Below are 56478 nucleotides of genomic sequence, written 5' to 3'. Positions count from 1 at the left end.
AACGTGCTGGCCGCCTCCGCCCGCGTGGGGCATGGACTCAGCGAAGCGCAGCTGCACAATTACGTGGACACCTGGGTCGGAATGCTGACGGCGCCGGTGTCCTACGAGACCCGCGCGCTGATCGCTGAGCGCGACGATAACTGAACGCTCAGCCGCCGCCGACGATCTCTCTGGCTCTCAGGTCGGCGATCGCCGCCTCGTCCAGTCCGATTTCGCGCAGCACCGCCTCGGTGTGTTGCCCGATGGTGCATCCCGCGTCGGCCCGTGTCCGCGAGCGCGAGAACCGGCACAGCGGTGCGAGCCGCCGGTGCTCCTCGAAAATCGGGCTGTGGGCGTCCACGGCATAGCCTGCCTCGTAGTACGGATCGCTCTGCAGCACCAACTCGGAATTGGCCTCCACCACCTCGACGCAGCCGACGTCCTGGGCGGACAGTTCGTGCTCCCACTCCAACTTGGTCTTGTTGGCGAACACGGTTGTCAGTACGGAGATCAGCTCGTCGTCGTGCGCCGCGCGAGATTCGGCATCGGTAAAACGCTCGTCGGCGTGCAAGTCGACGTAGGGCGACATCGCCTTCGTCAGCGCCGGCCATTCGCGCGGCAACGGTGCGGCGAGAAAGACGTAACCGTCTGCCGCGCGGTACATCCGGTACAAGGCATTCATGCCGAAGAATTGTTCGTCGGCGGCTGCCTCGGCGGGACGGGACGCATAGCTTGCGCTGTAGGCGATCATCGCCTGCTGCGCGGTGGCGAGCATCGTGGTGACCACGTTGGACATCGGTCGTCCCATCCGCTTGGCATACAGCGCGACCAGCAGCGCAGAACCGACACCGTGCGCGGCGATGCCGTCAGATTGCACTGCGGGCACGGCCCCGCCCGCGTGCAGTTTGACCGCTCGGCGGTGCAGGTCATCCAAGTCGGTGGCCGGCTCGCCCGTGTCGTGGCTGTCGACCAGCGCCAGCCCGGATGCCGCACCGACCGACGGCGCGTAGGCGGCGCGGTGCGCGAAGGGTCCGTCGACCCCGTAACCTGAGGTCGTCACGAACGCCAAGTCCGGGTTGACCGCCCGCAGCGACGCCTCGTCGATCTTCGCCCGCTCGGCGGCCTTGCCACGGAAGCACTGCAGCACGATGTCGGACCGCTTGGCCAGTTCGTACACCAGCTCAAGGCCTTCGGGCTTGGTGAAGTCAATCGCGACGCTTTCCTTGCCCTGCAACACTTTTGCGCCGCCCGCCTCGGGGAACGCGACCAGATTGCGGATGTTGTCGCCTTCCAGCGGCTCGACCTTGATGACGCGAGCGCCCAGGTCGGCCAGCAGGGTCGCGCCGTACGGTCCCGCGAACATGCTGCCGAACTCCAGCACCGTCACGCCCGTCAGCGGCGGTGCGTCGTGGTCCGCGTGCCGTGCGGGTAGTGCGGCCCTGCGCACTTGGCCGAGCTGCTCGAAGGTGACCGAGTCGTTGTGCTCGCCGACTCGCGGAGCCGGCCGAAGCGGGGTCAACGGCTTGCCGTCAGCGTGAATGAGGGTCGACGGCTGCCGTACCGGCCCGAGATCGGGATCGATCACGGTCGCGGCGCGGCCTTCGTGAGCGGTTTGCGGGTGATCCAGTGATTCCTCGGGAGTTCGGAACAGTTCGCCGCTCAGGTCAAGGTTTTCTGTCATGGCCCGCTGCCATTCGGCGAGCGTGCGGGCCCCCACCCGCTCGATCATCATGTCCCACCACTCGGTGCGAAGTTCGGGGGTCGGCAGCATCGGAAAACCCTGCCACTTCGGGTCCGCGAGGTCCCCCAGCAGGTCCAGTTCAGTCAGCCAAGCGCCGATCAACTTGGGCGACACCTGAGCGAACTGTAGCCAGCGACCGTCCTTCGTCGGACAGACCAGGAGTGCGTAGATTAGGTAGGCCTGGGGCCGGCCCTGGTCGTCGTAGGCGGCGTCCATCGGTTCGAAGGCGCCCGGATACCGTTCCAGCACCATCTCGTAAAACCAGTTGTACGGATCCATCGAACCCATGCCGGTCACCAGATTGGTCTCGACGGTTTGGCCGCGCCCACTGCTCTCCCGCTCAAGGAGCGCGGCAAGCACGCCCTGAACAGCGGCGTGGGCGGCGCCCCAAGAGGCATAGGCGAAGGTGGTGTAGGCCGGTCCCGGCCTCGTGGTCAGTCCGCGCTTTTCGTGCATGACACCCGTCTTCGCCATCACCAGGGCCTCCCAGCCCTTGTAGTCGCGAAACGGCCCGGTCGATCCCCAGCCCGTGATCGTCGCCACGACAAGTCGCGGGTAGGCCTCCGACAATGCGTCGGGGGTAAGTCCGATGCGCTCGGCCGTGGTCGGCCGCATGGTGTTAACCATGACGTCGGCGCGGCGCAGCAAAGCACGCAGACGCTCCAGATCAGCCTCGTCATGCAGGTCCAATGTCACGCTGAGCTTGCCACGCAGCAGGGCGGGCCAGCCCGCGAGCTCGCGCAGCGGACTACCGTCGAGCGGCTCGACCATGATCACCTCGGCACCGCAGTCGGCGAGGAACTGCGTCGCCTGCGCTCCGGGCAGCGTTGTCGATAGGTCGACCACCACGAGACCAGCCAGTGGACCGCCCGACGCCGTACCGACTTCCGGCATGTTCGCTCCTAGGGTGTGCTGGCAGGTCTCGTTCGACGTGTTGTGACGCACGCCACGCCAGCATCGCAGCGACCAAGATTAATGTCAATGCATTAGTCTTGCCGCGTGACTGAGGGGTGTGCGAAGTGATCCATGAACGGCAGACACAGGGTGGTTTCCCGCCCATGCGGACCTGGCAGGAGCCGACCGTAAGCAGCCCGGGTGGCGGTGCTGAGTACGGCGACATGATCGCCGCGCTGCGCAATTTCCTCGACCATGTGGCAGCGGCCGCTCCGGACGTGGCGACCACAGTGGACCTCACACAGGACTTGAACGGGTGGGCCAACCGGGTGGCCCAGTTTGCAGTACCTGAGCGCAGGCAGATCTTCGCCCGCCGGCTTGATCTGCCCGGCCGCGGACAAACCATGTCCCCCAACTTCATTCCGCTCGGCGGCGACCACCAGAGCGTGCACGGGGTGGTCACATTCGGCCGCTATTTCCTCGGCGGTGGTGGCGCGGTGCACGGCGGGGCCATCTCGCTGCTATTCGATGAGGTGCTCGGCCGGCTGGCCAGTAGCGGCGACCGGGCGCCTGCGCGAACCGCCTACTTGCACACCGACTACCGATCGATCACACCGATCGGCGAGGAGCTCGCGGTGCGCGCCTGGTTCGTCAGCGAGCAAGGACGTAAGCGGATTCTGCGGGCGACGATCACTCACGGTGACACTCTGTGCGCCGAAGCAGAGGGACTGTTCATCGTCCTGCGACCCGACCAGCCCTGAGCCGTCCGCTCAGCGCACCGCGAATCCGGCATCTAGCGGCCACGCCACCCCGGTGATGAATTTCGCCTCGTCGGAGACCAGCCACGCCACTGCGCCGGCGATGTCCTCGGGCATCAGGATCTGAATCGGCAGCGCATTCTGCATGGCGGCCACTGCCGTGTCGTTGGCCTCGAGCAGCTTGCCCATGGTTTCGTTCATCACCATGCCGGTCGCCACGCCGGTGGGGTGGATGGTATTGACCCGAATCCAATACTGCGCCAACTCATTCGCCCACACCTGCATGAGCCCGACCAGTCCCCGCTTGGCGGCGGTGTAAGCCTGTCCGCCTGCCCGGTCGGTACCGGTGCCCTTCAATCCCGCACTGGAACTCGTCAGCACGATGGATCCGCCGCGGCCGCCGTCGATGAGGGCGGGGATAGCGGCCTCGACGGTGTTCCAGACTCCGATGAGGTTCACGTCGACGATGTCGCGGAAGATCTGGCTGCGGTCTCCCTCGCCGCCGAGTCTGATGATGCCGGCGTTGGCCAGGACGATGTCGAGACGGCCGAACTCGCGGACGCCTTCGTTGACGGCCTGTTTTAAGGCATCGGCGTCGCGGACGTCGGCTTGGTGGGCAATGATCCGCCGACCTTGGTTCTCAACGAGCTTGATGGTTTCATCGAGATCGTCGGGCGTGGCGTTGGGGTAGTCCATCGAGTCGATGTCGCGGCAGATGTCCACGGCCACGATGTCGGCGCCTTCGGCGGCGAGCCGAACGGCATGGGCGCGGCCCTGCCCTCGCGCCGCGCCGGTGATGAACGCCACCCGTCCGTCGTGTCTTCCCATAGCTAGATTCCTCTCATCGTGTCGATTGTCGACGCTGAATATCTCTGTCACGCTGGGTGATCAATTCGCGCAGGGCTAGCCGGTCCGGCTTGAGCATCGCCGTCAAGGGCAGCTCATCAACAATGAGCAGCTCGTCGGGGGCCTTGTAGTCGGCCAGTTCACTTGCCACGTGGGCGCGCAGTTCAGCCAGTGTCGGCGGACCGGTGGCGTCCGCGGGTACCACGCACGCGACGCCGATTTCTCCGATCACGGGTGCGGAACGGCCAATCACGGCGGCATGTTTCACGCCGGGGTGCCCGGTGAGCGTCCGCTCCACCTCACCGGGATGCACGTTGTAGCCACCCCGGATGTACATGTCACCGCGGCGCCCGACAAGTGTGATATTGCCGTCGTCGCCGAGCACGCCGACGTCGCCGGTGCGCAGCCACCCGTCGCGCAGCACCTCTGCGGTGAGTTCCGAGTTGCGCCAGTAGCCACGCATCACACACGGGCCGCTCACCTCAAGTACGCCGTCCGATCCGATCCGCACGTCCATTCCCGCGGCAGGCCGTCCCACGGTGCGGAATTGAACCTCGGGGGCGTCGTCCGGTTCGGTGCCGCTGATGGTCGGGCACTCGGTCATCGCGTACCGCACGACCAGCGGGACCCCGATGCCCTCGGCGACCCTGCGTACCAGTTCGGGTGGCGCCGGCGCTGTGGCCACCACTCCGATCCGCAAGTGCGGCAATGCCTTCGAGGTCACTCCATCGACGTCGAGCAGCTTGGCCCACTGGGTCGGCACCGCGCCCGCCACGGTGACTCGCTCGTCGCGAAGGACGTCGAACATGCCCTGGGCCGACCACGGTGTCGGGGGCACCACCAGCGTGCTGCCCCAGACCAACTGATCCCAGAGCTTGAACATGTAGCCGGCGTGGGCGAACGGCGTGGACGTGAGCCGCCGGTCATAGGGCGCGCTCATCACGCCTGACGCTGCCGCGCCCGCGGCCAGCCGGTCGGCGTCGAAGGCTGCACCTTTTGGCGTCCCCGTCGTGCCACTGGTGAAGATCAACGCAACAACGTCCCGGCGATTCAACTCCACCGAAGGCGGCGCCGAGCGCGATGTGTCACGGCACAGCGCATCCCGCGACAGCAGCCGATGCCCGGTGCCGGGTAACGCATCAAGCAGTCCGTCAGCGACGACCAACGCCGGATCTGCCTGCTGCAGAATCGATTCGATCTCTCTGCGGCCCAGTCGCGGGTTCAGCCCGGTGGTGATCGCACCGATCATGGCCGCCGCGGCGTAGCACGTCGCGTAGTCGATGCCCGACGGCAGCCACAGCACGACCACATCGCCCTTGCCGACGCCGAGGTCGGCAAACTGGGTCGCGACGCTACGAGCCCGACCGATCCACTCCGCGAACGTGATTCGCGCCCCCGGCTCGACGTAGGCCTCGATATCGCCGTGAACGGCGGCCGCCAGCTCCAACATCGCGCGGGTATCCACGACGTCGGAGCTCAGCGGTGCGCGGTCCACCTACGGCTCCTCGGCGCCGAGAATCATTGTGCCGCTGGAGCAGAACCAGCCGCCGGTGCCGCTGACACAGGCGATCTTGGCATCGGGCACTTGGCGCGGGCCGCATTCGCCGCGCAACTGTCGCGCAGCCTCGACCAGCAGGAACAACCCCCGCTGACCGGGGTGGCACGCCGACAGCCCGCCACCGTCGGTGTTGGTGGGAAGCGCGCCGCCCAGGCGCAGCGCACCTTTCTCGACGAAGGCACCCCCCTCCCCCTTGGGGCAGAAGCCGAGGTCTTCGATGGTGAGCAGCAACATGTAGGTGAACGCGTCGTAGATTTCGGCGACGTCGACGTCGGACGGCGAGACCCCGGCGCGGGCGAAGGCCAGCGGTCCGCTGACCGCGGCCGGGCCAACGGTGAGGTCGTCCCACTGGGAGGTGAGCATGTGCGAGGTCGTTTCCGCTGAACCCAGCACCCAAACTGGCTTACTACGTAGATCCTTCGCACGTTCCGCACTGACGAGCACTGCCGCGGCCCCGCCGTCGCTGCGAATGCAGCAGTGCAGCTTGGTGAACGGGTCGGCGATCATCGGTCCGCCGAGCACGTCGTCGATAGTGATCGGTTCGCGATAGTAGGCATCGGGATTGTCGGCCGCGTTGAACCGCGCGGACACAGCGACCTCGGCCAGCTGCTCGATCGTGGTGCCATAAGTGAACATGTGCCGCCGCGCAGCCATGGCGTACTTGGAGATCAGGGTGTGGCCGTAGGGCGCTTCCCACTGTAGGGGTCCGCGTGCGCCCCAGTTGATGTTGGCCCCCCGCAATCCCTTTCGAAGATCCGAGCGGGCGGTCGAGCCGTACGTCAGCAGGACCACGTCGGCGTGCCCAGCGGCGATCGCATCAGCCGCGTGGGCGGCCATCACCTCCCACGACGCTCCCCCGACCGCGGTGGAGTCGATCCAGCGGGGCCGCAGACCGAGATACTCGCCGACATCGACCGGGGGCAGTGTGCCCTGGCCGGTGGAGGCCAACCCGTCGACGTCATCGGGTGTCAGACCGGCATCCGCCAGGGCGCGGCGGCTGGCCTGGGCGATCAGCTCGTAGGGTCCCTTGTCGTCGACCCGGCCGACGTCGGACAGGGCGACGCCCGCGATGGCTGCGGCCCCAGCGGCGCCGCTCACTGGGCGCGGTCCTGGGCCAGCAGTTCGGCCAGCACGTCGGTGGGCTCACCGAACAAGTGCCGAAACACGTGCGCGCGCTTCAGATACAGGTGCATGTCGTTCTCGAATGTGTAGCCCATCCCGCCGAACACCTGGATGCCCGCGGCGGCATTCTCGACGGCCGCCGACCCGGCCACCGTGAGGGCCGACAGCACCTGCATCAAGGCGTCGGCGCGGCCACTGCCGACAGCGATCGCAGCGAAGAACGTTTGCGCCTGAGCGGCCTCGGCAGCGATCTCCATATTGACGCAGGCGTGCTTGATCGCCTGGTGCACCCCGATCGGCTTGCCGAACTGCACACGAGTCTTGGCGTGTTCGGTCGCCGACGCTGCGGCGGCCGCGGCCAATCCGGTGAGATAGCCCGCCGCGAGTACCGTGGCGCGTCCCCAGATCCATTCGTCCTCGGCGGGCAACCAGTGCAGGGGTTCGGCGGATTCGACCGTGGCCGAGGATATTCGGGTACCCGGGTCTGCGGCGGTCACGGATTTAAGCGGTCCGAAGGAATCGATGCCGACCAGTGCGGCACCGCTGCGGGCCACCAGCAGGGCGTGCGAGACACCCGCCGGGTCGAACAAATCGAAAGTGCCTTTGACCGGGCGCACGTCGCCGTCGCCGCGCAATACCGCGAGGGCCACCGATGCCGCCCCGGAGCCGATCCGCTGCGCCAGCGCGTCGTCGCCGCAACGGGCGGCCACCCGGGCGCCCAACGTGCATGCCAGGAACGGCCCCGGCGCGAGCCGCTTGCCGAGCTCAACGAACAGCAGAGCCTCGTCGTCCAACCGCCGGCCCGACCCACCGGACGCCTCGTCGAGCCCGAGTGTGAGCAGGCCCAGCTCGGCGCATTCTCGCCACAGTGACTCGGGAATCGGCGCTTCGGCGTGACGATTAGCGCGGATCCGGTCCACTGGCATCCGATCGGCGAGGAATTCTCCTGCTGCCGTAATGATTTCGAGTTGCTCAGCTCCGGGCAGCAGGTCCACCGTCATCTCCTCTCATCGCGGCAGCCCCAACACTCGTTCGCCGACGATGTTGCGCTGAATCTCCGACGTTCCGCCGCCGATGGCTTGGGAGAAGCTGTAGTAGTAGTAACCGACCCAGCCGTCGACGTCCCAGCGCGATGAATACCGGACCGAGGCGGGACCGACAACATCCATCGCCAATCTGCCGATCTCCTTGGCCAATTCGGCATACATCAGCTTGACGATCGAACCCCGCGGGCCGGGCGTCTCGGTCTTCATGGCCTCGCAGATATTGGTGTAGGTGAGCGCCCGCAGCGACGCCACCGAGGCGCGGGCCCGCGCCAGCCGTCGCGCGATGTCGTCGTCGGCGATGGCGGGCCTGCGGCCGTCCGGCCCGACATGGTCGCGGGCATAGTCGATGAGGTCCTCGATGATCTTCGCCAGCCGCACCTGGTTGGCGGTGAACGCGGTGCCGCGCTCGAAGGACAGGGTGGCCATCGCAACCGACCAGCCTTCGCCGACATCGCCGACCACGTTGCTCAGCGGGATTCGCACATCGTCGTAAAACACTTCGCAGAATTCCGAGCCGCCCTCGATGGTCTCGATAGGGCGGACGTCGATGCCCGGCGTGCTCATGTCACAGATCACCCAGGTGATGCCCTTGTGCTTGCTGCCGGTGTTGTCGGTGCGCACCAGCAGCTCCTGGTAATCGGCGACGGTGGCGAAGCTGGTCCACAGCTTCTGCCCCGAGACCACCAGGTCCTCGCCGTCCACCACCGCCTTGGTACGCAATGCCGCCAGGTCCGATCCGGCGTCGGGCTCGGAGAAGCCCTGACACCAAATCACTTCACCACCAAGGATTTTCGGCAAGTGAAAAGACTTCTGTTCGTCGGTGGCCCTGGTGATCAGGGTTGGCCCGGCGTGCGAGTTACCAACGAAGCATGCATCGATGCCGGGGAACCCCCGCGCGGCGTACTCCTCGTACCAGATCAACTGCTGAAGCAGCGTCAGCCCCTTGCCGCCGTATTCGGTGGGCCAGGCGATGCCGGCCCAGCCGCCCTCGGCCTGAGTGCGTTGCCAGGCAAGGTCGTATTCACGGATCCCCGCGTCGTCGCGCGGGCGGGGTTCAGCCGGTTTGTTCTCGTCGAGCCATGTGCGGACCTGGTCACGGAACTCGAGCTGGTCAGGCGTGAAGTCGAGATCCATGATCCGGAATTCTAGGTGACACGACAGTCAGAAACAATGCGTCGTTCATTGGCGGCGATACCTCGCTGCCAGCTGCTCGGTGCCACGGGCCAGCAGTGCCACGTCCGCTCCTACGAGCACGAAGCTCGCCCCGGCCGCCATGTAGCGGCGCGCCAGTGGCTCGCTGAACGCATTAACTCCGGCGCGCTTGCCGTGTTCCACGATGGTCGCCAGCGCGGTTTCTATGGTGCTCACGACGTCTGGATGCTCCGGCTGCCCAAGTTTGCCCATCGAGGCTGCCAGGTCGGCCGGTCCGATGAAGACGGCGTCCACTCCGTCGACGTCGGCGATCTCCCCGAGCTGTGCCAGACCGGCCACGCTCTCCACCTGGACGGTCAACGACACGGCCGTGTCAGCGGTGACGAGATAGTCAGAAATGCGGTTCCAACGGGACGCTCGGGCCAACGCGCTGCCGACCCCGCGGATGCCGTTGGGCGGATAACGCGTGGCGGAAACCGCCGCGACCGCCTCACCGGGGCCATCGATCATCGGGACGATGATGTTCTGAGCCCCGATGTCGAGCAATTGCTTAATGAACACCGGGTCAGCCGAGGGCGGACGCACCAGCACGTCGACGTCCGGGTAGCCGGCCAACACCTGCAGCTGTTCGAGCGTGGTGCGCACATCGTTGGGCGCGTGCTCCTGATCCAACAGCAGCCAGTCGATCCCGGATCCTGCACAGATTTCGGTGACGTAACCGCTGCCCGAGGCCACCCACATGCCGATGCGCGGGTCACCGTCGCCGATGCGCTGTGTCCACCGGTTTGTCACGATGCCTCCGAATCGAACGTCACCGACACCGTGCCCAGCGGTCCATAGTCGGCGACAAAGGTGTCCCCCGGTTCGGCGAACACCGGCTTGGTGAACGATCCGGACAGGATGACCTCGCCGCGTTCCAGCCAAACACCGTGTGGAGCAAGCCGATTGGCCAGCCAGGCCACGCCATTGCCGGGATGGTTGAGCACCGCAGCGGCTACCCCGGATTCCTCGATGGTGCCGTTGCGCAGCAGCAGGGCCGCCACCCAGCGCAAGTCGACGTCCAACGGGCGGAACACCCGCCCGCCCAGGACCAGACCGGCGTCCGCGGCGTTGTCGGCGATGGTGTCAACGATGGTGCGCAGATGACCGGTTTCGGGGTCCGACATCTGCACCCTGGCGTCGAGGACTTCGAGTGCGGGAGTCACGAACTCGGTGGCCCGCAGCACGTCGAACAATGTGACGCCGGGGCCGGATAGCTGCTCGCCCATTACGAACGCCAACTCGACCTCGACGCGCGGACGGATATAACGGCCCAGCGGTATGCGGCCGCCATCCTCGATGAACATGTCGTCGAACAGCGCGCCGTAATCCGGTTCGTCGATCGACACCGCCCGCTGCATCACCTTCGAGGTCAGACCGATCTTGCGACCCTTGACTTCTCGCCCGTCGGCGACCTTGAGCGCGACGAGTGCCCGCTGCACCGCGTAGGCGTCCTCGATGGTCATGTCGGGATAGTCCAACGACAACTGCCGGATCGGCGTGCGGGTCTGCTCGGCCTCGTAGAGCCGCCGGGCAATGTCGGCGAGCTCGTCCTCGGCGGGTCTGCTCATCTCGTAAGGAACTCGATCGCCGCGGCGTTGAACGCCTCGGGATCCTCGAAATGCGGCCAGTGCCGCACCGAGGGCATCTCGAACACCTCCGAATTCGGGATCAGGTCGGCGATGGTGCGCGCCGTGTCCTGATACACGCCGTGGTCCTTGCCCGATGCCACGATCATCACCGGCGCCTCGATGCCGCGCCACTTGTCGTCGGGAATCAGGTTGCGGTGACGCACCTTCTCGTCCTGCAGGATCAGCAGCCGGTCGATGGTGTTGCGGGTGTCCTCGCGCCGATACACGGCCTGGCGTAGGCCGATGAGATCGGGCAGCCGATTGGCTTCGTCGGCGATCAGGTGAGCGAACACGGCGTGCAGCGATTCCCACGTCGGCTCGTTGACCGCCTTGGTTCGTTCCGTGCGGATGCGCGCCATGTTCGACGCCGAGGCTTCCCGTCCGGCCGGCGACATCAGGATCACTTTCTCCACCCGGTCGGCGTGGCCGACGCAGACCGCGGACGCCACGAACGCGCCCAGCGACATGGCGATGAAGTTGGCCGACGCCATGCCGAAGTGGTCCATCACCCCCAATACGTGTTCGACGTAAACCGCGATCTCATAGTCGTAGTCCGGCTTTCCGGAGAACCCGTTGCCGACCATGTCGATCGCCACGCAGTGGAAGTGCTGCGACAGTGCGGCGAGATTGGGCGCGAAGGTCTCCCAGTGCCCGCCGGTGCCGTGCAGCAGGATGGCGTGCGGCTTGTCCGGACCGCCGGCCTCGGCATAGCGGGTACGGACGAGGACTCCATTGACCGGGATGTCAATGAACCCCTGCCGGAACTCGAGCTCCTTGAGGTACATCCAGATGCTGCGGTAGTTCTCGGTGTCGACCCGGCTCACATCGACCGCGTCGGCCGGTGCTGGTGCTTGGCTCATCATCACCTTCTCAAATCTTCGTATCTGACATATATGTCATCTGGCGCTGGCGTCGCGATGCATGCCCCTCATCGTCGCACAAGCTCTATGTTCCCATGTAGGGAATGGCTCCCACCGCTCGGCCTGCAAGTAATACGCCTAGAGTCATTCCGCTCCATTCCATTGATTCTGACACTTGTATGCGGTAATACTGGGCAGGTGAACACTCCGGCCGGACGCCGCGTCCTCGCCGACCTGGTCAACGAGTTCGCGGCCGTGCGGTTGTCGCTGGACGTCAACGGCAACGGCCCCCGCCTGCTCGTCGAGGACCTGGAGGGCGGCGAGCAGGTCTTCTTGTGCCCCTTGGAGTTGGCCAGTTTCACCATGGCCACCGCCGAAGACCGCGAGGAGTGGATCAGGGTGGGCAATTACCGCGGCGAACGCCGCTCAACGGAGCGGCCGTGAGCGCCGCCGCCGACCTGGTGGGTCTGGGCATGACCGCGATGTCGCTGCGTCCCGGCGCGACGCCGCTCGAACTGGCCGTCAAGGCGAGCGCCGCCGCATTGGCCGACGCCGGACTCGAGCGGGCTGACATCGACGGGATCCTGGTCGGCTCGTCGCAGGGGGTTCGGCCGGAACGACTGGGCGTCGGCTTCGCCGCCGCGGCCGGCTTCTCGGATCTGCGCCTGTTGGAGCACGTCGAGATCAAGGGCGCCACGACCATCGCCATGATCCAGCGCGCGCGCCACGCGATCCTCACCGCTGAGGCGGCAACCATACTGTGCGTGTTCGCCGACGCGCCCCTGGTGGCCGGCCGCGGCGCGGGCTCGACCTACGCACACAGTGGCGGCAACGTCGGGGTGCGCGGACTGGAGCGGGCCTCGGGGCTGCTTGGCTCAGTCCCGACGTATGCGCTGCTTACCCAGCGCTGGCTGCACGTCACCGGCACCCGCACCGACGCGCTGCGCTCCGTGGCCACCACGGCAAGGGCATGGGCGTGCGGCAATCCCGACGCGGTCAACCGCGAGCCGCTCGACGACGCCGGCTATGACTCTTCCCCGATGGTTGCCGAACCACTTCGACTGCTCGATTGTGCTCGGCCGGTGAACGGGGCGGTCGCCGTCGTGCTCACCGGGCGGCCCTCGGTCGGGGGCGCCCGATTGCGGGTTCGCGGCACCGGGCGCGACCATCCGGTGCGGCGCCGTCGCTCCGGAGCCGAGTCGTGGTTCGGCGGCGGTGGCCGCGCGGTCCAGGACGCACTCGAACAGGCCGGCATGGCCCGATCAGACCTGCACGTCGCCGAGCTGTACGACCCGTTCTCGATTGTGACCCTGGTGCTGCTCGATGAATACCGGCTCACCGGTGACATTCCCGCGGGTGCGTTCGTGCGCGACGGCCACACCGGGCCGGGCGGCACACTGCCGACCAATACCGGCGGTGGCCAGCTGTCCGGTTTCTACCTGCAGGGCATGACGCCCTTGGCGGAGGCGATGATTCAGCTGCGCGGCACCGGCGGGCAACGTCAGGTTCCCGGGGCCACGGTGGCGCTGGTCGGCGGTATCGGCGGCCGAATGGACCACCATGCCGCGTTGGTGCTGGAGCGTGCCGCATGACCGCCACCGCGGTCGAGGACTGGCTGCTGGACAGCGCACTGGCGCCCGCCGCCGATGACGACATGCTGGCGCCGCTGTACCGAGCGGCCGCACGCAATGAGCTCGCATTGCCGTTCTGCGCGGCTTGCGCCCTGCCACTCGAGCTCGATCAAGAAGTCTGCGACCAATGCGGGAACGCCGAACAAGACTGGCGCACAGTTGATTTACGCGGGACCGTACACGCTGCGACGCTCATGCACCGGCGTGAAGCGGGCCTGGTGCACGGCCTGGTGCCCTACCCCGTCGTCGACGTCGAGCTGACGAGTGGGCACCGGATTGTGATGACGACCGTGCAACCTGCGGACACCGCACCGCCCATCGGCACAACAGTCCATATTGGTTTCCGCCACCTCGGCGACGTCGCCATCCCGGCCATCGACATTCTGGAGGACCAGTGACGACACTTGAATCCGCCCCCGCCGTCGACGACTTCGACGTCGGCAGTGTCATCCGCCACGACCGTGTGCACGGGACCGTGTATACGTCCACCGAGATCTTCCGACGCGAAATGGACACTATCTTCAAGACCGGATGGGTCTACGTCGCCCACGAGAGCGAGGTCAGCGAGCCGGGTGACTACCTGACCCGAATGATCGGCCACGACCCGGTCGTCGTCGCACGCGGTAAGGATGGCGTGGTTCGCGTGATGCTCAACCGCTGCACTCACCGTGCCAACAAGCTGTGCAACGCCGAGAAGGGCAACGCCAACTCGTTCCGGTGCCCGTATCACGGCTGGACATTCGGCAACACCGGTGCTCTGCAGGGTGTTCCGATGCGTGAGGGTTACGGCGAGGAGTTCAACAAGGTGCGTTCCGAGCTGGGCCTTGCCCAGGCGCCTCGGGTCGACAGCTACGGCGGATTCGTCTTCGCATCATTGGCGCCAGACGGTATCTCGTTAACCGAGCACCTTGGCAAGGCAACACGCGCCATCGACCGTCTGCTCAACCTGTCCCCCACCCGCGAGATCGACCTGCGGGCCAACTGGATGAAGCACTTGCACCACGCCAACTGGAAGATGGTGGTGGAGAACAACGTCGACGGTTACCACGCGCTGTTCACCCATGCCTCGGTGTACGACGCGATCAAGCCCGCCAAGGTGTCGCACGTCCCGACTAAGGTCGACGTGCTGGTCCGCGACCTCGGTAACGGCCATTCCGAGATCGACTACAGCGACGAATACCGGAAACTCGACGAGGAATTCGTCTGGTACGGCAGGATCCCGCGAGCCAAGCTCGCCGACTACGTCGGCGCGCTGGAGGGTGCGTACGGCCCCGAGCAGGCGCACGACGCACTGGTGGTGGGTCCACCACACACGTTGATATGGCCCAACCTCTTCCTCGCCGAGATGAACGTGATGTTCGTCGAACCGCAGGCGCCCGACCGCACCATCGCCTACACCACCGCGGTCCTGATACCCGGCCAGGATGCGTTGAACGAGCGCACGCTGCGCCGTTCCGAGGGGGCGATGGGTCCTGCGGGGTTCTTGATCGCCGACGACGGAGAGATCGGGATGCGCAACCAGGCCGGGCTCGCCGCAGAGCTGCCGGAGTGGCTGATGCTGGCCCGCGGCATAGAAAGCGATGTCGACGACATGACTGGAATCATCAACCGCGACAAGAGCGCCGAGACTCCCCAGCGCGGTTTCTACTCACATTGGGCCTCGGTCGTCGGTGGGAGAAGCGAAGCATGACCGTCAACTCCGAAGCCCAGGCACGTCCCGCTCTACGCGCGCTGCCCGCCCCCGAGATCCTGTCGTTTCTCTATCTGGAAGCGCGGCTGGCCGACGAGGGCCGCTACTCGGAGTGGGAAGCGCTGTGGGCCGATGACGACGACACGGTCGAGTACCGCGTCCCGATGCACCCCGACGATGACCCGCGCACCACGCTGGCCTACATCAACGACAACCGACGACGGATCAAAAGCCGGGTGGCTCAGCTCAACACGGGTAACCGGCACTCCCAGACACCGCCGTCGGTAATGCGGCGCGTGGTCTCCAACAGCGAGGTGGTGGAAACGGCCGCCGACTCCGTCACTGTGGAATCCAACTTCGCTCTATTCGAATACCGTCTACGTCAACGCTTCTGGGCCGGCCGGGTTATCCACACGATTCGCTTGTCACAGGACGGCCCCCGGCTGATTCGCAAGATCGTGCACCTGATCGACGCAAGCGGCCCGGTCGAGACACTCGCTTTCCTAATTTGAACGGACTTCATCTGATGCTCATCGGTGACATCGCGACCAACAACTCCCGCCGCTACCCCGACAAGCGTGCGCTGGTCGATGCCGACCGGGCGCTTACCTGGTCGCAGGTCGACGACAGAGCCCGGCGGCTCGCCGCCTTCCTGATCGGACGGGGGCTGGTACCGGGCGACCGGGTGATGGTGATCGCCCGCAACTGCATCGAATGGCCTGAGATCTCGTTCGGCCTGGCCAAAGCCGGGCTGATCACGGTGCCGGTGAACATCAGGCTGGCTCCCGACGAAGTCGCCCACGTCCGCGACGACTCCGGCGCACGAGCGGTGATCATCCACGCCGACCACTTGGACAAGTTCCTGGGCGAATTAACCGAGCTGGCACTGATATTAGGCGTGGGCGCGCACTCAATGCTCGGCACGAGCGAGTTGGTCACCGACTACGAGACGGCGCTGGCGCAAGCGCAGCCCGGCGCCGAGCGCCGCGACATCACGCCGGACGACGTGGCGTTCATCTTGTACACCAGCGGTACCACCGGTCGCGCCAAAGGTGTGATGCACACTCATCGCGCCCTGCTCTACCAGGCGGCCGACACGAACCTGGTCACCGAGGCCAACCGCTCCGACGTCATGCTCGCGACGACACCGTTCTTTACTGCAGGCGGCATGGTCCGCACGGTGTCTTGGCTCTATCTCGGTCAGACCATGGTGATCCATCAGAGATTCGACCCGCAGGCGGTGATCGACGAGATCGAACGCAGTGCGATCACGTTCACGACCTTCATCCCGACGATGCTGCACCGGACGCTGGCGATCCTCGAAGACGGCCCACCGCGGGACATGTCGAGCCTACGGCGCATCTCCTATGGTTCGGCCCCAGTGCCGCCGGGCCTGGCACGTAAGGCGATGGACCTGCTCGGCTGCGAGCTGCAACAGCGCTACGGCCTCACCGAATGCGGAGGACAGGCAACGATCCTCACCCCGCAAGATCACCGCGACATCGTCGCCGGCAAAACCTCGATCGCGACCTCATGCGGACAGGAAACCCCGATGTGCGTGATCCGCGTCATCGACGTCGACGGCAACGACGCCCCGCCCGGCGATGTCGGCGAAATCGTCATCACCAGCCCCGCCAACGCGATTGGCTACTGGAACCGGCCCGAGCAGACCGCCGAGACGTTCCGTTCTGATGGGCTGCGCTCCGGCGACTTGGGCTACCTTGACGAGGAGGGCTACCTCCACATCACCGGTCGCAAGACCGATCTGATCATCTCCGGCGGGTTCAATGTCTACCCGGCGGAGATTGAGCGGGTGATCGCGCAGCACTCCGATGTCGACATGGTTGCGGTGGTCGGGGTGCCTGACCCCGAGTGGGGTGAGACGCCGGTGGCCGCCGTGATTGCCAAATCCCACGTCGGCGATCAGGACGCACTGACTGCGGAACTGGCTGCGTTGTGCCGCGCGGAATTGGCCGGTTACAAGCAGCCGCGCCGGTTCGTGTTCTGGCGTGAGTTCCCGTTGGGGCCCGCGGGCAAGATCCTCAAACGCGAGATCGCTAACCAGGTGAACCACGTCAGCCAGTCGGGTGGGAAGATGCCGGTATCGACCGGATCGACCGAGGAGCGACGATGATCGAGCAGACCGACCTTGCCACTATTGAATTCCAGGTCGCCGACCACGTCGCCACCGTGGCGCTCAACCGGCCCGAGAAAATGAACAGCTTCACCGAACAGATGGCCGCCGAACTCGCCGCGGTGTGGGCCCGAGTGCGCGACGACGAGGACATCCGGGCCGCGGTGCTGTGCGCCAACGGCGAGCGCGCCTTCTGCACCGGCATCGACGTGACCGAGGGCACCTGGTGGAAGCACCGACCGATCTTCAATCAAGAGGATCCGGGAGAATTGCTGGGGCCGAAGGCACACAAGGTGTGGAAGCCGGTGATCGCGGCACTGCACGGCATCGTGGCCGGCGGCGCCATGTACTTCGTCAACCAGTGCGACTTTTCGATCTGCAGTGAGACGGCCACCTTCTTTGACCCACATGCCAACGCGGGCATCGTCTCGGCGCTGGAGCCGATGGGCATGCTGGCCCTTGGCGTGCCCTACGGCGAGGTGATGCGCTGGGCGCTGCTCGGCAGCGAGGAGCGGATGTCGGCGCAGACCGCGCTGCGAATCGGGCTGGTGACCGAGGTGGTCCCGGACGACCAATTACGCGTCCGCGCCTTCGAACTGGCCTCCGAAATCGCCGCGCGCAGACCCAATGGCGTGCAGGGCACCGTTCGCGCGATGTGGGAGGCCCGTGATCTGACCCCCAGTGTCGCCGCCCGGCACGGCAAGTTCTTCACCGACCTTGGCAACGCCGGGGCTACCCCGGACTCGTTGAACAACAAGAAGAAACCCCGAACAAGATGAGGAGGAGGCGATGACCGACACCGCGACCGAGACGTTGGTCCAGTTCGACCTCCTGATTGGGGGCGAACCATCCTCCGCTGCGTCGGGATTGACCTACGACAGCGTTGACCCCTTCACTGGCAGGCCCTGGGCGCGCGTGCCCGATGCCGCGGCGGCCGATGTGGATCGCGCCGTCGCCGCCGCCCGTGCCGCGCTGAATGGACCGTGGGGTGCGCTCACTGCGACCGCCCGCGGCAAGCTGCTGCACCGACTCGGTGAGATCATCGCGCGCGAAGCCGACCAGCTCGCCGAACTCGAGGTGCGTGACGGCGGCAAGCTGGTTCGCGAAATGGTCGGCCAGATGCGGTCGCTGCCGGATTACTACTTCTACTATGGCGGGCTGGCAGACAAGCTGCAGGGCGACGTCATACCGGTGGACAAGCCCAACTACTTCGTCTACACCCGCCATGAGCCCGTCGGCGTGGTCGGCGCGATCACGCCCTGGAACTCACCGCTACTGCTGTTGACCTGGAAGTTGGCCGCCGGGCTGGCCGCGGGTTGCACGTTCGTCGTCAAGCCAAGCGATCACACCCCGACGTCGACATTGGCGTTCGCAAAGCTGTTCGCCGAGGCCGGTTTTCCGCCGGGCGTGATCAACGTCGTCACCGGCTGGGGTCCGGAGACGGGCGCCGCGCTGGCGTCGCACCCGGGCGTCGACAAGGTCGCGTTCACCGGGTCGACGGCCACCGGCATTCACGTCGGCAAGGCCGCGATCGAGAACATGACCCGGTTCTCACTCGAACTCGGCGGCAAGTCGGCGCAAGTGGTGTTCGCCGATGCTGACCTCGACGCCGCGGCCAACGGGGTGATCGCCGGCGTCTTCGCCGCCACCGGCCAGACGTGTCTGGCGGGCTCGCGCCTGCTGGTAGACCGCAGCGTCGCGGACGCGTTGGTGGAGAAGATCGTCGCGCGGGCGGCGACCATCAAACTGGGCGACCCGAAGGACCCGACGACCGAGATGGGTCCGGTGTCCAACTTGCCGCAGTACGAAAAGGTGCTGTCGCACTTCGCTTCTGCACGTGAGCAGGGGGCGACGGTCGCCTACGGCGGCGAGCCCGCCAGCGACCTCGGCGGGTTCTTCGTCAAGCCAACGGTGCTGACCGGCGTCGACCAGTCGATGCGGGCCGTCGCTGAGGAGATCTTCGGACCCGTGCTGGCGGTGATGACCTTCGAAGACGAAGACGAAGCCGTCGCCGCGGCCAACGGCACCGAGTTCGGACTGGCCGCGGCGGTGTGGACCAAGGACGTCCACCGCGCGCACCGGGTGGCCGCCAAGCTGCGGGCCGGCACGGTGTGGATCAACGCTTATCGAGTCGTCGCGCCTCATGTTCCGTTCGGTGGCATCGGCTACAGCGGCATCGGACGGGAGAACGGCATCGACGCCGTGAAGGACTTCACCGAGACCAAAGCGGTCTGGGTGGAGCTGTCCGGAGAGACTCGCGACCCGTTCACGCTCGGCTGAATCGACAAAAGGGAAAGACATGACGCTGAATCTCGCGGCCGCCGACAAGGTGCTGGCCGGACTGCGGCCGTTTCCGGTGGCGGTCACCACGATTGACGGCGGTTTCGCTAATGGGCTGATGTCGCTGTCGGCCGGCTCGGCCAGCATCGTGCCGGAGCTGCCACGCGCGACCGTCAGCCTGACCAAATACAATAAGACGCACGACATGCTGTTGAACTCCGGCATTTTCGTGATGCACATGCTGTCAGCCGGCCCGCACGAGATCGAGAAGTCGATGGAGATCCTGATGACCCTCGGCGGCAGCTCGGGCCGGGACGGTGACAAGATCTCCAAGCTGCGGAGCAAGCCGGGCGTCACTGGTGCGCCGATCCTGCTTGACGCACACAGCTACGTGGAATGCCGCATCACGGGGTCGCTGGACAACGACGAGAACACCATCTTTGTGGGTGACGTCGTCGCCGCGGAGGTGTTCAGCTCCGAACAGCGGCTGCGGATCGGTGAGGCATGGGGCAAGTTGCCGCAGGAGTGGATCGAGCAGTACGAGGCCAACCACGAGCCGCAGCTGCAGAGTGCACGCGACCTGCGGGCTGCTGCTGCGGCACGGGTCTGATGTCCGAAGGGCCTTCTGGCGCATGGCAGCTGCCGGAAGAATTGGTGATGCTGCGCGATACGGTGCGGCGGTTCATGGATGCGCATGTGCATCCCGTCGAGGAGAAGCTGGACCACGACACAGTCGGGCTACCCCGCGAACAGCTCGTCGCGCTGCAGGCAAAAGCCAGGGAGGCCGGACTGTGGTCACTGCAGACGCCCGAGGAGTACGGCGGCGCCGGGCTCAGTGTCCTCGGCCAAGTGGTGGTCGCCGAGGAGGCAGCGAAATGCCGGATGGGGGCCTTCTTTCCGGCCCTCGGAGCCTTCGGCGGCAACCCCCCCAACATTATGTTCAAGGCGACACCCGAACAGTTCGAAAAGTACGCCCGACCTGTCATCGATGGGATCATGTCCAAGGCGTACACCGCGATCACCGAGGCTTCCGGTGGGTCGGATCCGGCGCGGGCGATCAAGCTCAAGGCGACGCGTGACGGCAGCAGCTACCTGCTCAACGGCTCGAAGATGTGGATTTCACATGCTCCCGACGCCGATTGGGGGGTGGTGTATGCCCGCACCGGTGAGGGGCGCCATGGTATCTCGGCTTTCATTCTCGAAAAGGGCACCCCAGGAGTCACGTTCAGCCGGATCCCCGTGATGGCGTCCTTCGCCCCTTACGAACTGCACTTCGATAACGTTCGGCTCCCGACCGAACAGCTGATCGGCGAAGAGGGACAGGGCTTTTCGTTAGCCGGGGAGTTCCTGGTGCACGGCCGCATCGTGTACGCCGCCGGGCCGATCGGCATTGCGCAGAGCGCGCTGGACATGGCCTGCCGATGGGCCAGGGACCGAGACGTGTTCGGCGGCAGGCTGGCTGACAAGCAGGGCATCCAGTGGATGCTGGTGGACAGTGAGGTAGACCTGCGGGCCGCACGGCTGCTGATGTACCAGGCCGCATCGAACGCCGACCTCGGACGCGACGTCCGGGTGGATGCGTCGGTGGCCAAGATGTTCGGAACCGAAGCAGCATACCGAGTTCTGGATCGGTGCATCCAGATTCACGGCGCACTGGGAATCTCTACCGAACTGCCGCTGGAGCGATGGTTTCGCGACCTGCGCGTCAAGCGTCTGGGCGAAGGTGCGACGGAAGTCCAGCGCGAGATCATCGCGCGATCGCTGGTGCGATAGCCGCGGCGACAATGGAGCTGAAAGGGACCGAAGTGCAATACAACCTGATGTTTCCGATGCGGGCCGTCAAGCACTGGAACCGCTGGTGCGAAGGCGCCGGTATCGGGGACGTCGCACGACTGGTGGAAGAGGCCGGCTTCGATGGCTTTTCCATGTCCGAACACCCCTATCCGGATCGGGAGTGGCTGGCCCGCGGCGGCCACCACGCTTTCGATCCGTTCGTGTCGCTGAGCTTCGCGGCGGCCGCCACCACCCGCATCCGATTGATGACCTACATTCTGGTGTCGGGTTATCGCAACCCGTATCTGACGGCCAAAGCGGCCGCGAGCTTCGATCTGCTCTCGGGTGGTCGGTTCACATTAGGCACGGGAGCCGGCTATCTCAAGGCCGAATTCGAAGCGCTAGGAGCCGATTTCGACCGGCGCGGCGCACTGCTCGACGAGGCGATCGCGGCGTGGAAGGCGACGTGGGCGGGCGTCGATCATGACGGGCCGGAGTTCGGGGTCAGCGGACATGTCGCGCTGCCACCGCCGCTGACGACGGGTGGTCCGCCGATCTGGATCGGTGGCAACGGCGCGGCCGCGCAACGTCGTGTCGTGGAGGTCGCCGACGGCTGGATGCCGATGGCCGCGTCGGGCGAGATGGCCGCGATCACCCGCGCCCGCCCACTCGAGGACATCGACACGCTTGGTGACTGGATCGCGAGGGTGAACAAGCAGCGGGCGGAAGCGGGCCGCGGCGCTGCTGACGTCGCCTTCGTTCCGTTCGAAGCGCACCTGCTCGCCAGCGGCAACTGCGAGAGATTCTGCGCCGCGGTGCAGCCGCGGCTGGACGCCTACGCCGAGGCGGGTGTCACGTGGATCACCATCGAGCCGGCCAGCAGGAGCTACACAGACTTCCGGACCGACATCGACATGCTGAGCTCCCAGTTGATCAACTCCCGATGAACGGCGCCGTCAAGTCCCTGCCCGACCTCGTGCTCGTCCACGGCGGCGAGCACGCCGGTGACTGCTGGGATCTCGTCATCGCCGAATTGCGCCGCCAGGAACCCGGATTACGCACTCTCGCAGTGGATCTGCCCGGACACGGCAATAAGCCAGGCGACCTCGCGACCGTCACGATCGCCGATTGGGTGGACTCTGTCGTCGCCGACATCGAGGAAGCGGGTCTCGGTGACATCGTGATCGTGGGCCACTCGATGGCGGGTGTGACCGTCCCCGGCGTCGTCGCTAAGCTCGGTCCCTCCCGAGTCCGGGAGATGATTCTGGCAACGGCATTCGTTCCGCCGCAGGGCTCGGCCATCGCGGACACACTCGGCGGACCGCTGGCGGTCTTCGCTCGGCGCGCCGCGCGTATCGGCAGACCCATGAAGATTCCAACGCCGGCGGCACGCTGGGCGTTCTGCAACGGCATGACCCCCGCGCAGCGCCGGCTGACGATGTCCAAACTGCAAGCGGAGTCAGCGCGGATACCCGGAGAGCCGGTCGACCGCAGCGGACTACCCACCGATGTGCCGCGCACCTGGATATTGACCACCCGCGACCGCGCCCTGTCGGTGGCCTCACAGCACGCCAGCATCGCGGCACTCGGCGGGGTGGATACCGTTATCCCCGTCGATGCCTGCCACGAGGTGATGTTCAGCCATCCGGTGCGATTGGCCGAGATACTCATCGAGCGATGCCGGTTAAGGGGCTAGAGATCAGGTGACAGACTCATCATCGACGAATCAATCCGACCCAGCACCGACGTGCTTCTTCGTCACCGACGGAAAATGCTATGTGCCTACTTCTTTGGCGAGAGGGCCATGGGGTCCGTCGCTCAGCGGCAATTACATCGGTGGGTTGTTGGGGCGAGCGGTCGAGCAAGAAGTAGACGATGTCGACCTTCAACCCGCCCGGCTGACCGTCGACCTGCTCAGGCCGGTGGCGTTGCAACCACTGCAGATGCATTCCTCGGTTGTGCGTGACGGCCGCCGACTTCGACTGGTCGACGCGGTCATGACTCAGAACGACGTGATCGTGGCGCGGGCCAGCGCATTGTTCCTCCGCCGGAGTGAGCATGCCGTGGACACCGTGTGGACGTCACCCGTCACGATGCCCGCAGTGCCCGCGGAGCCCGACGTGCTGAATGACGATGCCCCGATGGTGTTTCACTCGTTCGGCCGGGACCCAGTCGCGGGGAGTCCGGGTGTCGGCATCAAAGAGTGGCGACACCACGGCCAGAAATTCGCGTGGATGCGGGAGACGAAGTTTCTCGTCGATGACGAGCCATTATCGCCTTTCACTCGCGCCGTCATGGCCGGAGACGTCACCAGCTCGCTAACCAATTGGGGTACTGAGGGATTGCAGTTCATCAACGCCGACTACACGATCACGCTCAGTCGCCTGCCGGAAGGTGTCTACATCGGATTGGCGTCGGTGACGCACTACAGCCATGCGGGGGTCGCCACTGGGGTGGCGACCCTGTTTGACGAAACCGGGCCGATCGGCAGCGGGATGGCAACGGCGTTGTCGAACCCGGGATTCACGCCACCACCGTCAATGGTGGTGAGCTGACCGGAGCTCAGGTGATGGCACCCTCGAGCTTCAGTTCGATCAAGTCGTGGACTTGATGTGCATCGATACCTCCCTGCGGCGCACAAGCATTGCCCTGGAAATGCTGGGCACGCACCATCTAGGCTGCCGGCTCTGGAACCGTGATCATTGGGGCTTAGCCGGTCATCCGTTGCGGATCGCCTCAGCGAGTTTCGCGGGCGCATCGATCATGACAAAGGCGGAGCAATCCGGGATCTCGATCAACGCGGCATGTGGAAACGCGTCGCGTAGCCGGCGAGCATGGTCGAGGGGGAACAGTTTATCCTCGGTGCCCCATGTCAATGTGACGGGTCTGTCGAACGCCTTGATCGCAGGTGCGGCACGCAGAGTCAGCGCCGGATCCAGTGAGGCGGTCACCATGACCGCGTCGCGACGGGCCGCTCGGCTGGTGGCGAACGCGCCGAAGATCTCCCGTTGCCGCTCGTGGGAGGGCGGGTGCTTGGACACCGCCTTCAGGAAGAAGCTCTGCCCTGGTTCAGTGGCCAACAGGCGGACAATTCCTCCACCCACCCGGGAGCTGAGACGGCACAGCTTGACGATCTGAGCGAAGGAGCCAGGCGGAAAGTGTTCGTAGCTATCGCAATTGGTGAGTACCAGACGGGCGATGCGGGATGTGTCCAGACCTGGATCGCCCAGCGATGCCAGCACCAGTCCACCACCGGTGTCGTTGGCCACCACGGTGACGTCGGTCAGATCGAGGGCTTCCATGAAGTGGACGATGCGCCGCGCTGCCGCCTCAGCGCCCAGGTCGGCGCCGCCGGTGGGGGTGCTATGCGCGCCCAGCGGCCAGGTCGGCGCGATGCAGCGGCAGCCCTCCCCTAGTTCAGCCACGACGTCGTTCCACACCGCGCCGGTGACATAGACGCCGTGGACGAAAAGGATCGTCGAACCCGTTCCGCTGTCGGTGTATTCGATGTCCAAGTTGTCTACTCGTACTGTCTGGGTTGTCACGTCGACTCTCCTGTGCTCAGTGGCCACGAAAATTTGGGGTGCGCCGTTCGCGGAAGGCGCGTGCCCCTTCTCTGAAGTCAGCGGTCTCGACCAACGCCAACTGCCCCTCGGCTTCGATAGCTTGCACCGGCTCGAGCTCGGCCAGGGTCGCTGCGGCCAGCGCACGCTTCGTCCAGCCGAACGCCAACGTTGGACCGCCGGAGACCGACCGCAGCACGTCGGTCAGCACCGACTCGTATTCGCCCGCGGAAGTGATGTGCGAGATCATCCCCCATTCGAATGCGGTTGCAGCGGAGATCTTTTCCGCGGTCATGGCCATGCGAGCGGTGCGCGCTCGACCAATCAGCAATGGCAGCAGCGCGGACGCACCCCCGTCCGGCATCAGCCCGACCCGGGTAAAGGCCAACTGAAAGTACGACGCTGGCGCGGCCACCACCAGATCGCAGGCGAGCGCCAGCGCACACCCGAAGCCAACGGCCGCTCCATGGACACCGGCGATCACCGGCTTGGGTAGCGAGGTGATCGCCCGGACCACCCGGTTGGCGGCATCAGCGGCGCCCGCAGTGTCACCGCCGGTCAGGTCGCCGCCGGAACAGAATGCTCGACCGGCACCGGTGAGCAGCACCGCGCGGACTGATTCGTCTGCCTCGGCATCGCGAATGTGAACCGACAACTCCTCGAGCATGGGGGTGTCGACGGCGTTGAGCTTCTCCGGTCGGTCCAGCCGGATCCGCAGCACCGCGCCGTCGTGCTCGACCGAGATGCCGTTCATCGCAACGGGATCATAGGCCGAGGTCGCGTCCGATGATGTCCTTCATGATCTCGGTGGTGCCACCGAAGATCGTCATGATGCGATTGTCCATATAGTCGCGCGCGACGCGGTATTCCGTCATATAGCCATAGCCGCCGTGCAACTGCACGCAGCCATCGATCACCTTCTTGGCGGTCTCGGTGCACCACCATTTTGCCTTCGATGCCTCGACTGCGGTGAGTTCCCCGTCCACTACCGCCTGGAGGCACCTGTCGATGTATTGCTCACCGATCTCGAGCTCGGTGTCCATCTCGGCCAACAGGAATCGGTTGTGCTGGAAGCTGCCGATCGACTGGCCGAAAGCCTTGCGGTCCTTGGCGTATTGCAAGGTCTGCCGCCAGGTCTCGCGTGCGCCGGCGATGGCTGAGATGGCGATGGACAACCGCTCCGACGGAAGGTTGTGCATCAGGTGATAGAAGCCGCGTCCCTCTTTGCCCAGCAGGTTCGCCGATGGCACCCGAACGTTCTCGAAGGCTAGCTCGGCGGTGTCCTGGTAATGCAACCCCATCTTTTCGAGCTTGCGGCCGCGGCTGAAGCCCTCCATGCCCGCCTCGACCACGAGCAATGTGAAGCCCTTGTGGCCGGCCTCGGGGTCTGTGCGGCATACCACCACTACCAGATCGCAGTTGATGCCGGATGAGATGAATGTCTTGGCGCCGTTGATGATCCAGTCGTCACCGTCGCGGACGGCCGAGGTGCGGATCCCGGCCAGGTCGCTGCCCGCGCCAGGCTCGGTCATCGCTACGGCGACGATCAGTTCGCCGCTGATGATGCCCGGCAGCCAGCGCTCCTTCTGCTCATCGTTGGCCAACGACGAGAAGTACGGGCCCACAACGTCGTTTTGCAGGCTCAACGACGGCGACGGCCCTCCGTATCGGGCGATCTCCTCGTCGATGACCGCGTTGAACCGGAAGTCGTCGACTCCCCCGCCGCCGTACTGCTCGGGCATGTTGAACCCGATCAACCCGTATTTGCCAGCGGCGACGAACGCCGAGCGGTCGACGATGCGGTCGGCTTCCCAACGCTCGGCGTTTGGCACGAGTTCACGCTCGATGAACTGCCGGACCGTCTCGCGGAATGCCTCGTGCTCCGGCTCCAGAACGAGTCTTTTCATGTGGTGATCTCACTCTCCATACAGTCGTCGCATTTCTTCACCGACTTTGCCAGAAACTCGCGAAACGACCTGTGCTCCCCGCCTTCGCAGATCGGCATCCGGGATCGGCAGCACAACAGCACCGGTCGCCTTCGACGGCAGCAACACCTTGGCGGTGCCTCGCGTGGTGGTTTCGCCCCGCTGGCTGGTGGCGAAGACGTCCAGCGACACTGGGTCTTCAGCCCCCTCGCCCTTTGAGGTGACCGTGCCAGTGCAGCGGTGCACGTCTCCGTGGTAGTTGAAGCCGCGTAGTTGCAGATCCATCTCAGCCAGCCAGCCGTCGTCACCGGTCCAGTTGGTCAGCAGGTGGCTTACCCACGCCGCGCGCATCTGACCATAGTCGTACGGCGCCGGAATACCAAGTGCCTGAGCGCGTTCGGCATCCCAGTGCAGTCGTTGCACGACGTCGGGGACGCCATACTCATCCGGCTGGTAGAAAGCGGGCATCCGCTTGCGTAATTGGTGGGCGAATTTCAGCGGCCCCACGCCATAGCCGCCCCAGCCCCACCCCATGTGCATCGAGATGATGTCGACGACAGTCAACGGGCCCTTGATGATTCCGGGGAGTTCGTCGCCCACCGAGACGTCCTCCCACCACTGGGGATCAGCGCCTCGCCGTTGCTCTGCCTCGTACTCTTCCTCGACCTGGGCGAACTCCTCGGGAGTCCAGTGCTTGCGCGCGATGTCCTTAAGCTTCCCGGACTTCTTCGAGCCGTGACGCTCGGCGTTGATGTAGGACTCGTCGCGGGTCGCGATCGGGTTGCCGTCGATGTCGACGTAGAGGTAACGGAAGGTTTCCTTGACCGAACGCCCACCGGAGAATTCACTTTCCTTCACCTGGACGTCGAGGGTGTAGTTCTCCGCTAAGACCGGCCTGCCCGCGTAGATCGGGCGGTACCACGTCCACTTCACCCCCGAGTAGTACTTGCCAGTTCCGCGAAACAGACCGCGGAACAGCTTCTTCCGCTCCGGATCGGTGAACTTAGGGGTCTGATCCAGGCCCGTCGCGATCGGGAAGGTCGGCGATGCGATCTGTCCGTGCCAGCGTGTCGACGGCCCGTACGTCGGGTCGTGGAACAACGGGTTGTCGTCACCGCAGCCGAAGGCGAAGTGCGTGATGGCGTCGGCCGACGGCAGCTTGTTCCACGCTTCGTCGCGCTGGTGAACGGGAATTCCGATCTGCCCTTTGGCGCGTTCGATGTCCTCGTCGGTGATGCGGCCCTCTTCGGCGGCCGCGTCGGCGCTGTGCTTTTCTGTGGTGGTCATCGGTCCTCCTAGAACTTCAGCATTGCGCCGGCGTCGACCTTGAACTGCAGGCCCGTGACATACCGGGATTCGTCCGAGGCCAGAAAGCAGACCGCGTTCGAGATATCCGAGGCTTCGACGTAGGGGGTGGGCATCGCCTGCATGGCGGGGAAGGCCAGCAGGGCGTCGTCGCGGCTCGGCGCCTCGAGGTCTGGTCGGAACTGCCGGTACATCGGCGCACTGTTGAGCATGTCGGTGTTCACGTTTGTCGGGTGAATAACGTTGGCGCGGATGGATTGTGGGGCGAGCTGTGCGGCGAGCTGCAAGGTATAGGAATCCACCAGCTGCTTGGCGTAGCTGTAGCCCGCGCCGCCCGGGCCCTGCGGGCCGCCGGCGCCGGGGGGCTGGGCGGCTGCGATGAGGCCGGCGACCGATCCGGTGGTGATGATCGACGCGCCGGACGTCAGGTACGGCAGCGCGGCGTGGACGGTGTTGATGACGCCGACGAAGTCGACGTCGAAGGCATCGGCGAAGGCCTGAACCGGCAGATGAGCGCCCAGTGGGCAGATGCCGGCATTGGCAACTACCACGTCGAGTTTGCCGAATTCGGCGACCGCGTTCGCGAGTTCGCGGCCGACGGCCGCCCGGTCTCGCACGTCGACCTCGGCGGTGTAGGCCTTGCGGCCGGTCTTCTCCACCTCCAGACCGGCTTCCTCGAGATCACGCGATGTCGCCAGTGGGTATTCGTTGGTCTCGATGTCGTGACAGATGTCGAAGAGGATGATGTCAGCGCCCTCCTCGGCCAGTTTGACGGCGTGGCTGCGGCCCTGACCGCGGGCTCCTCCGGTAACCAGAACCACTTTGTCCTGCACTCGACCCATTTCAGCGTGCCTTCCATACGGGTTGACGCTTCTCTGCGAAGGCCAACGGACCTTCCTTGGCGTCCTCAGACTTCAACAACTCGGTGAATTCGCGAATCGTGCGTTCCCACTTGGGTTCCTCGGCGCCGATGATCCCGTCGTCGGCACCGTAGGCGATCCGCTTACTGGCTTGTACCGACAGTGGCGCGTTACAGGTGATCCGCTCGGCGAGCGCCAAGGCGGCTTCCACGACGGTGCCGTCCGGCACGACCTCATTAATCAGGCCCCACCGCAAGGCGTCGGAGGCTGTCATCGGCTCACCTGTCAACACCAACTCCAACGCGACCTTGCGTGGCAGCTGCTCGACGATCCGGAACACGCCGCCCGCACCCGCGATCAGGCCGCGTTTCACCTCAGGAAGTCCGAAACTCGCACTCTCGCAGGCGATCACCAGATCGCTGGCCAAGGCGAGCTCTGAGCCGCCGCCGAGCGCGGTGCCGTTCACTGCGGCGATGGTGGGTTTGTCGATGAAGTGGTGCACGTAACCGGCGAAGCCCCATTCAGGGTGCTCCGCGTGGTAGAGATTCTCGCCGCGAGAGACGGCCTTGAGGTCTGCTCCGGCACAGAACGACTTCTCGCCGGCACCCGTAAGGACGACGGCCCGCACCTCGGGATCGCGCTGCGCCGCTTCGAGTGCGTCACCGACGGCCGTGCTGACCGCGCCGTTGACGGCGTTGCGCGCATCTGGCCGGTCGATGGTGATGAGCGCGACGTTGCCCCGCCGCTCGACGACGGCGGCTTGGCGGGTCACCTCTGTCAGGGTTTCAGCCATAATGTCTCCTTCCGATTGGATTGGCAGTGCCGGAGTTTCAGCCTGCGGCGGCCGGTTGACCGATCGGCACGCCAAGGTCCTCGAGCAGTGCGATTAAACGCCGACGATCGACCTTGAGTGCCGCTCCACGAGGCAACTCGTCGACGACGAAGATGCGGGCGGGCACCTCATAGGGCGTCAGTGTGGCCCGACAGTGTTCCCGGAGCGCCTCGCCATCGGCGGCGGCGCCTGGGCGCAATTCAACTGCGGCAACCGGAATCTGGCCCAACCGCTGATCCGGCATGGGCGCGACGGCGGCATCTGCCACCGCCGGGTGCGCACGCAATGCGCGGACGACCGTCTCCGGGGACACCTTGAAACCGCCGCGCACGATCACGTCGTCCGCGCGGCCGTCGATGTAGAGGAAACCATCTTCATCGAGATGCCCTAGGTCACTGGTCGTGATCCAGTCTCCGGCGCCGCCGGCCTGCAGCGTGGCAACCTGCAGCCTGCCGGTGACCCCCCGGCTGACCGCGGCGCCATCGTCGTCGACGACCCGCAACCGCACACCGGGAAAGGCGCGTCCGACGCTGCCCTTCTTGTCGGCCCACCGCGAGTGGAAGTCCTTCACCGTCCATCCGGCCACGGCGCCGGAGAATTCGGTCGCGCCATAGACGACGAGGATCGGGATGCCGTAGCGCTCGAAGAACGCATCGACCAACGCTGGGTCGACGGGACTGGTACCCGCATTGATGGCTCGGATGCTCGCCAGGTCCTCCCGCGGAATGTCGGAGTCGAGCACCGATCGCATGGCCGCCGGGGGCAGCCCTGCCACCGCGGGCCGATACTGCTTCACCACGGCGTGCCAACCCGGCACCGTGAATCGATCGAGCATCGCGATCGGCCGGGCCGCGACCAGTGACTGCAACAACGACCAGAGCCCGCCAATGTGCACGATCGGCAACGTCACCAGGCCGACCGCTCCGGTCAGCGGCGGCTTGGTTCTCACTTCCGGACGATCGTTGTGCCGCAACGCCGAAGCCAGGGAGGCCTCGAGCTGCGCGCGGGTCAGCGGGATGCGCTTCGGGGCACCCGTCGTGCCCGAAGTCAGCATCTCGATGGCTACCGCTGGATCGCCGCTCACCGCTTCCGTCGTGCCCCGTACCTGCAGGTCGAGTTCGCCGTCGTCGAGCCTCCAGCCGGTCGCCCCGAGATCGGCGACGACGCGGTTGAACACCTCGTCGGACCACAACGCGGCAGGCGCAAGGACGAAGGGAGCGGCGGACGCCCCGAGGTCGGCGCTCAGCCGGTCCGGCGGCTGGAGCGGGCTGATGGTCACCAACGTCCGTCCGCCCCGAAAGATGGCGATGAGCGCCGCGACAGACTCCATTCGATTGGATAGCACGACGGCGACTCGGCCGCCGGTCTGACACCCGGCGGCGGTCAGTTCCCGGTCGATCCGCTCGGTGAGTGACCGAACGGAACCCCAAGACGCCCAGCGTCCGTCGCACTCCAACATGCGGTCGTCGTCGTCGGCGTCCCAGAGCCGTCCCAGCGCATCGTCAATGCTCGTCATCGTGACTTTCCGGATCGACTTCCGCGGCGGATAGCCGTTCTCCTGAAACTAGTGGACATGGTTTACTAGGTCAACTTTGTGAAAGGTTTTGCGATGGACTTCGGCTTGACGGACGAACAGGATCAACTCGCCGCGGCGGAGCGGGCCTGGCTCACCAAAAACGACCCCATCGCCAGGGTCCGCGCGACGCTGGACTCGGCTGCGGTCACCGTCGATCCTGCGGCGGTCGCGCATGCGGCGGAATCGGGTCTTCTGGAGCTGCTCACTCCCGAAATGGGCGGCACCCATGTGGATCTCGCCATCCTCGCCGAGGAGCACGGATACGCGGCCAGCTCGCTCCCGGTCGCGGATCTCAATATCGCGGCCTGGCTGCTCGACCACGTCGACTCGCCCGCCGGAGACGGCGAACTGACCGGATTGACGCTCGGTCCCGACGCCCTTCTTGATGGCGATGCGCTGGGGCTGGCTGGTATCACCCGTCCGGTGCCGATGGCCGCCGATATGGACTCCATCGCGGTGGCAGGCCACGTGGACGACGGCGAGTACCTGGCGGTCCTGAATGCCCCGACGCTGTCGGGCATGTCGACGCTCGACCTGAGCCGTTCGTGGGCACGCGTGGACCTCGACGCGACGATCGCCGACTGGACGCGGCTGCCTGCCGGCACGCTGGCCCTGCTGCGCGACGCTTTGGCGGTGCACCGGGCGTTCGACGCATTGGGCGCGGCGGCCCGACTGCTCGACATGACGGTGTCTTACGCCAAGCAGCGGGAGCAGTTCGGCGCGCCGATCGGGTCGTTCCAGGCAGTCAAGCATCACTGCGCCGACATGGCAGTCGCGGTGGAGGCCGGCCGGGCCACGCTGTGGGCCGCGGCGCTCGCACTGGACACCGCGTCGGCCGCTGCCCGGTCCCGGGCCGCGTCCGCGGCGGCGGCGTACACGAAGTCCGCCGCCGCCAAGGTGGCCGGAACGGCGCTGCAGGTGCACGGCGGCATCGGCTTCACCTGGGAACACGATCTGCATCTGTTCCTGCGCCGGATCAAGGTCGACGAAGCCTTCAACGGGAGCGTCGCCGAACACCGCGCGGCGCTGCTCACGGCTTGACATTCAGCGCCGATCCCGCGGCAGCGCCAAGCCCCGCTCGGCGATCAGGTTGCGCATGATCTCCGAACTGCCGCCGGCGATGGTGTAGGCCCGAGCGTACAACCACTCGTCCTGCCAGCGACCGCCGTCGAGAACGTCCGGGTCGCCCTCCACTAAAACGCCTGCCTCGCCGCCGAGTTCGACTGCGAAGCGTGCCATCTCGAGATTCAGCTCGCTGAACATCAGCTTGGCCATCGCGCCGTCGTGCATGCGCTCGGTGCCACGCAGCCAACGCGTGAGATTGGCGTACGTCAGCGCGGACAGCGCCTCCACCTCGGCGCTGAACTCGCCGATCCGATCACGAATACGGTCGTTGTCGATCGCGAGGCGACCGTCGACGGTGACGTGCGAGGCGAGTTGCACCAATGCCTCAATGGCCAGCCTCAACTTGACGACCGCGGCGCCCACGCTGGTACGTTCATGCCCCAACGTGGCGTTTGCGATCGCCCAGCCCTGTCCCGGTTCTCCGATCATCGCCTCGGCCGGCACCTCGACGGAATCGAAGAAGACCTCGTTGAAGTCCGAGGTGCCGGTCAGCTCGCGCAGCGGGCGCACCGTGATGCCCGGGCTGGACATGTCGAGGATAAACGCACTGATGCCCTTGTGCTTGGGGGCGTCGGAATCGGTGCGCGCCAACAGATATCCGTAGTCGGCCCAGTGTCCGTCGGTGGTCCACACCTTCTGCCCGTTGACGGTATAGGTATCACCGTCGAGAACAGCGCGGGTACGCAGCGACGCCAGATCGCTTCCTGCACCGGGCTCGCTGAACAATTGGCACCACAGCTGTCGACCCGCGCGGATCTCGGGCAGATGCCTGCGGCGCTGGTCATCGGTGCCGTAGTGGATCAGCGCATGCGATGCCAGCGCGTTACCGCTCGGCACGCCCGGCACCGCAGCCCGGGCCAGCTCCTCGCCCACCACGATGGCGTGTTCAGCGGAGCGGTCATCGCGGCCGCCGAACTCCACGGGCCAGTCGGCGCCGACGTAGCCGGCTTCGAACAGACGCGCCGTCCAATCCTGAAGCGCCTTGAGTTCGGCTTCATTCTCAGCGCTGCGCACGCCCGCCCGCGGCGGTATGGGCGGTGCATGCTCCGCAATGAAAGCCCGCACCTCCGCGCGAAAGGCCTCCAGTTCGGGACCCATTCCGTATTCCACGTTTCCGTCTTCCTGTTGATTACGAACGTCTCAGCGCCTCAACGTTATTCGGAGCGCCGTTGTCGGTACGGCGCCAACAGTTCGCCGGCCGCCCGGTCTCGCAGCGCGTCGGCACGGCCAACCAACACGGAGTTGGCCCGAGCGCGGCGCAGCAGCAAATGGATCGGGTGCTCCCAGGTGAAGCCGATGCCGCCGTGGATCTGCAACGCACCCTCGGTGGCGGCGACACCGGCATCGAGGGCGGCCGCGGCGGCCAAATCCGCCAGGTAACCCGACTCCTCGAGGTCGGACTCGACGGCCTCGAGGATCTGGCTGCGGGCGCCCTCGAGTGCGACCAGCATGTCGGCGCACCGGTGCGACACGGCCTGGAAGCTGCCGATGGGGCGGCCGAACTGATGCCGTTCGCGTGCCCACTGAACGGCCATCGCCAGCGCGCGCGACGCAACCCCAACGGAATCCGCGGCCACGGCCAGGGCCGCCCGGCGGCGCGCCGCGGCCAACATCCGAGGCACATCGGTTCCGTCGGCCAGCACCTCCCCCGCCGCCCCGCTGAAGGTCACCGCGCCGACGGTGCCGGTGAGGTCGAGCGGCTGCTGGGCCGTCACCTCAACGCCGTCGGCGGACGCGTCGACGGCCACCAATACCTCACCCACCCCGGCTGCGACGCGAGCCAATGCCACGAGCACCTCGGCGTGTGGTGCTCCCGCCACGATCGGGACCACACCGGAGAGACCAGTTCCGTCCCACTCGGGCAGCTCGGGGCCGCTGGTCACCCAGCCGCTGTCGTTGACGGGTACGGCGAACGCCGCCGTTGCACCGCCCGTGATTCGCTTAACCAAAGCCTTTGCGCCGCAATGTAACGCGACGTCGAGCCCGATCACGGTCGGGACAAGCGGCGCCGGGGCCAATGCCTTGGCGGCCTCTTCGACGGCCGTGTACAGCAACCGCGGTCGGGCGCCGGCGCCGCCCAAGGTTTCATCGACAGCAAGGCCCGGTAGGCCGAATTCGACGAGCGCCGACCACACTTCGGGCTCGGCCGCATCGACGGGACGCTTGCGGTCGAGCAATGCTGCTTCGTCCACTTTGGCCTGCAGTGTCGCCGCCAGCACCTCGCGCAGCTCCCGTTCATCTTCCTCGGGCACGGCGAGCGGGGCGCCGGGCGTGACGGCCGCTTCCCGGGTGCCCTCGCCGCGGTGTGACGGCAGCCCGAGCACGCTCTCGGCGATGGTATTGCGTTGGATCTCCGCGGTGCCCGCGCCGATCGTGGTCGCACGGCTCATCAGATAGCCGAACGTCCAACGCCCCTTGTCGACGGCGTCGGGTGCGCGGCTGCCCAGCGCCGCATAGGGACCGGCCGCGCGCAGGGCGAGCGCATGCATGTGCTGCTCAAACTCCGACTTCACCAATCGGTTCACCGACGCCATACCGCCGGGATCCTCGCCGCGCAGAACCGCGGCCAGCGCGCGGGCGCTGTTGGCTGCGATGGTGCGGACCCCGGATTCCAGCCGAGCAACGTCCTGGCGGACCAGCGGGTCGTCGTCAAGCCGTTGTGCGACGACAAGATCGATCACCCGGTCGGCCGTGCGCCGGTACTTGAACTCGTCGGCCAGAAAGGCGGTGGCACGCTCGTGGCCCAGCGATGTGCGCATGATCGACCACCCCGCGCCCTCGTCGCCGACCACATTCTCGACGGGCACCGCGACATCGTCGAGGAAGACCTCGGCGAAATGCGCCGCGCCGCTGATGTCGCGCAGGGGACGCACGGTGATCCCGGGGCTCTTCATCGGGATCAAGAGATAGGTGATCCCGTCCGATGGTTTGCCCCCCGACCCCGTGCGCACCAGCGCGAACATCCAGTCGGCGCGATCGGCCATCGTGGTCCACACCTTCTGCCCCGTCACCCGGTACACGTCGCCGTCGCGGACCGCGCGGGTGGACAGCGACGACAGGTCACTGCCCGCCCCAGGCTCGGAAAACCCTTGACACCAGAACTCATCCGCGCGCAGCAGCGGTATGAGGAAGCGATCCTTCTGTTGCTGGGTGCCGTGCGCGATGAGCGTGGGGGCGAGGATGAACGACAGCGGACACGGATGCGGTGGCACACCCGCATCCGTGGTCATCCGGTAGTAGTCCAGCTGATCCGCCAGCGATAGGTCGAGTCCACCGACCTCGCGGGGCCACCCAGGCGCAGCCAGCTGGTGGTCGACGAGTTCGGCGTGCCAAGCGCGGGCCACCTCGATCCGGTCGGGTTCAACGCCCGACCGAGCGACGTCGGCCTGACGACGACGAAACTCGGCGAGCAGCAACTCGAGACGCGGCCGCCAATCAGCAGTCTGCATGGCACTCCACAAAGTCAACTTGGTTAACTATGTCTGGAGTGTGCCGGTTAATGCAGCCGCTTGGCAAGCGCGCCCGTCAGCCGTCTTCGAGAATGAGAGCAAGCTCGGGGCATGCCGCGACCCCGTCGCGGGTGAGCTGCTCGTCTTCCGGTCGCACCTCACGCTCCCCCAGGATGGAGTAGCCGGAGTCGTCGATCGGGAACAAATCCGGGTCGACGGCGTAACACTGGGCATGGCCCACGCACTTCGACTGCTCGAGCCGAACCTTCATACGACCTCCTCCGCTCGACCGTCCAGGCGTACGGTCTCATCCAAGTTTTCAGCATAAGGCTAAAGCTTTAGCTATTTCGACACACCTCTAGTCCACACTTATTCTGACACTTGTGTCGATACATATTCCTGACTCATATCGCAGAGTCAGTGGATATTTGTGGCGATCAACTGAGCTATGTTCCACTTGGTTCTGACATCTATGTTCGATAGGAGCTGCAATGACAGTCGCGCTCAGCGATGAAGAGACCATGCTGGTCGAAACCGTGCGGGCCTTCGTCGACCGCGACGTCAAGCCCACGGTCCGCGCAGTCGAGCACGCCAACGAGTACCCGGAAGCGTGGATCGAACAGATGAAGCGGATCGGAATCTTCGGGCTTGCCGTGCCCGAGGAATACGGCGGTTCACCGGTATCGATGCCCTGCTATGTGAAGGTGACCGAGGAGTTAGCCCGTGGCTGGATGAGCCTGGCCGGCGCGATGGGCGGACACACCGTGGTCGCCAAGCTGATCTCGTTGTACGGCACCGAAGAACAGAAACAGAAGTACTTGCCACGCATGGCGAGCGGGGAGATGCGGGCCACGATGGCGCTCACCGAACCTGGTGGCGGCTCCGACCTGCAGGCGATGACGACCACCGCACGAGCCGAGGGCAACGAGCTGGTGATCAACGGCGCGAAGACCTGGATCAGTAACGCGCGGAGGTCCGGCCTCATCGCACTGCTGTGCAAGACCGATCCACAAGCGCAGCCACGCCATAAGGGCATCTCGATAGTCCTGGTCGAACACGGTCAGGGTCTGACCGTCTCACGCGACCTGCCTAAGCTGGGCTACAAGGGCGTGGAGAGTTGCGAGCTGTCGTTCGACGAGTGCCGCGTACCGGCCGCGGCGATCCTCGGAGATGAACCAGGCAGAGGATTCGCCCAGATGATGAAAGGCCTCGAAACGGGCCGGATTCAGGTTGCATCGCGGGCGCTAGGGGTGGCGAGCGCAGCGCTGGAAGACGCGCTGAAATACGCGCAGGAGCGGGAGAGCTTCGGCCAACCGATCTGGAAGCACCAGTCGGTCGGCAACTATTTGGCTGACATGGCCACCAAACTCACCGCGGCGCGCCAACTCACCCGCTACGCCGCAGAGAAATACGACAGCGGTGAGCGATGCGACATGGAGGCCGGGATGGCCAAGCTGTTCGCGTCGGAGGTAGCCATGGAAATCGCGCTCAACGCCGTCCGAATCCACGGCGGCTACGGCTATTCCACCGAATACGACGTCGAGCGCTACTTCCGCGACGCACCTCTCATGATCGTCGGCGAGGGCACCAACGAGATACAGCGCAACGTCATTGCCGCACAGCTGGTCTCGCGGGGCAAACTCTAGACGCCGGCGAGTTGCCGATCGACCGCACCCACCCGCGGGAAGTTGAGCATCCGGCGGGCGTTCTCCTCGACGATCAGCCTGCACTCGTCGTCGGGCACGTCGGCAAGGACCTCGGCTGCCCGCTTGCGCGAGTTCGGCCAGTTGGAGTCGCTGTGCGGGAAGTCGATCTCGAGCATGATCCGGTCGATGCCGATGCTGTGCCGGTTCGTCAGGCCGTGCTCGTCGTCGATGAAGCATCCCCAGAAGTGCTTGCGGAACAGATCCGAAGGCCGGGTGTCGAAGTCAATCTTCTGGTAGTAGCGGTGCCGCTCCCACACGTAGTCGGTTCGCTCGAGGATGTAAGGCACCCAACCGATGCCGCCCTCAGCGAGCGAGATCTGGAGATCCGGGAACTGCTGCAGCTTGCCGGAGAACAGCAGGTCGACCGTGGACCACATCAGGTTCGTGGAGAATAGTGCCGTCGCGACCGCGAACGGTGCGTCGGGCACCGCCATCTGACCCGGGACCGGCTTGATCGTCGAGAACGAGAAACCCGGCACGAACGAGCCGGACCCGAAGTGCAGCGACACCGGCATCTTGGCGTCTGAGCAGACCCGCCACAAGCCGTCCCAGTGATCGGAGTGGAATGACGGCAGACCGAGCGGCACCGGGCTGTCCGGGAACGAGATCGTGCGCGCACCCTTGGCGGCGACGCGCTCTGCCTCGGCCACACATGCGTCGATATCCCATGTCGGCAGGATCGCCAGCGGGATGTAGCGCTCGGGCGCCACCGCGCACCACTCGTCGATGTAGAAGTCGTTCCACGCCTTGACGCACAACAGTGCCAGGTCCTTGTCCTCGGCACGCTGGAACGTGCCGCCGCCGAATCCCGGGAACGACGGGAAGCACAATGCCGACTGCACACCGTCGAGGTCCATGTCGGCGACCCGCGCGACGGGGTCGTAGCAGCCCGGAATCATGTCCTCGTAGCGGACGGGATCCATGCCCCACTCCTCGGGCGGTTTGCCGGCGACCGCGTTCAGGCCGATGGTCGGGAAGACCTGACCGTCGTAGTGCCACAGATGCATGCCGTTTTCCTCGACGATGCGCGGGCCCTGTTCGAGGTATTTCTGCGGCAACCTGTCCTGCCACACGCGTGGGTGCTCGACCAAGTGGTCATCAACGGACACGATCTGGTGGTCATCCTGAAGCGGCATGATGCTCCTTCGCATCTGACGATCGGTCGTATTTTTCTGACATATCGTCTTGTTTTCTGACGGTTCGTCTCACAGACTATATGACACATGCCACATTCGTCCAGCAGTTGAGAGGCGCGACATGGAATCCACGGACCGACCCGCCGAAGACGCAGGCCGGAACAAGGTCGATGAAGACGACCACGACCTGTTGACCTTCGGCGAAGCGGGCGAACGACTGCGCCTGGAAATCGCCGCGGCTGCGCGAGAGGTGCAAGGCCTGCAGCAATCCGGGCCGGTCGAGGCGCTCGAGAAGGCCCAGGCCCGCCTCGATGCACTGCGGTCCGCTGCAGCCCGCAACAGCGCGCAGCCCATCAACGACGCCAACTTCGAGAAGTTCTTCGGCTATCCGGGCAAAGCCAAGCGCAACCTGCCCGGAGCGCCGTCGGCCCGATGAGCGTGTCGGCGCGTACGGATAATTCACACATGGCTCGCACTCCCGACAAGTTGCGGCGCTCCGGCTATGCCCCCGCCGCCAATCACGGTGTGGGACGCCGCGGCCTGCACACCCGCGAGCGCATACTCGGATCCGCCGCGGAAGTGTTCCTGGCCAACGGATTTCACGCCACCTCACTTGACGCCATCGCGAGGGCGGCCGGCGCCTCTCGTGCGACCGTGTATCAATACTTCGCGGGCAAGGAAGAGATCTTCCGCGAACTGAGTGCGCTGGCCGAACGCGATGTGCTGGCACACGGTGAACACCTCGGTGAACTCGGCCCGACAGTCGACGGAGTGGATGCGCTGCACCGTTGGCTCGTCGCATGGGCGGATATCTACGACGCCCACGCCGCGGTGTTCGCCGAGTTTCCGGGCATCGGCACGGCCACCGGGTTGGCCGTCATCGATGCCAGCTCGGCCGCCGCCCAGTTCCATCAGACCGTCACCGATCGGCTGCGGCGGACACGCCTGCGGGATCTGGAAGCCGACGATGCGGCCGCAGCACTCGGGCGGATCCCCCACATGGTTCACCTCTACCGGTACCGGGACATGCTCCCTTTGCCCGCTCGCGCGACCGTGACGTGGTCGTTGACCGGTGCATTGCAGCTGATGCTGTTCCCCGAGACCCCAGCCGACGTGTTGCAGGTGGTAGCACCGGCAAGAGACGGATGCGCACGAACCACGCCCCGCGCCCTCGACTATGCCGCGGCGACACCGGCGGCCGTCGAGGCGTCGGGATCGCCGATTCCGCAGGATGTGCTGTCGGTCAGTTCGGCGTTGTTCGCCGAACGCGGCTACTACGCCATCGGCATGGAGGAGATCGCGGCCGCCGCCGATGTCAGCCGCGCGACCTTGTACCGGTACTTCAGCACCAAGGACAAGATCCTGGCCGAACTGACCCGCCGAGCGGTCGCCGAGATCGAAAAGCACGCCGCCGCCCTGCCTGCCAAGGCCGCGGATTCGCTGACCGAATGGATGCTTGGCTACGTCCGATTCCATCGCACCTACCGCGGCGTGATCCGGGCGTGGTTCGACGGCACGGTCGCAGAACAGCTCTCCAACGCCGATGTGGACCACGGTATTGGCGCGATTTTCCAGGCGGTTGCCGCGTTGTTGTCCACCGTCGACCTGCCGCCCGGCATCGACGCTGACGTGGCAGGCGCGGTGTTCGTGGCGGTCCTGGGCCGGATGTCCGAGCCGACGGGGGCTAGCGGACCGAACAGCGACGAGCAGGCCGCTGAGTTGATGGTCAAGCTGTTGCGCCGTTCGCTCCTGCGTGAAGCGTGAACACAGGAGCTCAGCCGGCGGCGGCCTTCAGCTCGGCGCGCAGTCGCTTCTTATCCACCTTGCCGCTGGCCAGTACAGGAAGATCGGCGACCAACACCAGTCGACGAGGCACCTTGTAGCGCGCCAACCGCTGCCGGACCCCCTCTTGCACCATTTCCAGCGTCGGCGACGCACCGCCGCGCGGCACCACAACGGCGCAGACCGCCTCGCCCCACTTGTCGTCGGGCACCCCGACGACGGCGCAAGCGGCCACCCCGTCAACCGCACTGACCGCATCCTCGACCTCGGGCGAATAAATATTCTCCCCGCCGCTGATGATCACGTCCTTCTTGCGGTCCATCAAATAGAGCAGCCCGCGCTCGTCCAGTCGACCCATGTCGCCGGTGCGACACCACCCGTCCCGCAGCGTCGCCTGCGTCGCCGCCGCGTCCTGCCAGTAGCCGCGGAACATCGAGTCGGACCGCACGACGATCTCACCTGCCTGCCCCACGGGCAGGACGCCACCGTCCGCATCGACCACACGTACCCGGGTGTCGGGAAATGGGAAGCCAACCGAGCTCAGCCGCTCGGCAGCGTAGGGGTCGTCGAGGATGTGCAGTTCCCGTGGCAGTCCAGAGACAATGACTTCCGTCTGTCCGTAAAGGTTGAGGAAACCCGCGTCCGGCAGAACGGCGAGTGCCCGCCGCAGGATAGCCGCGGTCATCGGCGCGGCCGAATAGACCACCGTGCGAACCGATTCCACCGCCAAGCGATCACTCACCTCATCGAGGAGCGCCCTGAGCATGACCGGCGCCAGATGCAGCACCGTGATGCGCTCGTCGGCGATCAGCCGCACCGCATCGGCCGCGTCGAACTGTTGCTGCAGCACCACGGTTCCGCCTCGAGCATGCAGCCCACCGATAATCCCGAGCGCACCGAAGTGGAACATCGGCATGTTGATCAGCCCGCGATCGGCGCTGCCGCAACGCATCTCGTTGTTCATGGTGAATGCGACCCTGCGCATCTCTCGCTGTCCGAGGATGCAGCACTTGGATGCGCCGGTCGTGCCGCTGGTGAACAGCAGGTACGCGATGTCGTCGGGCCGGGCCACGAACTCGTGCTCGCCGCTACGGCCTTCCTCCACAAATCGTTCGTAGCCCGTGATCCCCTGCGGAGCTTGTCCGCCGATGACCACCAACATCGGTGGCGACGGCATATCCGCGATGAGATCGCCGATCACCGGCACGAACTCGGCGGCGCAGAACACGATCGACGGGGCGACGCGCCGCAGCGCATCATCCATCTCGGGAGGCGAAAGCCGAAAGTTGATGGTGGCCATGATAATTCCGCCGAGTTGGGCGGCCGCGTTCAGTTCGCCGAACTCGATGCTGTTGCGGCTCAACACTGCGATGCGGTCCTGGCGCCTCACCCCTGCCGCGGCCATCGCCGACACCAATCGGACCGCCCGGTCCCATAATTGTGCGTGGGTCACGGTGCGCTGGCCGTACCGGTAGGCGACGACGTCGGGAAAGCGGACTGCGTTGTCGGTCACGATGTCACCGAGCGTCATGTCGTCGACTTCGGCCCTCGACATGAGTTACCGGCTACTCAGCAGCATCGATCCAGCCACCGGCCCGCCGCCCACACCGACTGCCACCACCTCGGGGGTGCGGGGCGCCTGCCGATCGCCGCCCTCGCCCCACAACTGCACACATGCCTCGTGCAGGAAGCCCATTCCGTGCAGTCGCCCGCCGGAGAGTTGACCGCCGCTGGTGTTGATCGGCAGCGAACCGTCCAGTGCGATAGACGAACCGTCGCCGACGAATTCGCCGACCTTGCCGTGCTCGCAGAAGCCCATCGCTTCCAGCCACATGACGGTCAGGAAGGAGAAGCCGTCGTAGAGCTGGGCCATGTCGACATCGGCGGGAGTCAGGGTGGTGTGCTCCCACAGCGTGGCCGCCGAATCGTGCGCCGCCATCGTGGTGATGTCGCCGCGCTGATCCCAGGTCGCCCGCTCGAACATCCCGGGCCCGACGGACTCCACCGTCAGCGGGTGTCGCGGCAGGCCGTTGGCGGCGTCACGGCGCGACACGATCACGGCGGTGGCGCCGTCGCAGGGCACATCGCAGTCATAGAGGCACAGCGGCTCGGAGATCATCCGCGCACCGAGGTAGTCGTCCATCGTCATCGGTTCGCGATAGACCGCATCGGGATTGAGTCCGGCATTGGTGCGGGCGTTGATCGCGATGCGGCCGAGGTGCTCGCGCGTCAGGCTGAAGTCGTGCATGTAGCGCTGGGCGGGCATCGCCAGCCAGTTCGCCGCCGACAGTGCGCCAAAGGGCGCCGTCCATTCCAGGTGCGGGGGCAATTCCCCGCCGCCGAACAGCACCGAGGCCCGACCGCCGCCGGCTTGTTGCGCGGCGGTGGATTCCCATACCGACCGGTAGACCACGACGTGGTTGGCCAGCCCGAGACTGACCGCCATGCACGCCTCGATCGCCGGGCCGATCTGCCCCGCTGTCTCCATCGCGGAGACGTACCAGCGGGTGCGCAGTCCGAGTGCGTTGCGGACCTCTTGGACGGTCGCTCCGGAGAACCCCGCGTCCGGCACACCCGGTCCCGGGTAACTCGCGATCCCGTCTACGTCGTCGACGCTCAGCCCGGCGTCGGCGATCGCCCGCAGCACCGCCTCGAGGGTGAGGTCCAATCCCGTCCGGCCCAGCCTGCGGCCGACCTGCGACTTACCCGCTCCGGTCAGGACGGCCTTGCCGTCGAACGGACCACCGGTCACCATACGAACCGCGCGATCAGTTCGGCCACGGCGGCCGGTTTGTCGACTCCATCGATCTCGACGGTGTGTCGCACGGTCAGGTTCACGGTATCGTCGGCGACCTTGGTGGCGTCGGCGAGCTCGGACCGGACTCGGATGCGGCTACCGGCGGTGACCGCGGACAGGAATCTCACCTTGTTCAGGCCGTAGTTGATGCCCATCTTGGCGTTCTCGACGCGGTAGTTGTCCTTGCTCACACCGGGGATGAGCGAGAGCGTGAGAAAGCCGTGCGCGATCGTTGCGCCGTAAGGACTTTCGGCCTTGGCCTTCTCGACGTCGACGTGGATCCACTGATGATCCATCGTGACGTCGGCGAAGGCGTCGATCCGGCTCTGGTCGATTTCCACCCACCGGCTGACGCCCAGTTCCTCACCGATCGTCGCGAGTGCATCGTCCACGGACCTGATCATTTTCACCGCTGCTCCCAACGTCGCCTGCGCCGATATACCGATATCTATTTAACGGTATAGACTGGCCTCGCTCGTCGGGCAAGCAGCCCGTCAACTCTAACGATCTTGGGAGACACATGGCCACCACCACGTCCCGCGCAGCGATCGTGGCCGCTGCCCGCACACCGATCGGAACGGCGCGCAAGGGCACGCTGGCCAACATGCCCGCGATCGAGCTCGCCAAACCCGTCGTGCAGGCCGTCGTCGAACGCTCCGGACTGGACGCGGCGGACTTCGACGACCTGGTGCTGGCCGAGAGCATGCAGGGCGGCGGCGACAGTGCCCGCTACATCGCGGTGGCCCTCGGCATGCTCGACATTCCCGGGCTCGCCGTGAACCGCCAGTGCGCATCGAGTCTTTCGGCCATCGCCGTGGGCGCCGGGCAGATCGCGTCCGGGATGAGCCGCGCCATCCTGGCCGGCGGTATGGAGTCGCTGTCGACCGGCCCAATCATGCAGAAGCGCAAGCTCTTCACCGCAGGCAAGTCGCCCGAGGACTACGCGCAGTGGTTCCCCGAGTCGCATCCGCCGACTGCGGAAGCGCCCGCCATGGACATGTCCATCACCGTCGCGCACAACTGCAACCTTCAGTACGGGATCACCCGCGAGGACCAGGACAAGTGGGCGCTGCGCAGCCATCAGCGCGCGATCAGGGCCATCGACACCGGGGCGTTCACCGACGAGATCATCCCGCTCCAGGTGCCCCAGGCCGACGGCAGCGTGATTACCTTCGCCGAGGACGAGCATCCACGGCGCGGGAGTTCGATGGAGTCGCTTGCCGGGCTGAAGGTGCTGCATCCTGAGATCGAAGGCTTCACCGTGACGGCAGGAAACTCCTCCGGGATCAACGATGCCGCGGCAGTGGTCGCGCTGGCCAGCCCGGACACCCAGCAGGAAGTGCTGGCAAGCGTGCTGTCCTGGACACAGGTCGGACTGGACCCGACGCGGACCGGCAGCGGGCCGATCAAAGCTATCCCGAAGGCGCTCGAGTTGGCGGGCCGCAAGCTCGAGGATGTTGCACTATTCGAAATCAACGAGGCGTTCGCCGCTCAGGCGGTGGCGTGTGCGCGCGAACTCGGTCTCGACGAGGAGATCGTCAACGTCTACGGCTCGGGCATCAGCCTGGGCCACCCGATCGCCGCAACCGGCGCCCGCATGGTCACCTCGGCGATCTACGAATTGCGCAGGCGCGGTGGGGGTATCGGCGTGCTGTCAATGTGCGCCGGCGGTGGTATGGGTGCCGCGATGGTCATTGAGGTGGCCTGAGATGACCGCACTGATCACCGAGGGACTGTTCCGGGTCGACGGCGGCCGTGCGGTGCTGTTCGCGTCGCGCAGGCGTTCGTCGGGTGCGGTGAAGTTCCCTGCAGAGCGGCCCGAGCTGTTCGACGGCGACTCCGACATTCAGCAGGACATCGAGCCGATCGAATTGTCCACCGCGGGAACGTTGTACACCTATACGACGCAGGAGTTCCCGCCACCGCTGCCCTACAAGGGCAATCGGGATCCGAAAGTGTTCCAGCCGTATGTGGTGGGCTTCGTCGAGCTGGCCGAGGGCGTGCTGGTGGAGACGCTGATCGTCGACGCGACTGCCGACGAACTGCGCATCGGCCAGCGCCTGGTCTCGACCACCACCACCCTGGAGACCGCCGACGGTCAGTCGCTGCTGACGTTCGCGTTCCGACCGGCCGAGGAGAGTTAGAGTCCATTCGGTGACGGACCTGGGCTCTCCGCAATTCGGGCTTCATCCCCTGCACGGCGTGCACGAACCCACGACCGGCAATCCGCCGCGCCGGCCGCGATCCGCGCGCCGGACCACCTCGATCGACATGACCCGCGACGAGGGCTCGCTGGATCCGGTGTATCTGAGTGGGCGGGCGCGCGATCTGTGGACAGCCGGCGACGAAACGGCGACCGAACTCGGCTCCGCGACACTCTCGGCCACCATCGAGCTGGTCGCCCGCGTCGTCCGTCACGTCGAGGTGACGCCAGCCGTCGCCGCGATGTCCCGGCTGGCGGGCGCGCCCGCGATGAGCGGGTTTCGCGCGGCGGCCGACAAGGTGGCTCCCGAGCTGCGGCAAGCCCGCGATCTGCGCTATACGCTGCTCGACGACGTTCCGGTCGCGACGCTGATCTCCGGCCACGCGCTGTCGGCATCCAACCTGCTCGGCGACGTCGCGAAGTCCGGGTACTACCTGCCGGTCGCAGACCAGTGTGCGGGTTTCGCGACCGGGGGTCTGCTAATGACGTCCTTCGAGGCGGGCGATCCGGTGATCGTCACCGGCCCGGCGGCTCCCGACCTCGACCACGGCCAAGATCCTGGGGACCCCTGGGCCTGGCACGAAGTGGCGGCCTTGCCGCGCCACGCCATGCGCCGTAGACGGCGCGTCGACGTCTATGAAGAGAGCGCTCGGCGGGTCGGCATCGATGCGATGTTCCGCGACACCTACGTGCGCGGTGACGGGGTGGAGACGATCATCCACGAGTACACCCTGGACGCCGTCGTGGACACCGAGACCGGCGTCATCGTCGATTCGCGGGCCACACCGCGCGTGCTGCCGTGGCAGGAATGCCCCGGAGCCGTCGCCAGCGCTGCGCGAATCACCGGAATGACGTTGCAGGAACTGCACTTTCGTGTGCGTCGAGAACTATCGGGCACCAGTACGTGCACCCACCTCAACGACCTGCTGCGCAGCGTCGCCGACGCTGAGGCGTTGATACGCCTAGTGAAAGCAGCCTGAGCGCGTCAGCGCGGGCCCGGCGTCGCGTCACCCAGCTCGTCGGGTTGAGCGGGAGGTGTGGCCGACTTCGGCCTGGTCGCGCCGTCAACCTCGTCGATGTCCTCGAGGGACGCCTCGTCGGTGATCGGTTGGCTGGTATCGAATCCTGACATGGCTACTGAATAGCCAGAATCCCGGCGCTCAATCCTCTAAGCGTTGGCGAACGAGAACGTCCGTGTGCGGCTAACCGTCAGCGTGGTCACGTGATTCGCTGCGGGTGGCCAGATCACTGTTCCCTGCGAAATCACACCGCGAATGTCCCGATAGGCGGTGAAGGTGTCAGCCACCACGCACGCCTGGATTTCAGCGCGTTGTGCGGCCTCACGATTCACACCGTCAACGATGACGGCGATTGTGGCGGAATCGAAGTCGACCACCCGCGCCGGTAGCGCCAGCAACTGGCCGTCGGTGTCGACGACACAGATCGCGCCGGACGGCCCTTGCGCCAAAAACTCGGCTAGTTCGTCCTCGGCCATCGCAATCGGGCCGGAGCTGCGCGGATTAGGCACGTCGATCGGGGAGATCGGCTGCGCGGATCTGGTTGAGCTTCAGGCCGATGAAGCACCGCTTGCCGCTGAGGAGGCGGTCGCGGACGTTCGTCACGACCGCCTCCGGCACGCGTTGATCCGGTGAGCTTTCGCCGATGAGTTCGTCGACCTCGGCTGCGGACGGTTGGTAGACGGACGCATGACCGCAAACAGAGACCCAACCCTCGTGGTCGCCGACCAAGCAGGCGACCTCGGGAGCGGAGCGCAGGTGTCGGACCTTGGCGCTCTTGGCGTAGGTGGCGAAGTAGAGGCAGCGGGTGGCGGAGCGATAGGCGACCGAACGCATGGCGTAGCCGATCGGACGTCCGGCGCCATCGCGGCAGAAGAGAAACACGCGGTGGTGGGCATGGAGGAGCTCGATGACGTCCGGCGCGTCGAGCGACAGCGGGGTCACGACGCGAGAGGCGTTGCCATCGCGACGATCATCTCCGCGACCACCGCGATCATCTCGTCGCGGTCGACGGCCACGGTCTGCCGGTGCACCGTGTGCCAGGCGCGGTCCAGCAGCCCCATCACCGCGACGCCGATGACGTCTGGCGAGTGTGTGCCGTTTCCGGCAATCGCCTGGCCAAGCTTCCACGACGCCCGAGTCACCATGCGGTTGCGGGAGTTTCGGAAATCGTCGTCGTCGGGCGCCGACTGCGCCGAAGCGAGTACGAACGCACCGTGGTGATCCATGTAGTCGAAGTAATGACCGACCCAGGCCCGGATGTCGGCTGGGCCGAACGCTGCGTCGGCCTCGGCCCATTCCCCGATGACGGCTAGGGCTTCGCGGTAGGCGTTCTTGCCGAGGACGTTGAAGATCTCGCGCTTGTCTTTGAAGTAGGTGTAGAAGCCGGCCCGAGAGATGCCACACGCCTCAGTGATCGCATTGATCGGCGTGCCTGCGTAGCCGCGTTCCAGAAACAGACGGCGACTGGCGTTCAGGATCGCCGCGCGGGTGCGTTCACCGCGGGTGGGGTCCGATTCCCGTTCGGCGGCCGAAGCCGAGGTCACCGTCATGCGGCGACTTTATATGACAGTGTCGTCAACTGCAATCAATGCACCTATTAGACGAATCATGACGTGGAATCGTCTGAACTTGACACAAGTGTCAAGTTAGGCGAAGCTCATAGCCAAGCCCAAAGTCGAATAGCGAGAGGCACCACGATGACGCAGTTCACCGACGCACCGATCTTCGATGCCGATCAGCACATGTATGAGACCCCCGATGCGCTGACGAAATATCTGCCGAAGGAGTTCCAGCCCAAGGTGCAGTTCGTCCAGATCGGCAGGCACACCCGCATCGCGATCCTGAACAAGATCACCGACTACATGCCGAACCCGACGTTCGAACGGGTCGCGGCCCCCGGCGCGCACGAGAAGTTCTACTCGGGTCAGAACCCCGAGGGCCTGTCGATGCGAGAGATGTCCGGCCGCGGCATCGACACCCCCCCGGGAGCGCGCAACCCCGAAGACCGAATTGCCGAACTCGACCGCCAGGGCGTCGACGCGTGCCTGAACTACCCCACGCTGGCCAATCTGGTCGAGCATTCGGCCGCCGAGGATCCCGACCTGACCGTGGCGATCATCCATGCGCTGAACCAATGGATGCTGGAGCACTGGGGGTTCAGCCATGCCAACCGCGTCTACTCGACACCGGTACTCACCCTGGGACTCGTGGACGAAGCGCGTCGCGAACTCGAGTACATCCTCGACAACGGCGCCAAGGTCGCGCTGATCAAGCCGGCGCCGGTGAATGGCTACAAGGGGTGGCGCTCCCCCGCGCTTCCCGAGTTCGACCCGTTCTGGCGCGACGTCGAGGACGCAGGTCTGCCAATCGTGTTGCACGCCAGCCAACCTCCGCTGCAGGAGTACATCGACAGGTGGGAGCCGCCGTCGACCAGCAGCGCGTTCGAGATGTCGGCGTTCAAGTGGACCGCGCTGGGCCACCGAGAGATCGCCGACATGTTGACCAGCCTGATCTGCCACGGCACGTTGACCCGATTCCCGAAGCTGCGGATCGCCAGCGTCGAGAACGGCAGCGCGTGGATCAAGCCGCTGTTCGACGACCTGCAGTCGACATACGGCAAGATGCCGCAGAATTTCCCCGAGCATCCGCACGACGTGTTCCGACGCAACATCTGGGTCAGCCCGTTCTGGGAGGGTTCCGTGGCCGACGTCGTGCAGACCGTCGGATGGGACAAGGTGATGTTCGGCTCGGATTGGCCGCATCCCGAAGGCTTGGCGGAGCCGAAGCGCTATTGGCAGTACGCCGAGGGTATGGACGAGCGTCGCACCTATGACTTCATGGGTGACAACGCCCGTCGCTTCATGGGGCTGCCGATCGCCAACCCCGACCCGGAGGCCGTCAAGCCCCCGCAATTGGCGAACGCCTGAGGTACACGCAGCGCTAATGGTCCATTTAGTAAGCACGGCTAACTTTTCGGGTAGGCTCGGAATAGCTCGTTTCGCCGAGAGCCACGAAAGGGACCGTGATGGCCAGAACCGACAATGACACGTGGGACATCAATGAGAGCGTCGGCGCTACCGCGTTAGGGGTTGCCGGCGGGCGGGCCGCGGAGACCAGAAGCGCCGATCCGCTGATCAGCGATCCCTACGCAAAACTGTTCCTCGAAGCGGCCGGCGACGGCATCTGGCGGGTTTATCTGGACGATGAGTTACCGGCCGAATTGGTCGGTGCCGATCCACAATTCGAGGACCGGATGCAGGCGATGCTGGGCTATACGGCGTGCCGGACGAAGTTCTTCGACGACTACTTTCTGGCGGCGGCCGGCGAAGGTATCCGGCAGATCGTGATCCTGGCGGCCGGTCTGGACTCACGCGCCTGGCGACTCGCCTGGCCGGCTGGGTGTGTGGTCTACGAGATCGATCAGCCGAAGGTGCTGGAATTCAAGATCGGCACCTTGAAATCGCATGCGGTCGACCCGATCGCTTCTCATGTCAGCGTCGGCATCGACCTCCGTCTGGATTGGCCGAAGGCACTGGCGCAGGCCGGGTTTGACGCGTCGGCCCCGACGGCGTGGTCGGCGGAAGGGCTGTTGCCTTATCTAACAGCCGATGCCCAGGGCCTGTTGTTCGATCGAATCCAGTCGCTCAGCGCTCCCGGGAGCCGTGTCGCGGTCGAAGCGTTCACCAACGAGTTCTTCAGCCCAGAGAGTTTCGCGCGCCGCGAGGAGCAGACGGAACGCTACCGACAGGCCGCAATCAGGCTGGGCGGCAAAGACATTACCGAGTCTGGCAACCTGCTCTATGAAGAAGAGCGAACCGAGGTCGTCGACTGGCTGCAAGCGCATGGCTGGACTGTCACCGCTGCGACGAGCGCAGAGGATCTGATGGCCGCAAGCAACCGAGCCGTCCCGGCAGGCCTCGATGCCGCCGTCCCGGAAAGCGTGTTCATCGAAGGCCGGCTGCGCTGAGGTGACCGTGATTGGCGATCCACGCATCGATCGCCTGCTCGGACGTCACGGGTTGGGCACCCAGGGATGGTCTGGGAAGAACAGGATGCGCGCGATCACTAGCGGGAGGGTCAGGAACACCGCGTACAGGACGTTCATCCCGACGATCCAGGCGACGACCTGGCGTGCGCGCTGCGCCCAGCTGGTGATGACGGGTCGCACGCCCAGCATCCGCTCGAACCACGTGCGCCCGGCGACGTCGCGCCGGTCGAGGCTGGCGACCACTGCGACGGCGAAGATGGCCAGCGGGACACCTTGATAGATCAGCTGCAGACCACCCTTGTGGGTGTGGATGGTCGGTCCGATCGATTCCAGGTACTGGAACCAGTTCGTCACGTAGGAAACTCCGTCCGCCGTCACGAAGTTCCAGAGGATGAACGGAACGAACACGGTGATCGCCAGGGCGGCAAGGTAGTTCGCTGAGGGATAGCGACGCCGGAACCATCGGAACAGGTTCAACACGGCTGCGAATCCGCCGGCAAAGAACCAGCCGTAGCCGGCCAGCACGTACACCGGTTTGTTGGGGGTGGTGTACGGGGTCTTTCCCCAGGGCAGCAGCGCCAGATCCGGGTTGTAGTACAGGTAAGCACCCCAGTCGGCGTAGAACTCCTGCCACCACATGGTGAAGCACCCGATGAACAGCAGCGCAGCCGTGTCGGGCCGGCCATTCTTGCGCCAGCGGTAGAGCAGGAACACGGCCACCAGGCCGAAGGCGATCCACCCGCCAACCTCCACCATCCACGGGACGTTCGACGGAGGTAACGGCCCAGCGGCGTACGCGCCGCGGCCTAGATGTGTCATTGTCTATCAGTCGCTCGCCGGCAGCGGCTTGGCTTCCTTGAGCACCAGCGGCGTCGTCCCGACGCTGAGTGAACCGGCGCCGGCCTTGGTGACCAGCACCTCGGCGTCGCCGTCGTCGACGTACCGCTTGCCCATCGTGCTGCCGTCGGCGAAGGCTGGGTCGGGCGCGGCGTCGGCAGGCCGCTCGGCGTCCAGCGGCAGCATGGGCCGGCCCCCGCAACGCAGATCGTCCAGGCTCTCAGCGGCTTTGACGACGATCACCTGGGTGTCACACACCTGGCTCTGCATGCGCGTGCCGTTCTTGATCATGTCGGACTCCTTGTTGTTGTCTGGGAGACGGATTCAGTGCTCGGCTGCCGCCGGCTTGAGGTCTTCGAGGATCTCCCGGCGCAGCACCTTGCCGGTCGGCGTGGTCGGCAGCTCATCCCGGAACACGATGCGGTCCGGCGTGCGGGACCCGCGCAGCTTGCTGCGGGCGAACTCGCGCAACTGCTCAGGTGCCGGCGCGGTGTCTGACTCGGGCACGATCACCGCTACGATGGCCTGCCCCCACTCGGCGTCATCCAGCCCGACGACGACAACCTCGCGGACATCGGGGTGCTCAATGAGCACGTCCTCGACCTCCGACGGGGCGATATTCTCGCCGCCGCGGATGATGGTGTCGTCGGACCGCCCTCCGATGAACAGGTAGCCATCCTCATCCAGCATCGCGACGTCCCTGGTCGCGAACCAGCCCTGCGCATCGAGCACCGAACCGATCTCGGTGTAACGGCCCGAGACCTGAGGGCCGCGAACGAACAGCTCACCCGTCTCGCCCGGCCCTAGCACGGTGCCGTCCTCCGCGCGAATCTGCACCTCGATGCCGGGGACCGGTCGACCGACCGAAGTCAGTCGACGGGCGACGGCGTCGTCTCGCGCCTCGTGGGCCAGGCGATGGTCCTCGGGTGTGAGCACCGCAATGGTCGAACTGGTCTCGGTCAGCCCGTAGGCGTTGACGAAGCCGACCTGCGGTAGCAGGTCGAGCGCCCTTCGGACCAGGGGTCGCGCCACCTTCGATCCGCCGTACGCGAAGTTGCGCAGCGTCGGAAGCTCGGCAGACTGCTGCTCGAGGACCGCCACGATGCGGGACAGCATGGTCGGCACCACCGTTGCGGTGGTGACCCGCTCGTCGCGGACCAGTCGAACCCATTCGTGCGGATCGAACCGGCGCAGGTACACGATCGCCCGTCCGGCATACAGGTTTGACAATGCGGCCCCGACCCCCGCGATGTGATATGGCGGGACGCACACCAGCGCCGCATCGGCGGGATCGGCGGAACCGAATTCGACAGTGCCGGTGACATAACTGGTCAGGTTGTTGTGAGTCAGCTCAACGGCTTTGGGCCGCGACGTGGTACCCGAGGTGAACAACACGACCGCCACGTCGTCGGGGTCGGCGAAGACCGAGACGGGCTCGGTGGATCGCGCGGTCTCGATGAACTCGTCGGACGTCATCACCGGCTGGCCGAAACCGGCCACGATATCGCGGTACTCGGCGTCGACCACGACCAACGGCGAGGCCAGCCGATCGATGAGTTCGCGCAGCCCCTCTGGACTCAGCCGATAATTCAGTGGCGTGAACGCCGTGTTCGCGCGCGCCGAAGAGAACAGCAGCAGCGGGAGTAGTGCTCCGCCGGTGCCGACGTAAGCGACATGGGATGCCCCGGATGCGGCGATAACACCTGCACCGCCGTCGGCGAGCTCGCCGAGGTCGGCAGTGGTCAATCGAATGTCGCCGTCCACCACGGCAACCCGGCCGGGATCACCCGACGCCGCCATCTCCAGCAGCAACGAAATACTCAACGCCCCTCAGCCCTCACCTGCGAGTTGATGCCCTAACGCCGTTAGTGCGTAGCGACCCGATTCTAGACCCGCACCGACTAATCAGATATATAGTTATAGGCTTAGTGGTATCTGAGTCAACGCGCGCTCCCGTCGACGGCGGGTTCGACAGTGACGCATGCTGAAGGGAACACAATGAGCAGCAGGCCCGAGATCGCCATCATCGGTGTCGGCCTTCACCCGTTCGGGCGGTACGAGGACCGGTCGGCACTGGAGATGGGCGCCGTGGCGATCAGCAGGGCACTGCGCGATGCCGGGGTGGCGTGGTCCGACGTGGGCAGCCTGTATGCGGGCAGCCTCGAGGTGGCCAATCCCGAGGCGGTGACGGGGTTGGCAGGGATGACTGGCCTCCCGGCGCGGGCCACGTTGAGCGGCTGCGCGACCGGAAACTCGCTGTTGACCCTCGCCGCGCGAGACGTCCAACTCGGCGAAGCCGACATTGCGGTCGGGGTCGGGCTGGACAAGCACCCGCGCGGCGCCTTCGGCGCCGACCCGTCGGTATCGGGGTTGCCGCAGTGGTACGGCGATCAGGGCATGTTCCTGACCACGCATTACTTCGGCACCAAGATCATGCGCTACATGCACGATCACGGCATCACCGAGGAGACCCTGGCCCGCGTTGCCGCCAAGAACTTCGACAACGGCGCGCTGGCGCCGCATGCATGGCGCCGCAAGCCGATGAGCGTCGACGCGATCCTGAGCTCTCCGGTCGTGAACGCACCGCTGCGTCAATACATGTACTGCAACCCGAACGAAGGCGCTGCCGCCGTCGTGGTGTGCCGGGCCGATAAAGCCAAGCAGTACACCGACTCTCCGATCTACCTGCGCTCCACCGCGCTGCGCAGCCGCCGCGAAGGCGCCTACGAACTGCTGCGTACCTCGATCGAGCTGCCGATCGTGCCCGGCACCACCGCCGAGGCCGCCCGCGCCGCCTACGAGCTGGCCGGGATAGGTCCCGAGGACGTCGACGTCGCGCAATTGCAGGACACCGACTCGGGTTCCGAGATCATCCACATGGCCGAGACGGGGCTGTGCAAGGACGGCGAACAGGAGGCGCTGCTCGCTGACGGCGCCACCAAGATCGGCGGACGGCTGCCTATCAACACCGACGGCGGCCTGCTGGCGAACGGCGAACCGGTCGGCGCGTCCGGCCTACGTCAGGTCTACGAGCTGGTCCAGCAGTTGCGTGGCATCGCGGGTGACCGTCAGGTGCCGAACGATCCGCAGGTCGGGCTGGCCCAGCTGTACGGGGCACCCGGAACCGCAGCCGTCGCCATCTTGTCCAAGTAGCCGCCATCCCGAAGGGAGTACTGCCGATGACCGACACCCAGGCGGAATCGCGCCCGCGCGCCGAGGTCGACCTCGACCACCACTCGCCCGAGTTTCGCGATGACCCCTACGGCCGGTTCCGTGAGATGCGCGAATCAGGCTGTCCAGTAGCACATTCCGAGCACTACGAAGGCTTCTGGGCGCTGGTCGACTACGCATCGGTTTTCGAAGCGGCCCGCGACGACGACCTGTTCAACTCTTTCCCCTCGGTCGGTGTGCCCGCCAGTGAGCTGCCCTTGCCGATCCTGCCGATCGAGTCGGATCCTCCCGAGACCCAGGAGTTGCGCGAGGTCACCCTCAAGCGGTTCTCGCCGGGTTCGGCGGAACGGTTTCGTGAGTCAGCCATCGAGATGACCAATGAGGCGATCGACGCCTTCATCGAGCGCGGTGAGTGTGACCTGGTCGGTGAGCTTACGACGCCGCTGCCGGCGCGGTTGATCTTGCGGCTGTTGAACTTCGACGAGTCGCGGTTCATGGACTGGGTCGGCTGGGTGCACACCACCGTGCACGACCGTGCCCATGACCCGGAGAAGGCCGGAATCGCGGGGATGGAGATGTTCGGCGAGATCGTCAAGCACATGGAGCAGCGTCGGGCCGAGGGACTCGGTGATGACCTGTTCAGCGACATCCTGCGCGGGACGCTGAACGGCGAACCGCTCGACGATGGCCAGATCACCATGTACACCGTGCTGATGATGCTCGGTGGTATGGACACCACCAGTGGCTTCACCGCCAATGTGCTGTTGCGGCTGTGCAAGGACGCCGAGCTGCGCGCCAAGTTCACCGCTGATCCGAGCCTGGTGAAGAAGTCCACCGATGAGCTGCTGCGCCTGTACACGCCGACGCTCGGCCTGGCGCGCACCGTCTCGCGCGACGCCGACTTTCACGGCCAACACCTGTGCCAGGGCGACCGGGCGATCCTGATGTGGGCTGCGGCGAACCGTGACCCCGCAATGTTCGAGAACCCCGACGAACTCGACCTCGATCGCCCAAATGCCAAGAAGCACATGGCTTTCGGTGTGGGCATGCACCGCTGCCTTGGCTCGCACTATGCCAAGCTGATGTTCGACGTGATGATCACCCAGGTGCTCAAGCGGCTACCCGACTTCGAGTTGGCCGGTGAGGCGAAACTGTTCGAGGACGCGGGCGAGGTGTACGCCGTGCGCGAACTGCCGGTCAGTTTCACGCCCGGGCCGCGGGTGGGCTGACGGCCGGCCGGGACGGGAGAACGCGGTGACGGCTGGCACCATCGCCGGGCTGCTGGACGAGTGTGCCGCCGGCCGGCCGGATCGTCCGCTGCTGCGCGACGTCGACGGCGAGACACTCACCGTGTCGCGGGTCGCCGGACTGGCTTCGGCTGCCGCGGGATGGCTGGCGGATGCCGGTGTACGTCCCGGCATGACGGTCGCCTGGCAGCTACCCTCACACGTCAACGCGGCGGTGGTGATGCTGGCGCTGGCCCGCATGCCCGTTGTGCAGGCCCCGGTGTTACACCTCTATCGGTGCCGCGAGGTGTGCGCGGCGGTCGACGTCGCGCGCGCTGACATCCTGCTGGTTGATGAGTCGACGGCCGCCAATGCCGCACCAGGGCTACCGACAATCACGTTGCCTGCCGACCTTGTCCGCCGACTCCAGACGTCACCGGCCACAAGCGCCGAGTACGAAGCGCTCCCCTCCGCAACGGAGCCGCGCTGGGTGTACTTCACGTCGGGCACCACCGGCCGCCCGAAAGCCGTCCGCCACTCCGACGCCACCTTGCTCAGCGCCGCCCGCGGTTATGTCGCGCATCTCGGCGTGGGCAGCCATCCGCGGGAAGTCGGCACGATCGCCTTTCCCATCGCACACATCGGCGGCATGGTCTACCTCGCGACCGCTCTGTTCGGCGACTTTCCCGTGGTGCTCATCCCCAAAGTTTCCGCAGCCGACCTGCCCCGGGTGCTCGCCGAACATCAGGTGACGGTGACCGGAGCGAGCACCGCGTTCTACCAGATGCTGCTGGCCGCCCAGATGGCCGCGCCGACAACCGAATTGCTGGTGCCGTCGCTGCGG

The 56478-nt window shown here is 65.8% G+C and carries 57 protein-coding genes (2 of these 57 running past the window's edge); 27 read left to right on the top strand and 30 right to left on the bottom strand.

Going from position 1 to position 56478, the window contains the following annotated elements:
* Positions 1-144, top strand: the final stretch of a protein-coding gene (locus OCU_RS32110) for a TetR/AcrR family transcriptional regulator (protein ID WP_009953840.1). Its footprint begins 543 nt before the window's first position; only the last 144 of its 687 coding nucleotides appear in the window; the start codon falls outside the window, past its left edge; the stop codon is at positions 142-144.
* 4 nt (positions 145-148) lie between these two features.
* Here the strand turns inward: OCU_RS32110 and OCU_RS32105 are convergent, their stop codons facing one another.
* Positions 149-2614 carry a CaiB/BaiF CoA transferase family protein gene (locus OCU_RS32105; protein WP_014382035.1) on the bottom strand — a complete coding sequence of 822 codons (2466 nt, stop codon included), beginning with the start codon at positions 2612-2614 and terminating at the stop codon, positions 149-151.
* Between the two features lie 224 nt (positions 2615-2838).
* Between OCU_RS32105 and OCU_RS32100 the strand changes: the two genes are divergently transcribed.
* On the top strand, positions 2839-3375 hold the full coding sequence (locus OCU_RS32100) for a PaaI family thioesterase (protein ID WP_009953838.1): 537 nt from the start codon (positions 2839-2841) through the stop codon (positions 3373-3375).
* A gap of 9 nt (positions 3376-3384) precedes the next feature.
* On the opposite strand, the gene OCU_RS32095 is transcribed toward OCU_RS32100, so the two are convergent.
* From OCU_RS32095 to OCU_RS32060, 8 genes are read right to left on the bottom strand one after another with little or no spacing between them, the layout of a single operon-like run.
* Positions 3385-4200, bottom strand: coding sequence for a mycofactocin-coupled SDR family oxidoreductase (locus OCU_RS32095; RefSeq protein WP_009953837.1), 816 nt, complete (start codon positions 4198-4200; stop codon positions 3385-3387).
* A 13-nt stretch (positions 4201-4213) separates the two neighbouring features.
* Positions 4214-5713, bottom strand: a complete 1500-nt coding sequence (locus OCU_RS32090) for a class I adenylate-forming enzyme family protein (protein ID WP_009953836.1) — start codon at positions 5711-5713, stop codon at positions 4214-4216.
* Positions 5714-6874 (bottom strand): acetyl-CoA acetyltransferase, encoded by a 1161-nt coding sequence (locus OCU_RS32085; protein WP_009953835.1) that lies wholly within the window; start codon positions 6872-6874, stop codon positions 5714-5716.
* The gene (locus OCU_RS32080) at positions 6871-7899 is read right to left on the bottom strand and encodes an acyl-CoA dehydrogenase family protein (protein WP_014379533.1); all 1029 of its coding nucleotides are present in this window, start codon (positions 7897-7899) and stop codon (positions 6871-6873) included. Before OCU_RS32080 ends, OCU_RS32085 begins: the two co-directional genes overlap by 4 nt.
* A gap of 6 nt (positions 7900-7905) precedes the next feature.
* Positions 7906-9078 (bottom strand): acyl-CoA dehydrogenase family protein, encoded by a 1173-nt coding sequence (locus OCU_RS32075; RefSeq protein ID WP_009953832.1) that lies wholly within the window; start codon positions 9076-9078, stop codon positions 7906-7908.
* Between the two features lie 45 nt (positions 9079-9123).
* Positions 9124-9888, bottom strand: a complete 765-nt coding sequence (locus OCU_RS32070; protein WP_009953831.1) for an aldolase/citrate lyase family protein — start codon at positions 9886-9888, stop codon at positions 9124-9126.
* On the bottom strand, positions 9885-10706 hold the full coding sequence (gene hpaH / locus OCU_RS32065; protein WP_009953829.1) for a 2-oxo-hept-4-ene-1,7-dioate hydratase: 822 nt from the start codon (positions 10704-10706) through the stop codon (positions 9885-9887). Before hpaH ends, OCU_RS32070 begins: the two co-directional genes overlap by 4 nt.
* Positions 10703-11629, bottom strand: coding sequence for an alpha/beta fold hydrolase (locus tag OCU_RS32060; RefSeq protein WP_009953827.1), 927 nt, complete (start codon positions 11627-11629; stop codon positions 10703-10705). The genes hpaH and OCU_RS32060 overlap by 4 nt, the downstream gene beginning before the upstream one ends.
* Positions 11630-11824: 195 nt before the next feature.
* Here OCU_RS32060 and OCU_RS32055 point away from each other — a divergent pair, with 195 nt between their 5' ends.
* The 13 genes from OCU_RS32055 to OCU_RS31995 are packed head-to-tail and all read left to right on the top strand — an operon-like array spanning position 11825 to position 23689.
* Positions 11825-12070 carry a hypothetical protein gene (locus tag OCU_RS32055; protein WP_009953826.1) on the top strand — a complete coding sequence of 82 codons (246 nt, stop codon included), beginning with the start codon at positions 11825-11827 and terminating at the stop codon, positions 12068-12070.
* A 29-nt stretch (positions 12071-12099) separates the two neighbouring features.
* Complete coding sequence (locus tag OCU_RS32050) at positions 12100-13218, top strand: thiolase family protein (RefSeq protein WP_036390512.1); 1119 nt, start codon at positions 12100-12102, stop codon at positions 13216-13218.
* Positions 13215-13655 (top strand): Zn-ribbon domain-containing OB-fold protein, encoded by a 441-nt coding sequence (locus OCU_RS32045; RefSeq protein WP_009953823.1) that lies wholly within the window; start codon positions 13215-13217, stop codon positions 13653-13655. Before OCU_RS32050 ends, OCU_RS32045 begins: the two co-directional genes overlap by 4 nt.
* On the top strand, positions 13652-14947 hold the full coding sequence (locus OCU_RS32040; protein ID WP_009953821.1) for an aromatic ring-hydroxylating oxygenase subunit alpha: 1296 nt from the start codon (positions 13652-13654) through the stop codon (positions 14945-14947). The genes OCU_RS32045 and OCU_RS32040 overlap by 4 nt, the downstream gene beginning before the upstream one ends.
* The gene (locus tag OCU_RS32035) at positions 14944-15459 is read left to right on the top strand and encodes an aromatic-ring-hydroxylating dioxygenase subunit beta (protein ID WP_009953820.1); all 516 of its coding nucleotides are present in this window, start codon (positions 14944-14946) and stop codon (positions 15457-15459) included. The genes OCU_RS32040 and OCU_RS32035 overlap by 4 nt, the downstream gene beginning before the upstream one ends.
* Before the next feature lie 14 nt (positions 15460-15473).
* Positions 15474-17081 (top strand): class I adenylate-forming enzyme family protein, encoded by a 1608-nt coding sequence (locus OCU_RS32030; protein WP_014379531.1) that lies wholly within the window; start codon positions 15474-15476, stop codon positions 17079-17081.
* Positions 17078-17860 (top strand): enoyl-CoA hydratase/isomerase family protein, encoded by a 783-nt coding sequence (locus OCU_RS32025; protein WP_009953818.1) that lies wholly within the window; start codon positions 17078-17080, stop codon positions 17858-17860. Before OCU_RS32030 ends, OCU_RS32025 begins: the two co-directional genes overlap by 4 nt.
* A gap of 10 nt (positions 17861-17870) precedes the next feature.
* Positions 17871-19361, top strand: coding sequence for an aldehyde dehydrogenase (locus OCU_RS32020; RefSeq protein ID WP_009953817.1), 1491 nt, complete (start codon positions 17871-17873; stop codon positions 19359-19361).
* Positions 19362-19380: 19 nt separating this feature from the next.
* The gene (locus OCU_RS32015; RefSeq protein WP_014379530.1) at positions 19381-19971 is read left to right on the top strand and encodes a flavin reductase family protein; all 591 of its coding nucleotides are present in this window, start codon (positions 19381-19383) and stop codon (positions 19969-19971) included.
* Positions 19971-21134 (top strand): acyl-CoA dehydrogenase family protein, encoded by a 1164-nt coding sequence (locus tag OCU_RS32010; protein WP_009953814.1) that lies wholly within the window; start codon positions 19971-19973, stop codon positions 21132-21134. The genes OCU_RS32015 and OCU_RS32010 overlap by 1 nt, the downstream gene beginning before the upstream one ends.
* Positions 21135-21145: 11 nt before the next feature.
* A complete protein-coding gene (locus OCU_RS32005; RefSeq protein ID WP_009953813.1) occupies positions 21146-22081 on the top strand; it encodes an LLM class F420-dependent oxidoreductase in 936 nt (311 codons plus the stop codon).
* On the top strand, positions 22078-22830 hold the full coding sequence (locus OCU_RS32000) for an alpha/beta fold hydrolase (protein ID WP_009953812.1): 753 nt from the start codon (positions 22078-22080) through the stop codon (positions 22828-22830). The genes OCU_RS32005 and OCU_RS32000 overlap by 4 nt, the downstream gene beginning before the upstream one ends.
* Positions 22831-22837: 7 nt before the next feature.
* Positions 22838-23689 (top strand): thioesterase family protein, encoded by an 852-nt coding sequence (locus tag OCU_RS31995; protein ID WP_029384511.1) that lies wholly within the window; start codon positions 22838-22840, stop codon positions 23687-23689.
* A gap of 162 nt (positions 23690-23851) precedes the next feature.
* Here OCU_RS31995 and OCU_RS31990 read toward each other — a convergent pair whose 3' ends face one another.
* Genes OCU_RS31990 through OCU_RS31960 form a run of 7 tightly spaced genes read right to left on the bottom strand, consistent with a single transcriptional unit; the run spans position 23852 to position 31135 of the window.
* Positions 23852-24649: an alpha/beta fold hydrolase gene (locus OCU_RS31990; protein ID WP_009953810.1), complete on the bottom strand. Its 798-nt coding sequence runs from the start codon at positions 24647-24649 to the stop codon at positions 23852-23854.
* Positions 24650-24695: 46 nt separating this feature from the next.
* Positions 24696-25451 carry an enoyl-CoA hydratase gene (locus OCU_RS31985; RefSeq protein WP_014379528.1) on the bottom strand — a complete coding sequence of 252 codons (756 nt, stop codon included), beginning with the start codon at positions 25449-25451 and terminating at the stop codon, positions 24696-24698.
* A gap of 10 nt (positions 25452-25461) precedes the next feature.
* On the bottom strand, positions 25462-26604 hold the full coding sequence (locus tag OCU_RS31980; RefSeq protein ID WP_009953806.1) for an acyl-CoA dehydrogenase family protein: 1143 nt from the start codon (positions 26602-26604) through the stop codon (positions 25462-25464).
* 9 nt (positions 26605-26613) lie between these two features.
* A complete protein-coding gene (locus tag OCU_RS31975) occupies positions 26614-27909 on the bottom strand; it encodes an FAS1-like dehydratase domain-containing protein (RefSeq protein WP_009953803.1) in 1296 nt (431 codons plus the stop codon).
* Positions 27910-27917: 8 nt separating this feature from the next.
* A complete protein-coding gene (locus tag OCU_RS31970; protein ID WP_020188806.1) occupies positions 27918-28769 on the bottom strand; it encodes a mycofactocin-coupled SDR family oxidoreductase in 852 nt (283 codons plus the stop codon).
* A 1-nt stretch (position 28770) separates the two neighbouring features.
* On the bottom strand, positions 28771-29580 hold the full coding sequence (locus OCU_RS31965) for a crotonase/enoyl-CoA hydratase family protein (RefSeq protein WP_014379527.1): 810 nt from the start codon (positions 29578-29580) through the stop codon (positions 28771-28773).
* 37 nt (positions 29581-29617) lie between these two features.
* Entirely contained in the window at positions 29618-31135 is a 1518-nt protein-coding gene (locus OCU_RS31960; RefSeq protein WP_014379526.1) for a class I adenylate-forming enzyme family protein, read from the bottom strand.
* Positions 31136-31228: 93 nt separating this feature from the next.
* Here OCU_RS31960 and OCU_RS31955 point away from each other — a divergent pair, with 93 nt between their 5' ends.
* Positions 31229-32236, top strand: a complete 1008-nt coding sequence (locus tag OCU_RS31955; protein WP_009953798.1) for an acyl-CoA dehydrogenase family protein — start codon at positions 31229-31231, stop codon at positions 32234-32236.
* Positions 32237-32239: 3 nt separating this feature from the next.
* Here OCU_RS31955 and OCU_RS31950 read toward each other — a convergent pair whose 3' ends face one another.
* From OCU_RS31950 to OCU_RS31940, 3 genes are all read right to left on the bottom strand, one after another.
* Entirely contained in the window at positions 32240-33430 is a 1191-nt protein-coding gene (locus OCU_RS31950; protein ID WP_009953797.1) for an acyl-CoA dehydrogenase family protein, read from the bottom strand.
* Positions 33431-33474: 44 nt separating this feature from the next.
* Positions 33475-35769 (bottom strand): acyl-CoA dehydrogenase family protein, encoded by a 2295-nt coding sequence (locus tag OCU_RS31945; RefSeq protein ID WP_014379524.1) that lies wholly within the window; start codon positions 35767-35769, stop codon positions 33475-33477.
* 76 nt (positions 35770-35845) lie between these two features.
* Positions 35846-36040, bottom strand: a complete 195-nt coding sequence (locus tag OCU_RS31940) for a ferredoxin (RefSeq protein WP_009953795.1) — start codon at positions 36038-36040, stop codon at positions 35846-35848.
* A 220-nt stretch (positions 36041-36260) separates the two neighbouring features.
* Between OCU_RS31940 and OCU_RS31935 the strand changes: the two genes are divergently transcribed.
* Positions 36261-37415, top strand: a complete 1155-nt coding sequence (locus tag OCU_RS31935) for an acyl-CoA dehydrogenase family protein (RefSeq protein WP_009953794.1) — start codon at positions 36261-36263, stop codon at positions 37413-37415.
* Here the strand turns inward: OCU_RS31935 and OCU_RS31930 are convergent.
* Positions 37412-38611, bottom strand: coding sequence for an amidohydrolase family protein (locus tag OCU_RS31930; protein WP_009953793.1), 1200 nt, complete (start codon positions 38609-38611; stop codon positions 37412-37414). The two genes, OCU_RS31935 and OCU_RS31930, sit on opposite strands and share 4 nt — an antisense overlap.
* Positions 38612-38732: 121 nt before the next feature.
* On the opposite strand from OCU_RS31930, the gene OCU_RS31925 reads away from it, so the two are divergent.
* Both OCU_RS31925 and OCU_RS31920 read left to right on the top strand, forming a co-directional pair.
* Complete coding sequence (locus OCU_RS31925; RefSeq protein WP_009953792.1) at positions 38733-39047, top strand: hypothetical protein; 315 nt, start codon at positions 38733-38735, stop codon at positions 39045-39047.
* A 29-nt stretch (positions 39048-39076) separates the two neighbouring features.
* On the top strand, positions 39077-40375 hold the full coding sequence (locus OCU_RS31920; RefSeq protein WP_009953791.1) for a TetR/AcrR family transcriptional regulator: 1299 nt from the start codon (positions 39077-39079) through the stop codon (positions 40373-40375).
* A gap of 10 nt (positions 40376-40385) precedes the next feature.
* On the opposite strand, the gene OCU_RS31915 is transcribed toward OCU_RS31920, so the two are convergent.
* Genes OCU_RS31915 through OCU_RS31905 form a run of 3 tightly spaced genes read right to left on the bottom strand, consistent with a single transcriptional unit; the run spans position 40386 to position 43600 of the window.
* Complete coding sequence (locus tag OCU_RS31915) at positions 40386-41948, bottom strand: class I adenylate-forming enzyme family protein (protein ID WP_009953790.1); 1563 nt, start codon at positions 41946-41948, stop codon at positions 40386-40388.
* A 3-nt stretch (positions 41949-41951) separates the two neighbouring features.
* Positions 41952-43148 (bottom strand): thiolase family protein, encoded by a 1197-nt coding sequence (locus OCU_RS31910; protein ID WP_009953788.1) that lies wholly within the window; start codon positions 43146-43148, stop codon positions 41952-41954.
* Positions 43142-43600, bottom strand: coding sequence for a MaoC family dehydratase (locus tag OCU_RS31905; protein WP_009953787.1), 459 nt, complete (start codon positions 43598-43600; stop codon positions 43142-43144). The genes OCU_RS31910 and OCU_RS31905 overlap by 7 nt, the downstream gene beginning before the upstream one ends.
* 110 nt (positions 43601-43710) lie before the next feature.
* On the opposite strand from OCU_RS31905, the gene OCU_RS31900 reads away from it, so the two are divergent.
* The 3 genes from OCU_RS31900 to OCU_RS31890 are packed head-to-tail and all read left to right on the top strand — an operon-like array spanning position 43711 to position 46373.
* Positions 43711-44898, top strand: coding sequence for a thiolase family protein (locus OCU_RS31900; protein WP_009953786.1), 1188 nt, complete (start codon positions 43711-43713; stop codon positions 44896-44898).
* A 1-nt stretch (position 44899) separates the two neighbouring features.
* A complete protein-coding gene (locus OCU_RS31895) occupies positions 44900-45334 on the top strand; it encodes a Zn-ribbon domain-containing OB-fold protein (protein WP_009953784.1) in 435 nt (144 codons plus the stop codon).
* 10 nt (positions 45335-45344) lie between these two features.
* Complete coding sequence (locus OCU_RS31890) at positions 45345-46373, top strand: DUF2889 domain-containing protein (protein ID WP_009953782.1); 1029 nt, start codon at positions 45345-45347, stop codon at positions 46371-46373.
* Between the two features lie 5 nt (positions 46374-46378).
* Here OCU_RS31890 and OCU_RS51380 read toward each other — a convergent pair whose 3' ends face one another.
* From OCU_RS51380 to OCU_RS31875, 4 genes are read right to left on the bottom strand one after another with little or no spacing between them, the layout of a single operon-like run.
* Positions 46379-46525 (bottom strand): hypothetical protein, encoded by a 147-nt coding sequence (locus tag OCU_RS51380; protein ID WP_009953781.1) that lies wholly within the window; start codon positions 46523-46525, stop codon positions 46379-46381.
* 36 nt (positions 46526-46561) lie between these two features.
* A complete protein-coding gene (locus OCU_RS31885; protein WP_009953780.1) occupies positions 46562-46888 on the bottom strand; it encodes a hypothetical protein in 327 nt (108 codons plus the stop codon).
* A gap of 25 nt (positions 46889-46913) precedes the next feature.
* The gene (locus tag OCU_RS31880) at positions 46914-47354 is read right to left on the bottom strand and encodes a pyridoxamine 5'-phosphate oxidase family protein (protein ID WP_009953779.1); all 441 of its coding nucleotides are present in this window, start codon (positions 47352-47354) and stop codon (positions 46914-46916) included.
* Entirely contained in the window at positions 47351-47962 is a 612-nt protein-coding gene (locus OCU_RS31875) for a TetR/AcrR family transcriptional regulator (protein ID WP_009953778.1), read from the bottom strand. The genes OCU_RS31880 and OCU_RS31875 overlap by 4 nt, the downstream gene beginning before the upstream one ends.
* 147 nt (positions 47963-48109) lie before the next feature.
* Between OCU_RS31875 and OCU_RS31870 the strand changes: the two genes are divergently transcribed.
* Complete coding sequence (locus OCU_RS31870) at positions 48110-49339, top strand: amidohydrolase family protein (RefSeq protein WP_009953777.1); 1230 nt, start codon at positions 48110-48112, stop codon at positions 49337-49339.
* Positions 49340-49437: 98 nt separating this feature from the next.
* Positions 49438-50379: a class I SAM-dependent methyltransferase gene (locus OCU_RS31865; RefSeq protein ID WP_009953775.1), complete on the top strand. Its 942-nt coding sequence runs from the start codon at positions 49438-49440 to the stop codon at positions 50377-50379.
* A 45-nt stretch (positions 50380-50424) separates the two neighbouring features.
* Here the strand turns inward: OCU_RS31865 and OCU_RS31860 are convergent, their stop codons facing one another.
* The 3 genes from OCU_RS31860 to OCU_RS31850 all read right to left on the bottom strand — a co-directional run bounded on the left by OCU_RS31860 (position 50425) and on the right by OCU_RS31850 (position 53061).
* Positions 50425-51156, bottom strand: a complete 732-nt coding sequence (locus OCU_RS31860) for a spirocyclase AveC family protein (protein ID WP_009953774.1) — start codon at positions 51154-51156, stop codon at positions 50425-50427.
* A 69-nt stretch (positions 51157-51225) separates the two neighbouring features.
* Positions 51226-51528 carry a hypothetical protein gene (locus tag OCU_RS31855; RefSeq protein ID WP_009953773.1) on the bottom strand — a complete coding sequence of 101 codons (303 nt, stop codon included), beginning with the start codon at positions 51526-51528 and terminating at the stop codon, positions 51226-51228.
* Between the two features lie 33 nt (positions 51529-51561).
* A complete protein-coding gene (locus OCU_RS31850; RefSeq protein WP_014379521.1) occupies positions 51562-53061 on the bottom strand; it encodes a class I adenylate-forming enzyme family protein in 1500 nt (499 codons plus the stop codon).
* A 174-nt stretch (positions 53062-53235) separates the two neighbouring features.
* On the opposite strand from OCU_RS31850, the gene OCU_RS31845 reads away from it, so the two are divergent.
* The 3 genes in view from OCU_RS31845 to OCU_RS31835 are tightly spaced (at most 26 nt apart) and all read left to right on the top strand, a layout consistent with a single transcriptional unit that may run on beyond the window.
* Complete coding sequence (locus OCU_RS31845) at positions 53236-54390, top strand: thiolase family protein (RefSeq protein ID WP_009953771.1); 1155 nt, start codon at positions 53236-53238, stop codon at positions 54388-54390.
* Between the two features lie 26 nt (positions 54391-54416).
* Positions 54417-55637, top strand: coding sequence for a cytochrome P450 (locus OCU_RS31840; protein ID WP_009953770.1), 1221 nt, complete (start codon positions 54417-54419; stop codon positions 55635-55637).
* Positions 55638-55662: 25 nt separating this feature from the next.
* Positions 55663-56478, top strand: partial view of a class I adenylate-forming enzyme family protein gene (locus OCU_RS31835; protein WP_009953768.1) — the 5' portion only. It continues 675 nt past the right edge of the window; only the first 816 of its 1491 coding nucleotides appear in the window; the start codon lies at positions 55663-55665; its stop codon lies off the right edge, out of view.

This window comes from Mycobacterium intracellulare ATCC 13950, from assembly GCF_000277125.1.
Taxonomy (GTDB): Bacteria; Actinomycetota; Actinomycetes; order Mycobacteriales; family Mycobacteriaceae; genus Mycobacterium; species Mycobacterium intracellulare.
The sequence above is the reverse complement of the archived record's forward strand: the minus strand, read 5'-3'. Positions and strand labels throughout refer to the sequence as shown.

Excerpts from the sequence above, each read along its gene's own strand:
- OCU_RS32105 (WP_014382035.1), bottom strand. The coding sequence starts at position 2,614 with ATGCCGGAAGTCGGTACGGCGTCGGGCGGTCCACTGGCTGGTCTCGTG.
- OCU_RS32100 (WP_009953838.1), top strand. The coding sequence starts at position 2,839 with ATGATCGCCGCGCTGCGCAATTTCCTCGACCATGTGGCAGCGGCCGCT.
- OCU_RS32095 (WP_009953837.1), bottom strand. The coding sequence starts at position 4,200 with ATGGGAAGACACGACGGACGGGTGGCGTTCATCACCGGCGCGGCGCGA.
- OCU_RS32080 (WP_014379533.1), bottom strand. The coding sequence starts at position 7,899 with ATGACGGTGGACCTGCTGCCCGGAGCTGAGCAACTCGAAATCATTACG.
- OCU_RS32075 (WP_009953832.1), bottom strand. The coding sequence starts at position 9,078 with ATGGATCTCGACTTCACGCCTGACCAGCTCGAGTTCCGTGACCAGGTC.
- hpaH (WP_009953829.1), bottom strand. The coding sequence starts at position 10,706 with ATGAGCAGACCCGCCGAGGACGAGCTCGCCGACATTGCCCGGCGGCTC.
- OCU_RS32060 (WP_009953827.1), bottom strand. The coding sequence starts at position 11,629 with ATGATGAGCCAAGCACCAGCACCGGCCGACGCGGTCGATGTGAGCCGG.
- OCU_RS32050 (WP_036390512.1), top strand. The coding sequence starts at position 12,100 with ATGACCGCGATGTCGCTGCGTCCCGGCGCGACGCCGCTCGAACTGGCC.
- OCU_RS32045 (WP_009953823.1), top strand. The coding sequence starts at position 13,215 with ATGACCGCCACCGCGGTCGAGGACTGGCTGCTGGACAGCGCACTGGCG.
- OCU_RS32035 (WP_009953820.1), top strand. The coding sequence starts at position 14,944 with ATGACCGTCAACTCCGAAGCCCAGGCACGTCCCGCTCTACGCGCGCTG.
- OCU_RS32030 (WP_014379531.1), top strand. The coding sequence starts at position 15,474 with ATGCTCATCGGTGACATCGCGACCAACAACTCCCGCCGCTACCCCGAC.
- OCU_RS32025 (WP_009953818.1), top strand. The coding sequence starts at position 17,078 with ATGATCGAGCAGACCGACCTTGCCACTATTGAATTCCAGGTCGCCGAC.
- OCU_RS32020 (WP_009953817.1), top strand. The coding sequence starts at position 17,871 with ATGACCGACACCGCGACCGAGACGTTGGTCCAGTTCGACCTCCTGATT.
- OCU_RS32015 (WP_014379530.1), top strand. The coding sequence starts at position 19,381 with ATGACGCTGAATCTCGCGGCCGCCGACAAGGTGCTGGCCGGACTGCGG.
- OCU_RS32010 (WP_009953814.1), top strand. The coding sequence starts at position 19,971 with ATGTCCGAAGGGCCTTCTGGCGCATGGCAGCTGCCGGAAGAATTGGTG.
- OCU_RS32005 (WP_009953813.1), top strand. The coding sequence starts at position 21,146 with ATGGAGCTGAAAGGGACCGAAGTGCAATACAACCTGATGTTTCCGATG.
- OCU_RS32000 (WP_009953812.1), top strand. The coding sequence starts at position 22,078 with ATGAACGGCGCCGTCAAGTCCCTGCCCGACCTCGTGCTCGTCCACGGC.
- OCU_RS31985 (WP_014379528.1), bottom strand. The coding sequence starts at position 25,451 with ATGAACGGCATCTCGGTCGAGCACGACGGCGCGGTGCTGCGGATCCGG.
- OCU_RS31980 (WP_009953806.1), bottom strand. The coding sequence starts at position 26,604 with ATGAAAAGACTCGTTCTGGAGCCGGAGCACGAGGCATTCCGCGAGACG.
- OCU_RS31975 (WP_009953803.1), bottom strand. The coding sequence starts at position 27,909 with ATGACCACCACAGAAAAGCACAGCGCCGACGCGGCCGCCGAAGAGGGC.
- OCU_RS31970 (WP_020188806.1), bottom strand. The coding sequence starts at position 28,769 with ATGGGTCGAGTGCAGGACAAAGTGGTTCTGGTTACCGGAGGAGCCCGC.
- OCU_RS31965 (WP_014379527.1), bottom strand. The coding sequence starts at position 29,580 with ATGGCTGAAACCCTGACAGAGGTGACCCGCCAAGCCGCCGTCGTCGAG.
- OCU_RS31960 (WP_014379526.1), bottom strand. The coding sequence starts at position 31,135 with ATGACGAGCATTGACGATGCGCTGGGACGGCTCTGGGACGCCGACGAC.
- OCU_RS31955 (WP_009953798.1), top strand. The coding sequence starts at position 31,229 with ATGGACTTCGGCTTGACGGACGAACAGGATCAACTCGCCGCGGCGGAG.
- OCU_RS31945 (WP_014379524.1), bottom strand. The coding sequence starts at position 35,769 with ATGCAGACTGCTGATTGGCGGCCGCGTCTCGAGTTGCTGCTCGCCGAG.
- OCU_RS31940 (WP_009953795.1), bottom strand. The coding sequence starts at position 36,040 with ATGAAGGTTCGGCTCGAGCAGTCGAAGTGCGTGGGCCATGCCCAGTGT.
- OCU_RS31935 (WP_009953794.1), top strand. The coding sequence starts at position 36,261 with ATGACAGTCGCGCTCAGCGATGAAGAGACCATGCTGGTCGAAACCGTG.
- OCU_RS31930 (WP_009953793.1), bottom strand. The coding sequence starts at position 38,611 with ATGCCGCTTCAGGATGACCACCAGATCGTGTCCGTTGATGACCACTTG.
- OCU_RS31925 (WP_009953792.1), top strand. The coding sequence starts at position 38,733 with ATGGAATCCACGGACCGACCCGCCGAAGACGCAGGCCGGAACAAGGTC.
- OCU_RS31920 (WP_009953791.1), top strand. The coding sequence starts at position 39,077 with ATGGCTCGCACTCCCGACAAGTTGCGGCGCTCCGGCTATGCCCCCGCC.
- OCU_RS31915 (WP_009953790.1), bottom strand. The coding sequence starts at position 41,948 with ATGTCGAGGGCCGAAGTCGACGACATGACGCTCGGTGACATCGTGACC.
- OCU_RS31910 (WP_009953788.1), bottom strand. The coding sequence starts at position 43,148 with ATGGTGACCGGTGGTCCGTTCGACGGCAAGGCCGTCCTGACCGGAGCG.
- OCU_RS31900 (WP_009953786.1), top strand. The coding sequence starts at position 43,711 with ATGGCCACCACCACGTCCCGCGCAGCGATCGTGGCCGCTGCCCGCACA.
- OCU_RS31895 (WP_009953784.1), top strand. The coding sequence starts at position 44,900 with ATGACCGCACTGATCACCGAGGGACTGTTCCGGGTCGACGGCGGCCGT.
- OCU_RS51380 (WP_009953781.1), bottom strand. The coding sequence starts at position 46,525 with ATGTCAGGATTCGATACCAGCCAACCGATCACCGACGAGGCGTCCCTC.
- OCU_RS31885 (WP_009953780.1), bottom strand. The coding sequence starts at position 46,888 with ATGGCCGAGGACGAACTAGCCGAGTTTTTGGCGCAAGGGCCGTCCGGC.
- OCU_RS31875 (WP_009953778.1), bottom strand. The coding sequence starts at position 47,962 with ATGACGGTGACCTCGGCTTCGGCCGCCGAACGGGAATCGGACCCCACC.
- OCU_RS31870 (WP_009953777.1), top strand. The coding sequence starts at position 48,110 with ATGACGCAGTTCACCGACGCACCGATCTTCGATGCCGATCAGCACATG.
- OCU_RS31865 (WP_009953775.1), top strand. The coding sequence starts at position 49,438 with ATGGCCAGAACCGACAATGACACGTGGGACATCAATGAGAGCGTCGGC.
- OCU_RS31860 (WP_009953774.1), bottom strand. The coding sequence starts at position 51,156 with ATGGTGGAGGTTGGCGGGTGGATCGCCTTCGGCCTGGTGGCCGTGTTC.
- OCU_RS31855 (WP_009953773.1), bottom strand. The coding sequence starts at position 51,528 with ATGATCAAGAACGGCACGCGCATGCAGAGCCAGGTGTGTGACACCCAG.
- OCU_RS31845 (WP_009953771.1), top strand. The coding sequence starts at position 53,236 with ATGAGCAGCAGGCCCGAGATCGCCATCATCGGTGTCGGCCTTCACCCG.
- OCU_RS31840 (WP_009953770.1), top strand. The coding sequence starts at position 54,417 with ATGACCGACACCCAGGCGGAATCGCGCCCGCGCGCCGAGGTCGACCTC.